Origin of the sequence: Lancefieldella parvula DNF00906 (assembly GCF_000758945.1) — a bacterium.
Classification (GTDB): domain Bacteria; phylum Actinomycetota; class Coriobacteriia; order Coriobacteriales; family Atopobiaceae; genus Lancefieldella; species Lancefieldella parvula_C.
Window position 1 is genome coordinate 56,682 of the sequence record NZ_JRND01000017.1, and the last position, 57,671, is coordinate 114,352.

The 57,671-nt window shown below is 48.7% G+C and carries 49 protein-coding genes, 5 tRNA genes and 1 other annotated feature (1 of these 55 only partly in view); of the genes, 11 read left to right on the top strand and 43 right to left on the bottom strand.

Translation table 11 applies throughout. The features are described 5' to 3' along the window. The 18 genes from rpoB to cysS all read right to left on the bottom strand — a co-directional run. Positions 1-1,589, bottom strand: partial view of a DNA-directed RNA polymerase subunit beta gene (gene rpoB / locus HMPREF1647_RS03410; protein WP_035426970.1) — the beginning only. 1,927 nt of this gene lie to the left of the window's left edge; only the first 1,589 of its 3,516 coding nucleotides appear in the window; its start codon is at positions 1,587-1,589; its stop codon lies off the left edge, out of view. A 188-nt stretch (positions 1,590-1,777) separates the two neighbouring features. Next, positions 1,778-2,002, bottom strand: a complete 225-nt coding sequence (locus tag HMPREF1647_RS07050; protein WP_187468911.1) for a hypothetical protein — start codon at positions 2,000-2,002, stop codon at positions 1,778-1,780. A 458-nt stretch (positions 2,003-2,460) separates the two neighbouring features. Continuing rightward, complete coding sequence (gene rplL / locus HMPREF1647_RS03420) at positions 2,461-2,841, bottom strand: 50S ribosomal protein L7/L12 (RefSeq protein WP_035426972.1); 381 nt, start codon at positions 2,839-2,841, stop codon at positions 2,461-2,463. 132 nt (positions 2,842-2,973) lie between these two features. Continuing rightward, positions 2,974-3,495 carry a 50S ribosomal protein L10 gene (gene rplJ, locus HMPREF1647_RS03425; protein ID WP_035426975.1) on the bottom strand — a complete coding sequence of 174 codons (522 nt, stop codon included), beginning with the start codon at positions 3,493-3,495 and terminating at the stop codon, positions 2,974-2,976. A 51-nt stretch (positions 3,496-3,546) separates the two neighbouring features. Beyond that, positions 3,547-3,686: a sequence feature (ribosomal protein L10 leader region), on the bottom strand. Positions 3,687-3,906: 220 nt separating this feature from the next. Next, on the bottom strand, positions 3,907-4,614 hold the full coding sequence (gene rplA, locus HMPREF1647_RS03430; protein WP_035432065.1) for a 50S ribosomal protein L1: 708 nt from the start codon (positions 4,612-4,614) through the stop codon (positions 3,907-3,909). 157 nt (positions 4,615-4,771) lie between these two features. Beyond that, complete coding sequence (gene rplK, locus HMPREF1647_RS03435) at positions 4,772-5,200, bottom strand: 50S ribosomal protein L11 (protein ID WP_012809258.1); 429 nt, start codon at positions 5,198-5,200, stop codon at positions 4,772-4,774. Between the two features lie 96 nt (positions 5,201-5,296). Then, a complete protein-coding gene (nusG, locus tag HMPREF1647_RS03440; protein WP_035432067.1) occupies positions 5,297-5,842 on the bottom strand; it encodes a transcription termination/antitermination protein NusG in 546 nt (181 codons plus the stop codon). A 3-nt stretch (positions 5,843-5,845) separates the two neighbouring features. Beyond that, positions 5,846-6,208: a preprotein translocase subunit SecE gene (secE, locus tag HMPREF1647_RS03445; RefSeq protein WP_035432069.1), complete on the bottom strand. Its 363-nt coding sequence runs from the start codon at positions 6,206-6,208 to the stop codon at positions 5,846-5,848. A gap of 71 nt (positions 6,209-6,279) precedes the next feature. Further along, a tRNA-Trp gene (locus tag HMPREF1647_RS03450) sits at positions 6,280-6,355 on the bottom strand. Between the two features lie 18 nt (positions 6,356-6,373). Beyond that, the gene (gene rpmG, locus HMPREF1647_RS03455; protein ID WP_012809261.1) at positions 6,374-6,523 is read right to left on the bottom strand and encodes a 50S ribosomal protein L33; all 150 of its coding nucleotides are present in this window, start codon (positions 6,521-6,523) and stop codon (positions 6,374-6,376) included. Between the two features lie 185 nt (positions 6,524-6,708). Further along, positions 6,709-7,914: an elongation factor Tu gene (tuf, locus tag HMPREF1647_RS03460; protein WP_035426981.1), complete on the bottom strand. Its 1,206-nt coding sequence runs from the start codon at positions 7,912-7,914 to the stop codon at positions 6,709-6,711. A gap of 106 nt (positions 7,915-8,020) precedes the next feature. Beyond that, a tRNA-Met gene (locus tag HMPREF1647_RS03465) sits at positions 8,021-8,097 on the bottom strand. A gap of 19 nt (positions 8,098-8,116) precedes the next feature. Further along, positions 8,117-8,192, bottom strand: a tRNA-Thr gene (locus tag HMPREF1647_RS03470). A 1-nt stretch (position 8,193) separates the two neighbouring features. Next, positions 8,194-8,277, bottom strand: a tRNA-Tyr gene (locus HMPREF1647_RS03475). Positions 8,278-8,634: 357 nt separating this feature from the next. Next, positions 8,635-8,710 (bottom strand) — tRNA-Thr (locus HMPREF1647_RS03480). A gap of 539 nt (positions 8,711-9,249) precedes the next feature. Further along, complete coding sequence (locus HMPREF1647_RS03485) at positions 9,250-9,828, bottom strand: NYN domain-containing protein (protein WP_035432071.1); 579 nt, start codon at positions 9,826-9,828, stop codon at positions 9,250-9,252. A 63-nt stretch (positions 9,829-9,891) separates the two neighbouring features. Next, a complete protein-coding gene (rlmB, locus tag HMPREF1647_RS03490; RefSeq protein ID WP_035432074.1) occupies positions 9,892-10,929 on the bottom strand; it encodes a 23S rRNA (guanosine(2251)-2'-O)-methyltransferase RlmB in 1,038 nt (345 codons plus the stop codon). A 2-nt stretch (positions 10,930-10,931) separates the two neighbouring features. Beyond that, positions 10,932-12,413, bottom strand: a complete 1,482-nt coding sequence (cysS, locus tag HMPREF1647_RS03495) for a cysteine--tRNA ligase (protein ID WP_035432076.1) — start codon at positions 12,411-12,413, stop codon at positions 10,932-10,934. Positions 12,414-12,654: 241 nt separating this feature from the next. Between cysS and HMPREF1647_RS03500 the strand changes: the two genes are divergently transcribed. Then, positions 12,655-14,295, top strand: coding sequence for an ATP-binding cassette domain-containing protein (locus tag HMPREF1647_RS03500; protein ID WP_035432078.1), 1,641 nt, complete (start codon positions 12,655-12,657; stop codon positions 14,293-14,295). Between the two features lies 1 nt (position 14,296). Here HMPREF1647_RS03500 and ispF read toward each other — a convergent pair whose 3' ends face one another. The 7 genes from ispF to tatA form a co-directional block, all read right to left on the bottom strand. Continuing rightward, positions 14,297-14,785 carry a 2-C-methyl-D-erythritol 2,4-cyclodiphosphate synthase gene (ispF, locus tag HMPREF1647_RS03505; protein ID WP_035432080.1) on the bottom strand — a complete coding sequence of 163 codons (489 nt, stop codon included), beginning with the start codon at positions 14,783-14,785 and terminating at the stop codon, positions 14,297-14,299. A 2-nt stretch (positions 14,786-14,787) separates the two neighbouring features. Continuing rightward, on the bottom strand, positions 14,788-15,561 hold the full coding sequence (ispD, locus tag HMPREF1647_RS03510) for a 2-C-methyl-D-erythritol 4-phosphate cytidylyltransferase (protein ID WP_052039120.1): 774 nt from the start codon (positions 15,559-15,561) through the stop codon (positions 14,788-14,790). Positions 15,562-15,590: 29 nt separating this feature from the next. Further along, on the bottom strand, positions 15,591-16,670 hold the full coding sequence (disA, locus tag HMPREF1647_RS03515) for a DNA integrity scanning diadenylate cyclase DisA (RefSeq protein WP_035432082.1): 1,080 nt from the start codon (positions 16,668-16,670) through the stop codon (positions 15,591-15,593). A 244-nt stretch (positions 16,671-16,914) separates the two neighbouring features. Next, positions 16,915-19,545, bottom strand: coding sequence for an ATP-dependent Clp protease ATP-binding subunit (locus HMPREF1647_RS03520; protein WP_035432084.1), 2,631 nt, complete (start codon positions 19,543-19,545; stop codon positions 16,915-16,917). A 220-nt stretch (positions 19,546-19,765) separates the two neighbouring features. Then, a complete protein-coding gene (lysS, locus tag HMPREF1647_RS03525) occupies positions 19,766-21,346 on the bottom strand; it encodes a lysine--tRNA ligase (RefSeq protein ID WP_187468912.1) in 1,581 nt (526 codons plus the stop codon). 66 nt (positions 21,347-21,412) lie between these two features. Next, positions 21,413-21,892 (bottom strand): transcription elongation factor GreA, encoded by a 480-nt coding sequence (greA, locus tag HMPREF1647_RS03530; RefSeq protein WP_035426995.1) that lies wholly within the window; start codon positions 21,890-21,892, stop codon positions 21,413-21,415. A gap of 50 nt (positions 21,893-21,942) precedes the next feature. Further along, the gene (gene tatA / locus HMPREF1647_RS03535; RefSeq protein WP_035426996.1) at positions 21,943-22,152 is read right to left on the bottom strand and encodes a twin-arginine translocase TatA/TatE family subunit; all 210 of its coding nucleotides are present in this window, start codon (positions 22,150-22,152) and stop codon (positions 21,943-21,945) included. Positions 22,153-22,248: 96 nt separating this feature from the next. Between tatA and HMPREF1647_RS03540 the strand changes: the two genes are divergently transcribed. The 3 genes from HMPREF1647_RS03540 (at position 22,249) to HMPREF1647_RS03550 (ending at position 26,326) form a co-directional block, all read left to right on the top strand. After that, positions 22,249-23,079, top strand: a complete 831-nt coding sequence (locus HMPREF1647_RS03540; RefSeq protein ID WP_035432086.1) for a spermidine synthase — start codon at positions 22,249-22,251, stop codon at positions 23,077-23,079. A gap of 630 nt (positions 23,080-23,709) precedes the next feature. Then, positions 23,710-25,350 carry a malolactic enzyme gene (locus HMPREF1647_RS03545; RefSeq protein WP_035432088.1) on the top strand — a complete coding sequence of 547 codons (1,641 nt, stop codon included), beginning with the start codon at positions 23,710-23,712 and terminating at the stop codon, positions 25,348-25,350. A 1-nt stretch (position 25,351) separates the two neighbouring features. After that, complete coding sequence (locus tag HMPREF1647_RS03550) at positions 25,352-26,326, top strand: AEC family transporter (protein ID WP_035432090.1); 975 nt, start codon at positions 25,352-25,354, stop codon at positions 26,324-26,326. A 129-nt stretch (positions 26,327-26,455) separates the two neighbouring features. Here HMPREF1647_RS03550 and rihC read toward each other — a convergent pair whose 3' ends face one another. Continuing rightward, the gene (rihC, locus tag HMPREF1647_RS03555) at positions 26,456-27,442 is read right to left on the bottom strand and encodes a ribonucleoside hydrolase RihC (RefSeq protein ID WP_035432093.1); all 987 of its coding nucleotides are present in this window, start codon (positions 27,440-27,442) and stop codon (positions 26,456-26,458) included. 134 nt (positions 27,443-27,576) lie between these two features. Further along, a complete protein-coding gene (locus HMPREF1647_RS03560) occupies positions 27,577-28,497 on the bottom strand; it encodes a ribokinase (RefSeq protein ID WP_035432095.1) in 921 nt (306 codons plus the stop codon). A gap of 589 nt (positions 28,498-29,086) precedes the next feature. Here HMPREF1647_RS03560 and mgtA point away from each other — a divergent pair. From mgtA to HMPREF1647_RS03575, 3 genes are all read left to right on the top strand, one after another. Next, a complete protein-coding gene (mgtA, locus tag HMPREF1647_RS03565) occupies positions 29,087-32,008 on the top strand; it encodes a magnesium-translocating P-type ATPase (protein ID WP_035432097.1) in 2,922 nt (973 codons plus the stop codon). A gap of 22 nt (positions 32,009-32,030) precedes the next feature. Continuing rightward, entirely contained in the window at positions 32,031-32,801 is a 771-nt protein-coding gene (locus tag HMPREF1647_RS03570; RefSeq protein WP_035432099.1) for a nitroreductase family protein, read from the top strand. 131 nt (positions 32,802-32,932) lie between these two features. Next, positions 32,933-33,640, top strand: a complete 708-nt coding sequence (locus HMPREF1647_RS03575; RefSeq protein ID WP_035432101.1) for an NAD(P)H-dependent oxidoreductase — start codon at positions 32,933-32,935, stop codon at positions 33,638-33,640. Between the two features lie 632 nt (positions 33,641-34,272). On the opposite strand, the gene HMPREF1647_RS03580 is transcribed toward HMPREF1647_RS03575, so the two are convergent. The 4 genes from HMPREF1647_RS03580 to HMPREF1647_RS03595 form a co-directional block, all read right to left on the bottom strand. Beyond that, positions 34,273-35,328 carry a MupG family TIM beta-alpha barrel fold protein gene (locus HMPREF1647_RS03580; RefSeq protein ID WP_035432103.1) on the bottom strand — a complete coding sequence of 352 codons (1,056 nt, stop codon included), beginning with the start codon at positions 35,326-35,328 and terminating at the stop codon, positions 34,273-34,275. Positions 35,329-35,530: 202 nt separating this feature from the next. After that, positions 35,531-37,018 carry a PTS transporter subunit EIIC gene (locus HMPREF1647_RS03585; protein WP_035432106.1) on the bottom strand — a complete coding sequence of 496 codons (1,488 nt, stop codon included), beginning with the start codon at positions 37,016-37,018 and terminating at the stop codon, positions 35,531-35,533. Positions 37,019-37,274: 256 nt separating this feature from the next. Next, the gene (gene murQ / locus HMPREF1647_RS03590; RefSeq protein WP_035432109.1) at positions 37,275-38,165 is read right to left on the bottom strand and encodes an N-acetylmuramic acid 6-phosphate etherase; all 891 of its coding nucleotides are present in this window, start codon (positions 38,163-38,165) and stop codon (positions 37,275-37,277) included. A gap of 35 nt (positions 38,166-38,200) precedes the next feature. Next, the gene (locus HMPREF1647_RS03595) at positions 38,201-39,115 is read right to left on the bottom strand and encodes a MurR/RpiR family transcriptional regulator (protein ID WP_035427014.1); all 915 of its coding nucleotides are present in this window, start codon (positions 39,113-39,115) and stop codon (positions 38,201-38,203) included. A gap of 488 nt (positions 39,116-39,603) precedes the next feature. On the opposite strand from HMPREF1647_RS03595, the gene pbp4b reads away from it, so the two are divergent. After that, complete coding sequence (gene pbp4b / locus HMPREF1647_RS03600) at positions 39,604-41,601, top strand: penicillin binding protein PBP4B (protein ID WP_052039117.1); 1,998 nt, start codon at positions 39,604-39,606, stop codon at positions 41,599-41,601. A 384-nt stretch (positions 41,602-41,985) separates the two neighbouring features. Here pbp4b and HMPREF1647_RS03605 read toward each other — a convergent pair whose 3' ends face one another. The 4 genes from HMPREF1647_RS03605 to pepF form a co-directional block, all read right to left on the bottom strand. Further along, entirely contained in the window at positions 41,986-42,534 is a 549-nt protein-coding gene (locus HMPREF1647_RS03605; protein WP_035432111.1) for an NADPH-dependent FMN reductase, read from the bottom strand. Positions 42,535-42,634: 100 nt separating this feature from the next. Beyond that, complete coding sequence (locus HMPREF1647_RS03610) at positions 42,635-43,018, bottom strand: GAF domain-containing protein (protein WP_316244791.1); 384 nt, start codon at positions 43,016-43,018, stop codon at positions 42,635-42,637. Between the two features lie 188 nt (positions 43,019-43,206). Next, a complete protein-coding gene (locus HMPREF1647_RS03615) occupies positions 43,207-43,575 on the bottom strand; it encodes a VOC family protein (RefSeq protein WP_035427021.1) in 369 nt (122 codons plus the stop codon). 147 nt (positions 43,576-43,722) lie between these two features. Continuing rightward, positions 43,723-45,516 (bottom strand): oligoendopeptidase F, encoded by a 1,794-nt coding sequence (gene pepF, locus HMPREF1647_RS03620; RefSeq protein WP_035432113.1) that lies wholly within the window; start codon positions 45,514-45,516, stop codon positions 43,723-43,725. Between the two features lie 373 nt (positions 45,517-45,889). On the opposite strand from pepF, the gene HMPREF1647_RS03625 reads away from it, so the two are divergent. Both HMPREF1647_RS03625 and HMPREF1647_RS03630 read left to right on the top strand, forming a co-directional pair. Further along, positions 45,890-47,320, top strand: coding sequence for a hypothetical protein (locus HMPREF1647_RS03625; RefSeq protein ID WP_035432114.1), 1,431 nt, complete (start codon positions 45,890-45,892; stop codon positions 47,318-47,320). Between the two features lie 139 nt (positions 47,321-47,459). Then, the gene (locus HMPREF1647_RS03630; RefSeq protein WP_035432115.1) at positions 47,460-48,227 is read left to right on the top strand and encodes an alpha/beta fold hydrolase; all 768 of its coding nucleotides are present in this window, start codon (positions 47,460-47,462) and stop codon (positions 48,225-48,227) included. 135 nt (positions 48,228-48,362) lie between these two features. Here HMPREF1647_RS03630 and HMPREF1647_RS03635 read toward each other — a convergent pair whose 3' ends face one another. Together HMPREF1647_RS03635 and HMPREF1647_RS06920 are read right to left on the bottom strand one after the other, a co-directional pair. Then, a complete protein-coding gene (locus HMPREF1647_RS03635) occupies positions 48,363-48,731 on the bottom strand; it encodes a hypothetical protein (protein WP_187468913.1) in 369 nt (122 codons plus the stop codon). A gap of 8 nt (positions 48,732-48,739) precedes the next feature. Further along, entirely contained in the window at positions 48,740-51,571 is a 2,832-nt protein-coding gene (locus HMPREF1647_RS06920) for a TIGR02452 family protein (RefSeq protein ID WP_081933311.1), read from the bottom strand. Between the two features lie 357 nt (positions 51,572-51,928). Here HMPREF1647_RS06920 and HMPREF1647_RS03645 point away from each other — a divergent pair, with 357 nt between their 5' ends. Beyond that, positions 51,929-52,243 carry a DUF3784 domain-containing protein gene (locus tag HMPREF1647_RS03645; protein WP_035432117.1) on the top strand — a complete coding sequence of 105 codons (315 nt, stop codon included), beginning with the start codon at positions 51,929-51,931 and terminating at the stop codon, positions 52,241-52,243. Positions 52,244-52,351: 108 nt separating this feature from the next. On the opposite strand, the gene HMPREF1647_RS03650 is transcribed toward HMPREF1647_RS03645, so the two are convergent. From HMPREF1647_RS03650 to HMPREF1647_RS03675, 6 genes are all read right to left on the bottom strand, one after another. Beyond that, positions 52,352-53,275, bottom strand: coding sequence for a TDT family transporter (locus HMPREF1647_RS03650; protein ID WP_035432118.1), 924 nt, complete (start codon positions 53,273-53,275; stop codon positions 52,352-52,354). A 59-nt stretch (positions 53,276-53,334) separates the two neighbouring features. Beyond that, positions 53,335-54,093: a hypothetical protein gene (locus HMPREF1647_RS03655; RefSeq protein ID WP_035432119.1), complete on the bottom strand. Its 759-nt coding sequence runs from the start codon at positions 54,091-54,093 to the stop codon at positions 53,335-53,337. Positions 54,094-54,707: 614 nt separating this feature from the next. Then, on the bottom strand, positions 54,708-56,447 hold the full coding sequence (locus tag HMPREF1647_RS03660) for a DUF2326 domain-containing protein (RefSeq protein WP_262363801.1): 1,740 nt from the start codon (positions 56,445-56,447) through the stop codon (positions 54,708-54,710). After that, entirely contained in the window at positions 56,437-56,673 is a 237-nt protein-coding gene (locus HMPREF1647_RS03665) for an ABC-three component system middle component 6 (protein ID WP_035432121.1), read from the bottom strand. The genes HMPREF1647_RS03660 and HMPREF1647_RS03665 overlap by 11 nt, the downstream gene beginning before the upstream one ends. Before the next feature lies 1 nt (position 56,674). Next, entirely contained in the window at positions 56,675-57,223 is a 549-nt protein-coding gene (locus HMPREF1647_RS03670; RefSeq protein ID WP_262363802.1) for a hypothetical protein, read from the bottom strand. Beyond that, positions 57,213-57,407: a hypothetical protein gene (locus tag HMPREF1647_RS03675; RefSeq protein WP_035432124.1), complete on the bottom strand. Its 195-nt coding sequence runs from the start codon at positions 57,405-57,407 to the stop codon at positions 57,213-57,215. The genes HMPREF1647_RS03670 and HMPREF1647_RS03675 overlap by 11 nt, the downstream gene beginning before the upstream one ends. Between the last annotated feature and the right edge of the window lie 264 nt (positions 57,408-57,671).

Genomic DNA, 57,671 nt, shown 5'->3' on the forward strand with positions numbered 1-57,671 from the left:
ATAACGCGGTCTGCATCAACAATCTTGCCGTCTGCGTCAACCTCAACAAACTTCTTAGACTTAGGGTCAATTGGGGTGTTAGCAGGAGCAATAATGTGATTCTCCTCCTCGTCTGCAGTCATCCAGACAATGTCGTCAGAAACAACACCGCCTGTGACCTTACGATAAGGAGCCTCGATAAAGCCGTACTCATTTACGTGAGCGTACAGTGCCAAGGAGCCGATAAGACCAATGTTTGGTCCCTCAGGAGTCTCGATTGGGCACATACGGGAGTAGTGCGAGTTGTGAACGTCGCGGACTGCGGTAGGAACGTTGGTACGACGGCTGGAGCCGGACTTGTGTCCTGCAAGACCGCCAGGTCCCAGAGCAGAAAGACGACGCTTGTGGGTCAAACCAGCAAGTGGGTTTGCCTGGTCCATGAACTGCGAAAGCTGAGAAGAACCGAAGAACTCCTTGATTGCAGCAACAATTGGACGGATGTTGATCAAAGACTGTGGAGTGATGTCGTCTGCGTCCTGAGATGCCATGCGCTCACGAACAACGCGCTCCATGCGGCTCATACCAATGCGGAACTGGTTCTGGACCAGCTCACCAACGGTACGAACGCGGCGGTTGCCAAAGTGGTCAATGTCATCCAGGTGCTTAGACTCATCACCTGCATGCACTGCAAGAAGGTACTGAAGAGCTGCGACAATGTCCTCTTTGGTAAGGACACGAACGTCTGCAGGAATCTCTTCCTCAAGCTTCTTGTTGATCTTGTAACGACCAACGCGAGCAAGGTCATAGCGCTGCTCGTTGAAGAAGAGGCCGTCAAGCAGAGAACGGGCGGAGTCAACAGTTGGTGGCTCGCCTGGACGTTGACGACGATAAATCTCGATAAGAGCATCCTCACGTGTGGTTGCAACGTCACGCTCAAGTGTGTTGCGAACAACATCGGAATCACCAAGGAGCGAGAGAATCTCGTCATCGGTAACAGCAATGCCAAGTGCACGGAGGAAGACGGTAGCGCTCTGGCGACGCTTGCGGTCAATGGAGACGACCAGGTGGCCGCGCTTATCAACCTCAAACTCAAGCCATGCACCACGTGCAGGAATGAACTGAGACTTGTGGACCAGAACACCGTTGTCCATCTCTGACGAGAAATACACGCCAGGTGAACGAACGAGCTGTGAAACCACAACGCGCTCAGAACCGTTGATGATGAAGGTACCGCGCTCAGTCATCAGTGGGAAATCACCCATGAAGACAAGCTGCTCCTTCATCTCACCAGTCTCTTTGTTGACAAAACGGACGTCAACAAAAAGAGGTGCTTGATATGAAATGTCTTTTGCACGACACTCAGCCATTGAATTGGCAGGGTCGCCGAACTGATGGTCACCAAAGGTGACCTGCATGGTTCCAGCGCTGTTCTCAATTGGCGAGAACTCAGCGAAGGACTCTGCAAGGCCCTCTCCCATAAAGCGCTCAAATGATTCCTTCTGTACAGAAATCAGATTTGGCAGCTCCATAGCTGCGGGAATCTTACTGAACGTCCTGCGTCCAGTATGCGCCTGAGGCGTGGTGAGGGAAGTCTTTTTAGCGGTAGACACCAGGTTGTCCTCCTTCAAAAGGGTGGAAGGTGGCAATTGTCGCAACCTAGTAATTTAGTCAAGATTTTAATGCGCGTCAACAGAAAAACACTTGATTTTTTAAGACGTTTTGACTATATTATCGCGTTTATGTTTTTCAACTGCACAAACGTTATGTTGCAGGTAAATCCTTGACTAACTCGTCTTTTCTAGTTGTGAAGATTTTGTGGAGAAGGTCCATGGAGACAAAAATAGCTTTCGGTGAGCGGCGCTCCCCCGCCGCGTCGCTTCGCATGGCGCTCCACGAGCCCCGAGCGCGCTCCGAGCGCACGGGTTTCTCGCTGCACGCGCCGACCTTTTGCTGCACGCGCCTGAAAAGTGCAAAGAATCTGTATTTGCGCCACCGATTCTTTTGCAAAATCAGGCAAATCCACAGATTCTTTTGCATTTTTAGGCAAAAGTTACAGATTCTTTGCAGAAATCAGGCGCGAGGAAGCTGGGTTAAGTCACGCAGTAAGCTAGAGCAATCACGCAGGATTTATGAGCCTGAAATGCACACCAAGTCTGAGCAAAAGTACTCAGATAAGGCGAGAAAAACAGGCAAATCGCTCAGACATGGCGAGAAAATCCGGCAAATCACTCAGACTTGATGCACTTTTCAGGCTGCAGCTAAAGCGCCCCAGCTTGATGCACTTTTCAGGCTGCAGCGAACGCAGCTCAGACTTGATGCACTTTTCAGGCTGCTGCAAAAGCACCCCAGCTTGATGCGCTTTTCCGGCTGCTGCAGAAGCACCTCAGCTTCATGCGCTGCAAGCGCATGGGTTTCTCGCCAGGCAAACAAAAAGAGGCCAGACCGAAGTCTGACCTCTCCAGTAAGCAATGTAGGATGGACTTACTTAAGGGTGACGGTAGCGCCAGCCTCCTCGAGCTGAGCCTTAGCAGCCTCAGCGTCCTCCTTCTTAGCGCCCTCGAGGACTGCCTTAGGAGCACCCTCGACGACCTCCTTTGCCTCCTTGAGGCCAAGGTTGGTAAGAGCGCGGACAACCTTGATGACGCCGATCTTGTTGTCGCCGAAGCCCTCGAGGACAACGTCAAAGTTGGTCTTCTCCTCTGCCTCCTCAGCAGCGCCGCCAGCTGCAGGAGCAGCAGCGACAGCTACAGGAGCAGCAGCGGAAACGCCGAAGACGTCCTCAAGCTCGTGAACGAGCTCAGAAAGCTCGAGTGCTGGCATCTCTTTAAGGGCCTCAATAATCTCATCTTTAGTGACAGCCATGTCAATTCTCCTTTTTAAACGATGCAGCCTTTGTACTGCATCTGGGCAAAAGCCCGGCTTGTATGTGTGCGTTTAAGTGCGTCTACACTCTCACGCGGTTTGCGCCAATGCGCGGGTACAACAAAACGTTGCTTATGCAGCGTTCTTCTGATCTGCGACTGCAGAAAGAGCGGTTGCGAGTCCACGAGCTGGACCAGCGCAAACCTGTGCAATACCGGTAAGTGGGCTTGCAACAACGAAGACAAGCTTTGCAATGAGCTCCTCGCGAGAAGGAAGATCTGCGTAAGCCTTTGCCTCGTCAGCAGTAAGTGCCTGACCATCAGCGATACCACCAATGAACTCAACTTTCTTGAGCTTCTTGGCCTGATCCTTGATGACCTTAGCGGCCTCGACAGGATCATTCTCATAGAAAACGTATGCGCAGGTACCGGCGAGCATCTCGTCAATCTCTGGCATACCAGCGTTCTTAAGAGCAATCTTGACGATGTTGTTCTTATAGACCTTCATGTGAGCGCCCGCTGCGGTAAGTGCGCGACGAAGCTCCTGAGTCTCCTTTACGGAGAGACCACGATAGTCGATAACGAACAGGCCCTTGGAGTTGTCGAGAGAAGCGGAAACCTTCTCGAGCAAATCAAGTTTAGACTGAGCTGGCATGTAGTACACCTCCTTTATCATGTCTCGGGCACGAGCGCCAACAGGTGCGGCCCTCACATGAAAAGACCCCACTTTGGCAACCAAAGCGGGGTCTGGATGTACTAATCTCAAGACCACCTCGGCAGGCGGGAATTCCCATTAAGCCTTGGATTCAAGGCGCCGGCTGTCTTTGGCAGCGAACGTGCAACTACAAGACGTCTGTCTTGCGTTGGATATTGTGCAGCAAAAATCAACGCGAGTCAAGGTTGAGCGCACAATTTCTTTCTCTTCACAAAAATTTGACGAGAAGGGCGGCTAAGCAGCTACGCACAACTCAGCCACACACATCAGCCGCGTGCACGCTTCAAGAAAAATCCGGTACCTGCAAGCAGATACCGGATTAAACGTGCTAGGTACTTCTAAGCGATTAGCTTAGTCCTCCATGAGGTTACGAACCTTGGTTGGATCAACCTTGATGCCAGGGCCCATAGTAGAGGAAACAGCAACGGTCTTGACGTACTTACCCTTAGCGCTGGATGGCTTGACGCGGATGATCTCGGAGATCAGTGCGCCATAGTTCTCAACAAGCTGCTGGACCTCAAAAGAAGCCTTGCCGATTGCAACGTGGCAGATACCAAAACGGTCTGCACGATACTCAACACGACCAGCCTTGAGCTCGTTAACCATCTTTGCAACATCCATGGTAACGGTGCCAAGCTTAGGGTTAGGCATAAGGCCACGAGGACCAAGAACACGACCAAGACGACCAACCTTACCCATCATCTGAGGGGTTGCGATTGCTGCGTCAAAGTCAAGCATGCCCTTCTCGACCTCTGCGATGAGCTCGTCGCCACCGACGATGTCAGCGCCAGCTGCCTCAGCCTCGCGGGCCTTCTCGCCCTCTGCGAAGACTGCAACGCGAACGGACTTACCAGTGCCGTGAGGCAAAGAGATGGAACCGCGAACGTTCTGGTCAGCCTTACGAGTATCGACACCAAGGCGAATTGCTACCTCAATGGTCTCGTCAAACTTAGCAGTTGCAAGCTCCTTAGACAGGGTTACTGCCTCTTTTGGGCTGTAGAGGTTTGCACCGTCTACCTTGGCAACTGCATTCTTGTAGTTCTTTCCGTGCTTAGGCATTATGTACCTCCTGTGGTTAGCGGGCGTCTGCCCTCCCACTCCTGCATCTTCCGTCCATAGTTACGCCCTCTTGGCGAGAAACCCAACTATGTGCACTAACGTCGGATGCTCTGACAAAACAACCGTCAGCCACACAAATGGCTGACGGGAGTAAACACTACTCGGCGATGGTTACACCCATGGAACGAGCGGTACCAGCGACGATCTTCTTTGCAGCCTCAATGTCGTTTGCGTTGAGGTCAGGCATCTTGATCTCAGCAATCTTGGTGAGCTGCTCCTGGGAGAGCTGGCCAACCTTATCGCGCTGAGGAACACCGGAACCACCCTTGAGGTGAAGCTCCTTCTTGATGAGCTGAGCTGCTGGAGGAGTCTTGGTTACGAAGTCAAAGGAACGATCCTCGTAAACAGAAATCTCGACTGGGATGATGTCGCCAGCCTTGTCCTGAGTTGCAGCGTTGAATGCCTGGCAGAACTGCATAATGTTGACCTGTGCAGCACCCAGAGCTGGTCCTACTGGAGGAGCTGGGTTTGCCTGGCCTGCAGGAATCTGCAGCTTGATAAAGTTAACAACCTTCTTTGCGGGCATGTTAAGCCTCCTGTTTGAATACGTTTGAGTCTATTCTCGCGCACTCCCGAGAAGCAATCCACAAGGGACGAGAAGTGCGGGATAAGCCGTTAGTTACTAGTCTATCAGGGAAATCTGATCCATGGTGAGCTCAACTGGAGTCTCGCGACCAAAGATGGTGAGCATTACCTTGATCTTGCCGGACTCTGCGTTGACCTCAGAAACAGTTCCGTCGAAATCAGCGAGAGGACCAGAAAGAACGTGAATTGCCTGACCGACCTCAATATTGGTTGCTGTACGTTTAGGTACAGGGCTACCCGTCTTCATGCCGCCACGACGCATAATCTTATCGAACTCATCGCGACGCAGAGGAACTGGCTTGCCGTCAATACCAACAAAACCAGTTACGCCTGGAGTGTTACGAACAACAGCCCAGGTATTGTCATCCAGCTCCATGCGAACAAGAACATAACCTGGGAAAACCTTAGACTCTTTGGTCTCGCGCTTACCGCCGTCCTTGACCTCAGTAACTTCCTCAGTAGGAATCTGAATATCAATAACAGCACGCTCAAGGCCATAGGTCTCGATACGGTGCTCAAGGTCTGTCTTTACCTTGTTCTCATAACCTGAATAGGTGTGAACTACATACCAGCGCTTAGCCATTGATTATCCCCTCAGTCCAGTAAAGGCGACGAGACCAGCAACAATGCCAGTATCAACCAGCCAAGTTACCAAGCCAAAGAAAATGATTGTTGCAATTACGGCTACAGAGAAACCAGCAAGCTCAGAGCTTGAAGGCCACACAACGCGGTGCATTTCTGTACGAACGCCTGCAAAATAAGCACCCAGGCGGCCAAAGAAGCCAGGGTTGGCGTTACGCTGAATGGACTTCTCCTGCTTCTTTGCCTCAGCCTTAGTGGCCTTAGCAGAAGCTTCAGGAGTAGCTTCAGCCTGAAGGGCCTCACGCTGGGCGCGCTCTTCTGCGCGAGCCTTACGTGCGCTCCTCTTATTGCGCTCCTTATTTGCCATCCTACGCTCCCTTGGATGTTATACCTACATACAAACCGGCCAACCCTTATGGGAAGGCCGGTGAAGTTATCTGGCAGGCCAGGAAGGACTCGAACCCTCAACAAACGGTTTTGGAGACCGCCGCTCTACCATTGGAGCTACTGGCCTAGAACGAACCCACCTAGCCTAGCGGGTCTCGCGATGTACCGTGTGCTTGTGGCACCATGGGCAGTACTTCTTCAACTCCATACGATCTGGGTTGTTGGACTTGTTCTTGTCCGTAGTGTAATTACGACGCTTGCACTCAGTGCAGGCGAGAGTAACGAGTGTACGCATTGATCCTCCTGAACACGGTCACGAGATGTATTCTCGAAATGTGACGCGGTTGCTTAGGTTAGCACCCACTACCCAGAGATGTCAATACTTTTCTCTAATTACTCTAGGCGTTCACATATTTTTTCTCGACAAAAAACCCGGCGCGCAAAAGAGCACGCCGGGCAAGTTAGCAACTTTTAAAGAAGTTACTCGATGACGGTGGAAACACGGCCATCGCCGACGGTGTGGCCACCCTCGCGGATAGCGAACTTCAGACCCTGCTCAAGAGCGATTGGGTGAATGAGCTCGCAACCAACGGTGATGTGGTCGCCAGGCATAGCCATCTCTACCTTGCCACCGTTTGCATCGGTGAGCTCGTAGATGTCGCCGGTTACGTCAGTTGTACGGAAGTAGAACTGTGGACGGTAACCAGAGAAGAATGGGGTGTGACGGCCGCCCTCTTCCTTAGTAAGAACGTAAACCTCACCGGTGAACTTCTTGTGTGGAGTAACGGTACCAGGCTTGCAGAGAACCTGACCGCGCTCGATGTCCTCGCGCTTAACACCACGAAGAAGAATACCAACGTTGTCGCCAGCCTCGCAGAAGTCCATGGTCTTACGGAACATCTCAATGCCGGTAGCAACAGAGTTCTGAGTTGGCTTAATACCAACGATCTCGACTGGATCGTTGAGCTTGAGCTCACCACGCTCAACACGGCCGGTAGCAACGGTACCACGACCAGAAATGGTCATGACGTCCTCGATTGCCATCAGGAATGGCTTCTCGTTGTCACGAGCTGGTGTTGGGATGTAGGAGTCAACGGTGTGCATGAGCTCACGGATGGACTCAACCCACTTCTCCTCGCCGTTAAGAGCGCCGAGAGCGGAACCACGGATGATTGGAAGATCATCGCCTGGGAAGTCGTACTCGGAGAGAAGGTCACGGGTCTCCATCTCGACGAGGTCGATGAGCTCGTCATCGTCGACCATGTCGCACTTGTTCAGGAAGACGACGATGTAAGGAACGCCGACCTGACGTGCGAGAAGGATGTGCTCACGAGTCTGAGCCATAGGACCGTCGGTTGCAGCAATAACGAGGATTGCGCCGTCCATCTGAGCTGCACCAGAAATCATGTTCTTGATGTAGTCTGCGTGGCCAGGGCAGTCGACGTGAGCATAATGGCGCTCCCAAGTCTCGTACTCAACGTGAGCAACGGAAATGGTAATACCACGCTGACGCTCCTCTGGAGCCTTATCGATGTTCTCGAAGGCGGTATAGTCTGCCTTGCAGCCCTCGGTCTCAGAGAGAACCTTGGTGATTGCTGCGGTAAGGGTAGTCTTACCGTGGTCGACGTGACCAATGGTACCGATGTTTACGTGTGGCTTTGTGCGGTCAAACTTTTCCTTGGCCATTGCCAATCCTCCTTCTGGAACTAACCCTCGGGCTAGACCGTGGTGAAAAAACGTCTGTTTATACTCAACGGCGCAAATGTCTAGGACATGTACGCCGTAAAGAGTCTGGTACCGGCGACTGGATTCGAACCAGTGACGTCACGGGTATGAGCCGTGTGCTCTAACCAGCTGAGCTACGCCGGCATAAATGCCGCTTGAAACATGGAGCCCGCGACCGGATTTGAACCGGTGACCTCTTCGTTACCAACGAAGTGCTCTACCTACTGAGCTACACGGGCGTGGTGGGGATACTTGGACTCGAACCAAGGAACTCAGAGAGAGCGGATTTACAGTCCGCCGCAGTTGCCGCTGTGCCATATCCCCAAATGCCGTTTTCAAGCACTCTTGAAGTAATTAATACGCTGTACCTTGTAGTTTAACGTACGCAGAAAGTCTTGTTGAACTTCTGTATTACCTCGTAAGCGGGAAAATATTACGATTGAATAAAAATCTTGTCAACGTAATCCACCCAACCGGGCGTATCTTATCAAATTTTTTCCACAATTCCAAGCGATTTTCTCGACACGATTTCATGCGGTTTTCTGGCCACAACTTCAAGCGGGTTTCTGGCCAGACGCATACGGGCTTTTACGGTTGTCTATAAAAGCCATACGCGATACGTCGCGAATGCCCTAAAATTCGCACGAAAAAAGCCAGGCAATGCCTGGCTGAAAATTCAAGTGGTGCCGCCACCAGGCTTCGAACCCGGGACCTACTGATTACAAGTCAGTTGCTCTACCAGCTGAGCTATAGCGGCATCAAGTGCAGAGGATATTCTATAGACTTTTCTGGCTTTGGTCTAGTCTCAATTTTTGAGAAATTTTTCTCCACAAACTGGTCAATACGGCATGTAGGAGCGCTTCCCTTCTGTAGGAGTTAGCTTGGTACAAATGCGCTGTCCATCAAGTTTGGCCAGCCTGAAAACCGCATCATGTCTGTGTAAAACAGCTCAGACTTGGCGAGAAAAACCGGCAAATCGCTCAGATATGACGTGCTTTTCCGGCAGATCACTCAGATATGGCGAGAAAATCAGGCTCCATGAAAGCGTCCATGACACCACACCCAGATCTAAAGCTACGTCACGAAAGACCCGCCTGAAAAGTGCAAAGAATCTGTATTTGGAACACCGATTCTTTAACAAAATCAGGCAAATCCACAGATTCTTTGCTGTTATCAGGCAAATTTTACAGATTCTTTGCAGAAATCAGGCGCGCTGATTGCGCCCAGGCGCGCTGGACGTATTGGTGCGGTCGAGCACGTTGGCACATCGCGTACGTGAGACGCTGACCTGGGCACCTATCTGCCTAGCAGCTTCCAGAGTTTCTCGCGCTGTTCTGGAGAAATACGGTCTTCAAGCGTCATGCGCGTACTGACCTGATCGCGACGCATCTCTTCGACAACGTTATCTGCTTGGGAAATCTCGTGAACCAGCGCTGCGCTTGCAATGCGCGTGACCTCGCCGGGGCCAAAGCCGGCTGTGGCACGAATGTCCCTGTCCGACGTGACCAGAAATACCTTGCGACCAGCCTCTCGAGCGTCCGTGACCAGGCGCTCGATGACACTATCTGCGGACTCCCCAGTCTCGGAAAAAACCAACTGCACGCCAGCGTGGGTGCGCTCCGGGCGCTCGTCGTTTACATTTCCCTTGCCGTCAAACACAATAACGGCCTCGTAGGTACCCTGCGCAAACGTGGCAACGTCAGAAATGAGCGCCAAACGGGCGCGATAAAACGGATCGGTGTTGAGGTGATAGGCTCTCTCAGCAGCGGTTTCTTGTGCAGAAGAGCCACGCTCATCCAGCAACGCCTCATAGCGAGGAGTTGCCAACATGACGTTATAGCCATCGACTACAAGCAGCGATTTTTTCTGAGCCATACCTTACGCTTCCTGGGCTTCCTGGGCTTCCTGGGCTTCCTGGGCTTCCTGGGCTTCCTGAGCTTACGCTTCCTGGGTCCTACGGAGCCACTCGTAGCACATGACCGTTGTTGCCTGAGCAACGTTCAGGGACTCTACCTGGCCAAACTGAGGAAGTTTGCACGTAAAATCGCACTTCTCGAGCATAAGGCGAGAAATTCCTGAACCTTCAGAGCCCATAACAAGTGCAAGGCGACCTCCCATAGGAGCCTCCCACACGGACTGAGTGGCGTGCTCGGTAGAGCCACATGTCCAAAAACCTGCGGCTTTGAGCTCTTCAAGAGCGCGCGGCAGATTAGAAACCTGTGCGATTGGCAGGTGAAGCACGGCTCCAGCGGAAGTCTTGTATGCTCCAACGCCAACTCGGGCGGCGCGAGCGTTTGCAATAACAACGCCGGCTGCGCCAACTACCTCGGCACTTCTTACAATTGCACCAAAGTTTCCCTCGTCAGTGACGTGATCCAAGACCACAACCAGAGCGTTTTCGGAACCAGCGCGCTGGATGATTTCAGAGAGGTCAGCGTAAGCAAAAGGCTGCGTACGGACAATAACGCCCTGGTGAGCGCCGTGGCTTGAAAGCGAGTCAAGTACGGGCTTTGCAACACGCTCGACAGGAATACCCTCCTGCTCAAGCTGACGTGCAAGTGCCTCAATCTCCTGGTCCTTCTGCCCGCTTGCGGCTTGTACCAGCGCATTCTTCAAAGGAATACCAACGGTCAGTGCCTCTGCTACTGCGCGACGACCCTCGATAAGATCAGTTGCAAGCTTCTTGTTGCTGGGACGTCCAGCGCTAGCACCTCGCTGTCCACCAGCGCCTTTCTGTCCGCGAGTGCCCTGAGCTGCGCGTGCGCCTTGTGCGGAGCGACCACCTTTTGAGCCCTGGCCATTCTTGGCGCCGAAATAACCGCCCCAGTCGGCAGCCTTCTTGGAGCCGCGACCTGCGCCACTGCGACCTGCAGCTCCCCCGCGACCTGCAGCCCCACCGCGACCAGTGGAGCCACCGCGTCCGGCAGCGCCCTCGGAACGAGTGTTTTTAGAGGTAGAACGCTGATTTCTTGCCATAGTTAGTCTGCCTTACGCTTTAGTCGAGCGCCAGCGGCGGTATCTTCAATCAAAAGTCCAAGCTCAGCAATACCGTCTCTAATTTGATCAGCAACTGCCCAGTTCTTCTGGGAGCGAGCCTCCTGACGAGCAGCAAGCAAAGACTCTGCAGCCTCGTCGGCTGACGCGCCCTCATAGCCTGCTACCTGGGATGCAAGCGCCACAAGCTCTTCTGGTAAATCAGAGGTAGACGCCGCCTGAGTCAAATCGATTCCCAAAGCTCCTGTGAGCTCGCACAACATATCTGATGCACGGAGAACAGGACTTGCGCCAACGTTCTGGCCAACCTCTGCAAGATAGGTATTTGCAGCAGTTACCAGAGCAAAGATAGCAGCGAGTGCTCCTGCGGTGTTGAAATCATCATCCATCTGAGCGTCAAACTCGCTCTGAGCTGTATTGATTGCCTCAGCAAGCGTGCTATCAGCGTCGGAAAGTTCGTGCTGAGCAGAAGACTGCTTGAAAGCCCAGCGGAGATTTGCAACGCAGGTCTTCATGCGCTCAAGCGTACCAACGGTGCCCTCAAGGCGCTCAAACGAGAAATCAAGTGGTGCACGATAGTGCGTCTGAAGCATCAAAAGTCTTACTGCATCTGCAGGATACTTATCCAAAACTTCCTTGAGTGTGTAGAAGTTGCCCAAAGACTTGGACATCTTCTCGCCATCAACGCGAAGCATTCCGGTGTGCATCCAATAATTGGCGAGAGGAGCGTGCCAGGCGCAAGATGCCTGCGCGGTCTCGTTCTCATGATGAGGGAATACCAGGTCAGAGCCACCGCCGTGAATGTCAATTGGAGTGCCCAGGTAGCGATGAATCATGGCGCAGCACTCACTGTGCCAACCTGGACGACCTTCTCCCCAAGGGCTTGGCCAGCTAGGCTCACCAGGCTTTGCAGCCTTCCAGAGCGCAAAGTCAAATGGATCGCGTTTCTCGTCATTAACCTCAACGCGCTCACCTGCGCGAAGCTGATCAAGATCGCGACCAGAAAGAACGCCATAACCATGGTCAGAACGAACCGAGAAGTACACGTCGCCCGAAGGCACCGCGTATGCGTGACCCTGTTCAATCAAAGATTGAATCATCTGAAGCATGGCTTCAATCTCGTGCGTTGCGCGAGGACGAATATCCGGATCCAGAATATTAAAGCGATGCATCTGCTCGATAAACGCCTGAGAAAACTCTTCAGAAACCTCTTGAGCAGTCCTTCCCTGCTCAATGGCGCGCTGAATAATCTTGTCGTCAACATCGGTCAGATTCTGAGCAAAGGTGACCTCATAACCCTTGTGCATCAGATAGCGGCGAATAACGTCAAACGAGAGGAAGGTACGGGCGTTTCCGATGTGAATCTGATCGTAAACCGTAGGACCGCACACGTACATGCGGATTTTGCCCTCGTCGATTGGCTTGAACTCTTCTTTTTTATGCGTCTGAGTGTTATAGACAAGCATGCATACTCCTCGCAACCATTGTGTATTGGTGTAAGTATAAACGGTTTGCGGAAAACCTTTAAGTTCCATACCGTACTAATCAAGATTCAATTTTGTTACCATTTACGGATTAGTACTGGATTGTTTTTTTGTTTTACTAAACTTGACGAATAAAAATTTTAAGAATTTATATTTGAATCAAAACTGCAAAGAACTAGAAGACAAGAAATCTTACTCTTAACAACTTCAGAAGGTGATTCGAATGAGTAAGTTTTTTAACATTATCCGCTACTGTATATCTACCATTCTGGATAAAGGCAGTCTTGCGATTTTTCTCTTTTTGTCATTCTTTGTCACAGCGCTTATGGTGATCCAACCTCTTCTTGTTGGATTTGTAATTAATCTTTTTATTTCAGGAACAACTTGGAATGAAATACTTTTCTATTGCGCCGTGGTTGCTGCACTAGGAATCCTTATTGCCGGCTGTTCCTATCTTGCCAAAACACGCTATTGTCAATTGCAGATCGACTCCGCGTTTACCATTGAGCGACAGCTGATTGACAAGATTCAACACGCCGATTCATCGTTTTTCTCGTCCTATGATTCTGGACATTATCGCCAGACAGTAAATAACGACGCTAATGACGTTTCAATGTTTATACTTACGCAATGTGTGAGCTTTGCAACGACTTTGGTCTCCGTCATAGGAACGCTTGCGATTATTTTATATTTGAACCCATTAACCGCTCTTGTAACAGCTGTTTTGCTGTTAGTGAGTTTTATTATCTATAAGCAAATCCAAGCTTCGGCCTATAAAAGATACAAAGAATCTAAAGAGCTGCGGTCCCAGTATGGATCGATTGAACTTTCGCAGTTCACTGATGTAGATTTCATTAGGCGTCATTCCCTCTTTGAGCGTTTCTTTAATCAGCACTATGCCATCAATCAAAAGCTTCGTAGTGCCATTCATGAGCAGTACAAGCTTGAGTTTGGCGTACAAGAATTAAACAATGCTGTGATTGCTGTATTCCAAGCCATTGTCTTTATTACCTGTGCATATCAAATTTTCCTTGGAGCGCTGCAGCCTGGCTATATTGCAACTATTTCAAGCTATTTTGTATCGCTCTTAGGTTCTATTACGCTTCTCATGGAATTTGGTATGGCTTATCAGAGCATTACGGTAAGCCTCAATCGAATTGAGCAGATTCTTGATGTACCTCAAGAGTCCGTTGGTAATATCATTCCATCAGAGAACGTCAATCAAATTACCTGCACAAATGTGTCTTTCTCTTATCCACATACCAATAAAGTACTGATGAACAACTTGTCTTGTAGTTTTGCAAAAGGAAATATATATGCCATTACCGGTGGAAACGGTACAGGCAAATCTACATTTCTAAAGCTCATTAACGGAGAGTGGTCATCTCATCTATCAGGCACTATTGCTATAAATGAGGACTTGCTAGCTCAAATTAATCAGTATGAACTCAGAAAAAATACGCTTGGATTTACCGAGCAAGAACCAAGCATTGTTGACGATACAGTAAGAAACAATCTGACACTGCTGTGCAAAAACCAACCAACAGATGAAGAGATAATCAGCTATATCAAGCTATTCAATTTGGAAAAATTGCTGCTTGGTGATGATCAAAATCTTGACGTTCGCCTGGGTGAAAGAAGCTCTGCTATCTCTGGTGGAGAAAAACAAAAGATTGCAATTATCCGCATGATGCTTATGAATCCAAGTGTTATGTTGCTTGACGAGCCAACTTCTGCATTAGATCAGAACAGTGTTGATGTCCTTCTTAATCTTCTCAAGAAGGTCAAGCAGGACCACATAATACTGCTCATATCTCATGACCCTAAAGTGGTGGAGGCAGCCGACCATATCGTAGAGCTGTAATTTATTGCGCGCTACGTCCCAGCAGTACAACTGCCCAGGCAGCAATGCCTTCTTGAGTGCCCACAAAGCCAAGGCCTTCGGTAGTGGTTGCTTTAACGCCAACTTTATCTGGCGAAACACCCATAACCTCTGCCATGCGGTTCCTCATAGCATCACGATGAGGAAGTAACTTAGGCGCCTGAGCTGCAACGGTGCAATCACAATCCAGAAGCTCAAAGCCCTGATTACGAACAAGCTGCATAACATGGGACAGAAGCACCATAGAATCAGCGCCCTCATAAGCAAGGTCTGTATCAGGGAAAAGCTGGCCAATGTCGCCGGCGCGCATAGCTCCTAGCAGGGCATCCATAAGCGCATGAGTCAAAACATCGGCATCGGAGTGACCGAGAAGACCTTTGGAGTGCTCAATTTTGATGCCACCTAAGATAAGATCTCTACCCTCTACCAGGCGATGAACATCGTATCCGTGGCCAATTTTAAGCTCTGGCATGCTCACTCTACAGCCCCACTTCCGGTTGCGCCTTCTACCAGGCGACGGCTGAGCGTAGCCTCAACAATTGCAAGGTCAGACGGGTACGTGACCTTCACGTTTTCTCGTTGTGACTCAACGCACAGCACCGTAAGACCTAGTCGCTCAACTAACGACGAGTCATCGGTTCCCTGGTAGCCTTCCTGGCGAGCTACTTCGTGGGCTTCAAGAAGTGTGCGTGTCTTGAACACCTGAGGGGTCTGAGCAGCCCAGAACGTTGAGCGGTCAGGCGTATCTACAATGGTTGCACCATCTACGCGCTTCAGCGTATCAGTTGCGCGGTGAGCCAAAATTGCTCCCGCAATCTTAGGCGACTTGCGAACTGTACCAATGACCTGCTCAATGGTCTCTACCTCAATGAGCGGACGAACCGCGTCATGAACAGAAACAAAATCATATCCAGCAGGCACTACCTGGAGCGCGTTGTAAACCGATTCCTGTCTGGTAGCACCAGACGTTGCAAAGTGAACAGGCTTATGGAGTACAAGCTTGCCCACAACACCCTCTTGAACTGCAGCGCGTTTCTCGTCAGAGCAAGCAATCACAATGTGAGCCACACTTGGCGCGTGATCAAACGCAAGGATTGACCAGCTCATCAGCGGAAGACCGCAGACAGAAATAAACTGCTTGCCGTCAGGATATCCAAAGCGCTCGCCAATACCGCCGGCCACAATGACGGCAACGGTATCGGCTTTTGCTCCATGTGTTGTGAGGCGAGAAGGACGTGGCTTTGACACGACCTTTGCACAGGTGCTGCTCGCAGCCATTATTCCGACTTACCCCACATTCTGCGGAGACTGTTAGCAAGTGCACCGGGGTTCTCGACACCCAGAGATTTGAGGCTTGATGTATCGTTTTCTGCAACGTGAAGTAGCTGCTGCAGGTTGTCGTAGGCGTCAACAATTCTGGCCGCAATCTCATCGTTGACCACGTGAACGCGTGAAAGCGTGCGCAGGCCCAGAGGCTCCATGGACGCATCTTCTCCGCGGCCATCGGAGTAACCAAGAATCTGGCCAACACTTTCTGCGGAGCGTAGCTCGGTATTGGCTGTCTCGTGGAAGCGGCGGCGAATGGCGCGCGCCTCTTCAGCGGAAGAATCTACGGCGTAGTCGCGAATCATCAGGTTATAGGCCTCGTCGATGCCGCCCAAATATTCCTCGCGCTGCATAGCGGTAGTTTTTCCCTCGCTACCTAGCTCCAAAAGACAAGAATCAAGCTGGTCAGCGGCACTCAAAAGAACCTCAAACAGGTAGAAAATACCTGCTACATCGCCCAGGGTAACGTAATTATCAAGCTCTAGAGCGGTCAAGCGCAGAAGCGCGCGATCAAGTTGCTGGCGCGTATTTTGCATAGCAACCGAGAGCTGATTGACGGTAGACATAATGGCTGGTACTGACTTCAGCGGAATAACGTGACCATCAACGTAAACGGTAATCAACGAACGGCGAGAAGACACTGCAATCACAATAGACTTGGTGAGCAAGCTCATGCGAGCGGCAGTACGGTGACGAGTACCTGTTTCTGCAGTTGGAAGCGTTGCATCAGGATTGAGGTGGAAGTTGGCGCGCAGAATTCTGGTGAGGTCTTTGTCCACCACTACAGCGCCGTCCATCTTGCAAAGCTCAAACAGTCGGTTTGCCGTGAAGGAAACATCAAGTTTGAAACCATCTCCGCCCGCAGCAAGGACGTTTTCTGTATCTCCCACGCAAATGAGGGCGCCCAGACGGCCAGCGATAATCATATCCAGTGCAACGCGGAGCGCTGTGCCAGGGGCAGTCATCTTCAGAGCGGTGGCAATACGGTCCTCGTTTTCTGTTGCGCTTGGATCAAGTTGCGTTGGCTCCATGGCTCTCCCTCAATTACTTGCAGCCTACAGGCTGCGTTTTGCGATCTGGTACGTTTACGGCTTCAATTTGTTTCAACATTTCAAGTATACGGTTTTGTTGCCGGCGCGTGTAGTGACGGTTTGGAGAAGACGGGTTTCTCGCCGGGCGACTAGGTGGGCTGCTCGACGGGTTTCTCGACAAGAGAACTGTACGTTTTAGCTGCGATACAAAAAGACCCGAGGCAGAACCTCGGGTCGGAGTGTCTTACTCGGCGGAGGACATCAGGTCGGACGAACCGCCTGCACTACCCTGTGGCAGCGAGGATGGTCCCATGCTGACGTCCATCTGGTCAAGCTGCGCCATTGTCTCTTTCTTGCGAGGCTCAGGGATGACGCCCGTGGTCTTGGTGAACACAAGCTTCTTACCCTCAGTGTCAACATCAACAGCAACAATGTCGCCTGCGTTCCACTGGCCAGAGAGAAGCTCCTCAGACAGTGGATCTTCAATCATCGACTGAATGGTGCGGCGCAGCGGACGAGCACCGTAGACAGGGTCGGTTCCGTCTTTGGCAATCAGGTCCTTTGCGGCCTCGGTGAGCTCAATGGACATACCATTGGCAATCAGGCGATCGCGCAGCTCAAGAACCATGAGGTCAACAATGCCACGAAGCTGCTCGGTAGAGAGCGACTTGAAGACAACAATCTCGTCCACACGGTTCAAGAACTCTGGGCGGAATCCGCGCTTGAGCTCGGACATAACACGGCTGGTAATCTCTTTATCGGAAAGACCCTTAGAACCTTCTGACGAGAAGCCCATGGTATTGGTACGGGCAATCTCGCGAGCACCAATGTTGGATGTCATGATGACAACCGTATTGGAGAAGTCCACGTGACGACCTTGACCGTCAGTCAAGCGGCCCTCGTCCAGAATCTGCAACAAGATGTTGAAGACGTCTGGATGTGCCTTCTCAATCTCGTCGAAGAGCAGGACAGAGTATGGACGCCTGCGGACAGCCTTGGTGAGCTCTCCACCCTCATCGTAGCCCACGTATCCTGGAGGTGCACCAACCAGCTTAGCTACAGTGTGGCGCTCCATGTACTCGGACATGTCGTATGAAAGCAGGGCGTCTTCAGAGCCAAACAGGAACTCTGCCAGGGCTTTTGCAAGCTCAGTCTTACCTACACCGGAAGGGCCTAGGAAGATGAAGGAGCCGCCAGGGCGCTTAGGGTCTTTGAGAGGACTACGGCTTCTGCGGATTGCCTTTGCAACCTTAACAACAGCCTCGTCCTGACCAACAACGCGCTGGTGAAGGATGTCTTCTGTACGAAGCAGCCTTGAAGCCTCAGTCTCGGTTAGGTTAGAGACTGGAACGCCGGTGATGCCAGAGACAACCTTTGCAATATCGTCCTCGTCAACGGTAACAATGTTCTTGTCCAGCTGCTCACGCCACTCAGTCTCCAGGCGATCCCTCTCTGCTACCAAGGATTTCTCCTGGTCACGCAGACGAGCTGCCTGCTCAAACTCCTGAGCGCTTGCTGCCTCAGACTTCTGGGTACGAACGCGGAGAAGATCTGCGTCTACCTGGGCAATCTCTGGTGGAAGGCTCATCTTGTGGATGCGTGCGCGGGCTCCAGCCTCATCGAGGACGTCAATTGCCTTGTCTGGCAGGAAGCGATCCTGGATATAGCGGCTAGAAAGCACAACGGCAGCCTTGATAGCAGCCTCGGTGTAGTGGACGTGGTGGTGCTTCTCGTAGCGATCCTGAAGACCGTGGATGATAGAAATGGTGTCATCATTGTTTGGCTCGCCGATGTTGACAGGCTGGAAACGCCTCTCAAATGCAGCGTCCTTCTCGACATGTTTACGGTACTCTTCTGCCGTAGTTGCACCGATGACCTGGATTTCTCCACGAGACAGCGGCGGCTTAAGGATAGACGCGGCGTCGATGGAGCCCTCTGCGGAGCCGGCGCCAATGACGGTGTGAATCTCGTCAATGAAGAGGATGTCATTCTTGGATTTCTCCAGCTCAGCAACAACCTTCTTCATGCGGTCCTCAAACTCACCGCGATACTTGGATCCTGCTACCAGACTTGCCAGGTCAAGCGTCCAGACCTGCTTTCCGCGCAGGATGTCAGGAACGTTGCCGGATGCAATGAGCTGAGCCAAGCCCTCAACAATGGCGGTCTTACCAACGCCGGGATCGCCCAGGATAAGTGGGTTGTTCTTCTGGCGGCGGGCAAGAACCTGCATGACACGCTCAATCTCGCGGTCACGGCCAATGACCGGATCAAGCTTTTTATCTGCGGCAAGCTTGGTAAGGTTGCGGCCAAACTGCTCCAACATGGAAGCGTCGTCATTTGCGTTAGGACGCATCTGACCAGCGCCAACAGGCATGCCAAAGATGCCACCCTCAATACGAGGCTCTGCCATACGAGGACCAGCAGGTGCATCTTCTGGAGTCTGGGCAACCAGCTCATCAACGGCATTTCTTACGGCGTCGCCCGAGACACCCATGGTACGCAGGGCATCCATAGCACGACCGTTACCCTCGGATACAATGCCCAAAAGCAGGTGCTCAGTTGCAATATAACTCTGACCGTGGGTCATGGTTTCTCTGTACGCGTCCTCAAGCACGCGTTTTGCGCGAGGAGTAAACGGAATGTGGCCGCCAGGAATAGGGTCTCCTGCGCCCGTGGTGAGCTCTTTTACGGTTGCCAGGGCCTCGTCGTACGAGACCTCCAGCTTTGCCAGAGCTTGAGCAGCAATACCCTCCCCCTCTTTGATGAGAGCAAGTAGCAGGTGCTCGGTACCAACATACATCTGGCCAAGACCGCGAGCCTCGTCCTGAGCCAGGCTCATGACTTTACGCGCTCTGTCAGTGAATTTATCAAACATGTGCTGAAACCTCTCAAAACTATCTTGATTTGGATAGGTATGTACCCAAAAGGTTAAACCCACAATCACAAGAAACCGGTACCCGTAAAAGTGCAGGTACCGGTTTTAATTGATGTGACTATCGTGTGAACACGAAGGATTTTAAGACAGGCGTGTCACAAACTTTCAAGTCTCATTGTGGGTATGTCGCGAGTGCTGAATTCGCAGTGCGCTCAAACTCTTAGCGCTTCTCGGGCTTGAGCTGTGGGAAGAGAAGGACGTCGCGGATTGAAGGCTGATCGCAGAAAAGCATAATCATGCGGTCGATGCCATAGCCGATGCCACCCGCTGGTGGCATGCCGTACTCAAGTGCGCGGATGAAGTCGTAATCGTACTCCATAGCCTCCTCGTCACCCTGACGCTTAGCCTCCATCTGGGCAGCAAAGCGCTCCTCCTGGTCAACGGGGTCGTTAAGCTCGGAGTATGCGTTTGCGTACTCTGCACCGCAGATAATGAGCTCAAAGCGGTCGGTCAGGCGAGGATCGTCTGCTTTACGCTTGGTAAGCGGAGAAACCTCTGCAGGATAATCGCAGACAAAGGTTGGGTTTACGATGCTCTTCTCGCCAAGCTCATCGTAGATCTCAAACAACAGCTTGCCGGCCTGCCACTCTGGGTCCCACTCAATCTCATAGCGGTCCAGGACTGCACGGAGTTTCTCGACAGGGGTGTCAATGGAGAGCTCCTCGCCGGTGACCTCGGACGCAATCTCTGCCAGCGACGCAACGCGCCAGTTGCCGGAGAGGTCAACCTCGGTGCCCTGATAAGTGATGACCTCGTGGCCCTCCTCGCAGCCGCAAGCCTTGCGGGCAATCTCCTGGAAGAGGTTCTGGGAAAGCTCGCGCATGCCGGCCAGGTCAGAGTAGGCGGCGTATGCCTCCATAGAGGTGAACTCTGGGTTGTGCGTGAGGTCGGTGCCCTCATTTCTGAACTGACGACCAAGCTCGTAAACGCGCTCAAGACCGCCAACAAGCAGGCGCTTCAGCGGAAGCTCGGTTGCAATACGCAGGTAGTTCTCGGTGTTCAGAGCGTTGTAGTGCGTGATGAACGGCTTTGCGTTTGCGCCGCCAAGAATCTCCTGAAGAACAGGGGTCTCAACCTCCATGTAACCGTCTGCCTCCATGAACTGGCGGATAATGGAGATGATCTGGGAACGCTTGCGGAATACATCGCGGACCTCAGGGTTCATGATGAGGTCAACGTAGCGCTGGCGATAACGAACCTCGCGGTCGGTGAGGCCGTGGAACTTTTCAGGCAGAGGACGCAGCGACTTGGAGAGAACCTCCAGCGAGGTGACTGCCAGGGAAAGCTGGCCGCGGCGAGTGCGCATGATAGCGCCGGTTGCGCCAATGATGTCGCCAAGGTCGAGAAGACCCAGGAGCTCCCAGTTCTTCTCGTCAAGGTTGTTGATGCGGCAGAAAAGCTGAATCTGACCGGTGTAGTCCTCTACCACGACAAACGCAATCTTGCCCTGGTTGCGGATGGCGCGGACGCGGCCAGCCACGGAATAGACTTCCTCGCCAGTCTGGCCGTCCTCGAGGTCAGCATAACGCTCCTCCAGCTCAGCGACGTGAGCGGTGACGGTGGACTTGATTGGGTATGGATCAACGCCGGCATCAAGCAGTGCCTGGCGACGGACGCGGCGCTGGGCGCGCTCGTCGTTGATGGAAGCCTCTGAGGTGGCCTCGATTACGTCGACGTTCTCAGCGGCGGTTGCGTCAGCGGCGGCCGAGCTACCAGCGATGTTGTTCTCTACTTCGGACATGTATCCTCCACGTAAAAACGCCCCGCGCCAGACGGACACGGGGCGACCAAAATCTTTTGTGCCAGTCTAGCGAGTAATAGAGGTAATGGTGTACTTCTTCACCTTGCCGTTTGGCGTGGTGAACTCAACCTCGTCACCCTTCTTATGACCAATAAGAGCCTCGCCAGCTGGGGACTCGTTAGAGATCTTGTGCTCAAGGGAGTTAGTCTCAGTAGTACCAACAATTACATATTTAGTTGTCTTGCCTTTTGCATCAGCAAGCTCGACGGTTGTGCCGATTGCAACGGTGACGTTGCGCTTGCTGCCGCCCTCGACAACCTTTGCGACAGAGAGAATCTGGCGAATCTCGTTGATGCGGGACTCGTTGTGAGACTGCTCTTCTTTTGCAGCGTCATACTCGGAGTTCTCAGAAAGGTCACCAAAACCACGAGCCTCTTTGATGCGCTCAACAATCTCGTCGTGTTTCTCGCCCTCACGATAAGCCAGCTCATCGACAAGCTTCTGACGGCCTTCTGGGGTAAGTACAATCTCTTTAGTAGTGTCCATCGTGTTCTTTCTGTTGATGGGTCAAGTAGGTCTATACGTGTGAGATGGGGTTACTCAGCCTTTTTGGACTCTTCGTCCTCAACGAGCTCAGCCTCTGGCTCCTTGGCTTCTTCCTTGGTCTCAGACTCCATGCCCTCACGAACGCTCTTGACGGTCTCGCCGACAGCCTTGCCGAGCTTTGGAAGGTTCTTAGGTCCAAAGAGAACCATGACGATAACAACAATAATCAGAAGCTCAGGAATACCAAGTCCTAAAATCATATAAACCCCCAGAAAATCTTTTCCTGTAAAAGCGTTCAGAAAAAACGCCGTATCGGCTAGTATAACCGAGGGAAACCTTACTAACAAGGAATTAACATGGTCTTACATGATTTTTGGACATTTTTTATCTGGTCGACCGTAGCGGGTCTTGCCGTTATTGGCATTTACCAGCTATTTCTGTTAATTCTGCGTGCTCGAGGCGTTTTTGTGACGCGTACCAAATTTGGCCTCACGATGATCTTTGACTCCGAGGACGCCGACGGTACGCCCATTAGGCTGCTCAACGTTAATGGCACCTTCCAGTCTGTGAGCTACATTGCACCTGAGCTGCGCTTTGAGCTCTGTGTTCACTATCACCGCATGATGGCGAAGGTCATCCAGCAGGTGGCCCCGCAGGGTCGCGTTGTGATTCTGGGCGGAGGAGGTTTCTCGCTGCCAAAGTACCTGGCTACACACATGAGCGGCAGCGTTATTGACGCGATTGAGATTGATCCGAAGATTGTCTCGCTTGCGCGCGAACATTTCTTTTTAGACGAGGCTCTAGCTGCGGCTTCAAGTGAGCTACGTATTGTCGAGGACGACGCCTGGAAGGTTCTGCAGGATGCAGATGCTAGCAGCATTGACGTGCTGGTAAACGAAGTGTTTGCTGGTCGGAAGTCGCTTGGACCCCTGGGAACTCCAGCCGGCGCACAAGTGGTTAAAGAAAAACTTGCAGATGGCGGTGTATATCTGGCTGATGTTCGCTGTCCGCTCGAAGGCCACGGGTCTACGCTACTTCCCCAGGTGGCAAACGTCTTTGCGCAGGAGTTTGCGCATATCGCTTACGTGCCCGAGTGGCCTGATACTCCTAAAACACCAGGTAACAACCTCTTAATTGCAACCGACGCGGATATTGCGCTTCCTGAAGGTGCTGTTGTAATGAAATAATGTCGACTGAGGGCCGACCACTATCCAATTGACCGAGCAACATCCAATCACCCAAGAAAATTGCATATTCCATCTTGTTTATGCGGATTTTTGTATCAATAATTTGACTCACCAAAATTCGACCCCTCTTTTGGGTAAAAAATCCGTTTAGTTGGAGGTCAAATCGCAATCACGAAAATTCCTAACTTACGTTTGCGCAGGTGGCAAAAAGTGTCCAGATTTTGCTATTTTTATCCGTAACAAAACCGCAGGTAAATGGCTTGCATAAAAACCAGTCGCTACTGCATATTCCAACTAAACGCATTTTTTACCACTTGCATGACAAGCGCTCAGCAAAACCGCAGTTGGTATTAATTCTGTCTTACATTTCTCCGTTAAAACGATTCTTTCAAAAGAATTTGAAAACACGACCTTGGGATTTGAAAACATCACCTTGTCAGTTTAACCAAATTTATATATGCACTGGTGAACATATATGTTTAGCAAGAAAATTTTTCCAAAAAAGAAGGAGATTTCTTCTAATTCTCGTAAATACGTAACAGAATATGGGTATTGTTATCGCAGATAGAAAACATATTCTATCTGTGCCAAGTACGGCGACTATTAAAGCTGATGCACTAAGGAGGCATCATGAAGACGGGTTTTGAACTACTGAATGATCCATTTTTGAACAAGGGAACCGCTTTTACGCAGGAGGAGCGTCAGAAGTATGACTTAGTAGGACTTCTACCTCCAAATATCCAGACCATCGAGGAGCAAGCTGAACAGGCATACGTGCTTTTCCAGCAGTATCCTGACCTCGAGACAAAGCGTCACTATCTCATGAGGCTTTTCTCCGAGAACCGCACGCTGTTCTACAACCTGTTCTCCAAGCATGTTGAAGAGTTCATGCCTATCGTCTACGACCCAACTATTGCTCCAGATATTGAGCAGTACTCCCAGCGCTATGTCGATCCGCAGTATGCATGCTTCCTGTCAGTCGATCGTCCTGAAGACCTTGAAACCTCGCTGAAGAACGCAGCCGCAGGTAGAGACATCGACCTGATTGTCGTCACCGACGCAGAAGCAATCTTGGGTATTGGCGACTGGGGAACCAACGGCGTCGAAATTTCCGTTGGTAAACTTATGGTTTACACCGCCGCAGCTGGTGTTGACCCTAATCGCATTATGCCTGTTGTTATTGATGCTGGCACCAACCGCCAGGAACTCCTTGATGACCCACTGTACCTGGGCGAGCGCCACAAGCGCGTTGACGAGGACCGCTACAACGCCTACATCGACAACTTTGTCACTACCGTTGAGAATCTCTTCCCTAATCTCTATCTGCACTTCGAGGACTTCGGCCGCGAGCACGCTGCAGCAATCCTGGACCGCTACAAGAACACCTACCCTGTCTTCAACGACGACGTCGAGGGCACTGGTATTGTTACCCTTGCAGGCATCCTCGGTGGCCTCAACATTTCTGGCGAGAAACTCGTCGACCAGGTATATCTCTGCTTTGGTGCAGGAACTGCTGGTTGCGGCATCGCTGATCGTGTGCTGCAGGAATTTGTGGACCAGGGAATGGACCGTGAAGAGGCTCGAAAGCGCTTCTACCTGGTAGATCGTCAGGGCTTGCTCTTCGACGATATGGACAACCTCACTCCACAGCAGAAGCCATTTGCTCGCAAGCGTTCTGAGTTCGCAAACGCTGATGAACTCACCACCCTCGCAGCCGTTGTAAAGACGGTCCACCCAACAATCATGGTTGGCACCTCTACCGTTCACGGCGCCTTCACCGAGGAGATCATTCGCGAGATGGCAGCTCATTGCGAGCGCCCCATGGTCTTCCCTCTATCCAACCCAACTAAGCTTGCCGAGGCAACCGCCCAGGACCTGCTGACCTGGACTGATGGCCGTGCACTTGTAGCCTGCGGCGTCCCATCCGATGACGTGGAGCTTGGCGGCGTAACCTACCAGATTGGCCAGGCCAACAACGCTCTGATTTATCCAGGTCTTGGACTGGGAACCCTCGCCGCAAAGGCTCGCCTACTCACAGACCAAATGATTTCACTTGCAGCTCACTCACTTGGTGGAATTGTTGATACCACAAAACCTGGTGCTGCAATTCTTCCTCCAGTCTCAAAGATTACCGAGTTCTCCGAGCGTATTGCCGTCGGCGTTGCAGAAGAAGCAATCAAGCAGGGTCTGAACCGCGAGCCAATTGCCGATGCAAAAGAGGCAGTTGACGCCCTTAAGTGGTTCCCTGTCTACAAAGAGTTAGAGGCATAAAATGTCTGTCTTTTTGACATCGCTACAAAATGTATTGCCCATCATTTTGATTATTGTGCTGGGTTATGTGCTTCGTAAGATTAACTGGCTCAACGAGACATTCGCTGGTCAAGCATCAAAACTCATTATGAACGTAGCACTCCCAGCATCCATTTTTGTAGCAGTTCTTAAGAACTTATCTCTCAATCAGCTGCTCCAGCTTGGTCCCTCGGTGCTTATTGCAGCGATTAGCTTTACTTTGTCATATGCTGCAGGATTTTTGGTTATCAACGTTTTCCGCGTCCAACCAGGTCGCCGAGGCTTGATGCTCAATACCTTTGCAAATGCCAACACTATCTTCATTGGTATGCCGCTTAATCTTGCGCTCTTTGGCGAGCATGCCGTACCGTACTTCTTGGTGTACTACATCATGAACACTATTTCTACCTGGGCAATTGGAATCTTCTTCATTTACGGTGATCCAATGCCAACAGAAAATGATGGCGAGAAAAACAACGCAGCTGAACACAAATTCAATATCAGCAAGTTGTTACCACCACCATTGCTTGGTTTCTTGGTAGCCCTCGTTTTTCTCGTGTTCAACATCCCTGTTCCAGCAGTTGTAAACACTGGTCTTACGTATTTAGGCAACCTAGTAACGCCACTTTCACTGATTTACATTGGCATTATTTTGCAGGAGACGGGACTCTCGAGCATTCGAATTGACCGTGACACGGCAATTGCGCTTATTGGTAAATTTGTTATTGCCCCGCTTGTTATGGTTGGCGTAATCATGGCGTTTACCGGCGTGTTTGGTACACAGAACGTACTTGAAACTAGAACGTTTATCATCCAGGCCGCAGTTCCAGCGCTAACCGTTCTGCCAATTCTGGCAAACGAGGGTAAGGCTGACGTCAAATTTGCAACTAACGTTGTTGCAACTTCAACGGTGCTTTTTGCGATTGTCATCCCGATAGTAATGACTATCATCGGCTAATTTACGTTACCAACCAGCACCCCTACGCACTACAAAGCCTCTTCTCAAAGGCGAGAAGAGGCTTTTTTCTTGTGAGTTTTGCGACAATCATTTTACGGGCCTGCCGAGGTTCCACTGCCCCAGCAGCATCTAGTCCAACAGCACACCTTCGACCGCGGGGGCGGAGCCGTCGAGGACGTTGCACTTTTGGATCTGGTGGACAAACCAAGTGCGGAATGCCTTTTGGTCAACGCCAACGCATACAGTTGCATTGGGTTTCTCGCCAAGGTATCCGGCCAGGTCAACGACGGTGCAGCCAGCGGTTAAGCCTCCAGCGCACTCGACGTCCACAAACACGTCTTTGGTCTCGAACATCTGAGGTGCCAGCAGATAAGCCACGGCCGTTGGGTCGTACATGCTGAAGCCCTCCTCCTGGTAGTGAACGCGGTAGTTGAGCAGCAGCTTGACCAGCATGTCGCCGCTCTTGCCGGAGTTCTGGATGCTCTCGATGTCCTCGGGCATGACGCGAGCAGCGTCGCCCACCTCAAGGCCAACCATGGCCACGTGAACGCCGGATGCGAAGACAATTTTTGCTGCCTCGGGGTCAACGCCCACGTTAAACTCGGACATGACGCCAAGGTTTCCACGGGTCAGAGCGCCGCCCATCATAACAATGCGCTCGATATGCTCTTTGACCTGTGGATAAGCTTTCAGCAGCAGTGCGATGTTTGTCAGAGGACCAAGCGTCACCAGCGTGGTTTTCTCGCCAGCCGAAGCACCTTCCATAATGACGCGACGCTGTGCTTCAAGTGCAGTTTCTTCGAGCAGACAGTCCGGTTGAATGCCGTCAAATTCGTAGCCCCTCATGCCCGAAGCGCCGTGGACGTCGCTTGCGTCCATCGGTTTTCTGAGCAGTGGCTCGGCAGCACCACGCGCAACAGGCACGTGCTGATTCCAGAATTTGAGCAGTTTAAGAGCGTTATTGGTGACGTTATCGATGCCAACATTTCCGCTGACGGTAGTAATAAGCTTGATATCCAGCGCCTTTGCGGCCAGGGCAAAACCCAGCGCAATGGCGTCGTCAATGCCGGGATCTGTGTCAATGATGACGCGCGTCTTAGTTGAAAGCATTGTCATGAGTCTCCTTTGTGCGTTTGAGCTGCGTGTACGTTACGTTTGAACTGCGTGTAGACTGCGTTTGAACTTGGTTGGAGCCATTTAAACTGCGTGTAAACTGCGAATTATGACGCAACAATCACTGCAATTCTACCCTAAAACTCAACTACCTGCTGATACGTTGGAATTGACTGCTGAGCACCAACCTTGGTAGTGGCGAGCGCCGCAGCCTTTGCAGCCACATCAAGCGTCTGCTTGATATCGTACCCCTCTAGCTGCCCCGATGCCTGGAATGCAGCAAGCGTACCCATAAACGTGTCGCCCGCACAGGTAGTGTCCACGGTGTCCACGCGGTAGCATTCCTGCTGGTAGACGCCGTGTGCGTCAGCAGCAATCGAGCCCTTGGACCCCAGCGTCAACACCGCAGTTGCCACGCCACTTGCAAGCACCTTCTGCACCGCAGCCTCGGGATCTGCCAGCGGGCTGATCTTGCCCTCGCCAAACAAGTCTGCAAACTCAATCTCGTTCAGGCAAAGCACGTCCACGCTGGCGAGAAGACCGGTGGTCATGGTAGCCGATGGCGATGGGTTCACCATCGTATAGAGTCCCAGCTCATGTGCGTATCTGATAAGCTCAAACGTGGTCGACAACTCGCACTCGAACTGCGTCAAAAACACATCACCTGGCTTCGCAATGCCATCAAGCACTGCTTTTACGTCATCTACTGTGCGTGCGTGATTAGCTCCGTGGTCCAAAATGATGCGGTTATCGCCGCCAACGCGCACGATCACAGCAACACCAGTGGAGACTCCAGACAGCTCATCTACCTGCTCTGCATTGACTCCGTAGCCAATAAGCGACTGCTTGAGATCTTGTCCGAACGAGTCAGCGCCAACCGCGCCAATCATGTGAACATCCGCACCCATTTGAGCTGCAGCAACAGCCTGATTAGCGCCCTTTCCACCTGGGCTGGTAACAAGGTTTTTGCCACCAATAGTCTCGCCTTGCTGAGGCATCTTATCCGCCTCGATGGATATATCCATGTTCAGGCTTCCAAATACAATCACTTTGCCCATGTGAGGTCCCTTCCTTGCAAGAGTGCAGCGCTCGACGTTGCCAGTCAACAGTTCGGTTCGGCACTCACCGCGATGTAAAACGCACTTCTCGACGTTGCAGCCCGACGTTCTTCTCGACAGTATGTATTAAATAAATGTCCTGTTTATAGGGTATATAGTAATTACTTGACCAATCTCGTCAACCCAACTACTCTTAGAGTGCTTGAGGACGGACATTCATTTTTTAAGTGACGTTGCTCTTGCAAAACACCTAATTTTAAGGAGGTGCTTTATATGCCTGGTCGAAGTAGCGGCTTACGTATGACAGCCGACGATGATTCTGTTCATGTGCGTATGGGATATAAAGGAACCTCCCATAAAAAGTTTTAGATTTGATTTCAACTGAATTGAAACTGCAAGAACTCTTATTGGCTTATACATTTACAGATTTACCTGCTCGTTTGTAACTATTTCGATTCTGTAGATATATGAACCTATGCCCCGGTTTCAGACCATTCTGTTTCAAATCTCGCACATAACAGAACGCTTTCAGCTTGTGTCATACACCAACCAGTTAGTCATTCGTTTTCACTAATCATCGGAGGTGCACATGGCAATCATGAAGCGCACAACTCAAACAAAGACAGCCCAAACAAAGACAGCTCAGACCACCTCGGGAGAACTTGGACAGTCCTTGACCTTTGCCGCAACTCATTCGGTAAAGAGCGTCTGTAGAAAGTTCCATACCACCCCGGACGGCCTTGCCATTGACATTGCGCAGGCAAAATACGACCTCGACGGCCCAAACGTTATCACCAGTGCCGCCGAAGAGCCCTTTATCATCCGCCTGCTCAAAAGCTTTGCGAGCCCCTTCACCTTCATTTTGATTGCGCTCGCAGGCATTTCTTACGTCACTAACGTGGCCCTTGCCGCAGATGGCGAGAAGGACCCATCAACCGTCGTCATCATCACCGCAATGGTGCTTATCTCCGGCATTATCGACTTTGTCCAGAGCTCCAAGGGAGCATCGGCAGCGGCCGCGCTCTCCAAAATGGTAACCTCCACCACAAGAGTTATCCGCCGTCCTATCGACTTTGATGACACGTGCACTGAGCAGGGCGTTTGCCAGGGCTCAGATGACGCCGCAAATGCCGCCATGGACTTCGAGGATGAATACGCCGCAGATGAAGCTGCCGACTACGCCGAAGACACCGCCGACGAGACCGAAGCTCCTGAAGAGCCCAAGCTTGCTTCTGCTCTGGGAGAAGAGATCCCCTTTGAACAGGTAGTTGTTGGCGATATCATCCGCCTAGCCTCGGGAGACATGATTCCTGCAGACTGCCGCGTTCTGGACGCCAAGGACCTCTTTGTCAACGAGACCGCGCTCACTGGAGAATCAGAGTCCGTCGAGAAAACTGCTGGTGTCGTGCACGCTCGCCGTCGCGCGGATGGTACACGCTATCCCCTCTCGCTCTCTGAGTGCACAAACCTGCTGTTTGCCGGTACTACCGTTCAGTCGGGAAGTGCCACGGTAGTGGTAATTACAACAGGCAATAAAACCTACGTAGGCACTATGTCCGAGCTGCTTCAGCAGCCTTCTGGCGAGACCAGCTTTGACGAGGGTCTCAAATCCGTCTCTAAAGTACTTGTCTCGTTCATGCTAATCATGTGCCCTATTGTGTTCTTTGCAAACGGTTTCCTTAAGGGTGACTGGTTTGACGCGCTGCTCTTCAGCGTTTCCGTTGCCGTTGGCATTACCCCTCAGATGTTGCCTGTTATTGTAACCACTTGCCTTTCTCGCGGTGGAACACAGATGGCCAAGCAGGACGTTATTGTCAAGAATCCGGCGGCAATCCAGAACCTGGGCGCTATGGACATCCTGTGCACCGACAAGACCGGTACCATCACCGCAGACGAGGTTGTGCTTGAGCGCCACCTCAACATTCTGGGCGAAGAGGATCCTCGCGTGCTCCGCCATGCGTACCTGAACAGCTATTTCCAGACGGGCCTTCGAAACCTCATTGACAAGGCAATTATCAAGACTTCAAACGATGAGCTGCCCACTAACCTGCTGAGCATTGAGTATGAAAAAATCGACGAGGTTCCATTTGACTTTGAGCGTCGCCGCATGAGCGTTGTAGTGAGAAATACAAAAACTAACAAAACGCATATGATCACCAAGGGCGCCGTTGAAGAAGTCCTCAACGCATGCTCCTTTGTTGACCTGGACTCTGAAATCAAACCGCTGACTCCCGCTCAGCGCAAGAACGTTATGGACCGCGTCTACCAGCTCAATCAGGAAGGCATGCGCGTAGTTGGCGTTGCTCAGAAGAGTGACCCTCGTGGCGTCGGCGAGTTTGGTGTAGACGATGAGCGCGACATGGTGCTCATTGGCTACCTGGCCTTTTTGGACCCACCAAAAGAAAGCGCTCGTGAGGCAATTGCCAAGCTCAACCAGAGAGGCGTGCAGGTCAAGGTACTTACCGGCGATAACGAAGGAGTTGCTGCCGCCGTCTGCAAGAAAGTGGGCATCCACGTTGACGAGCTTTTGCTTGGTAGCGACGTAGAAAACCTTAACGATGAGCAGCTCAAAGAGCGTGTCGAGAAGACCCAGCTCTTTGCAAAGCTTTCCCCTATGCAAAAGGCTCGTGTTGTCTCTGCACTCAGGTCCAACAACCACGTGGTCGGCTTCATGGGCGACGGCATCAACGATGCTGCTGCAATGCGCTCCTCCGACGTAGGAATCTCCGTTGACACCGCTGTTGACGTGGCAAAAGAGTCCGCTGACATCATTTTGCTGCAGAAGGATCTGCTGGTACTTGAGCACGGCGTTGAAGAGGGTCGCAGAACCTACGGCAACACCATCAAGTACATCAAGGCAACCGCAAGCTCCAACTTTGGTAACGTGCTATCCGTTTTGGTGGCCAGCTTCTTTCTGCCGTTCTTGCCAATGAGCGCGCTTCAGCTGCTCCTCTTGGGTCTTGCGTACACCGTTACCTGCATCGCGATTCCTTGGGACAACGTTGACGATTCGTTCCTCTCAAGCCCTCGCTCTTGGGATGCACATTCAATTACAAACTTTATGCTTTGGATTGGACCTATCAGTTCAATCTTTGATGTGCTGACCTTTGCCCTCATGTTCTTTGTAGTCTCTCCCGCGCTTGCCGGAGGAACCTGGGCAGAACTTGCTGCAACTGGAAACACCGCTGCTCAAGCACTCTTTATTCTATCTTTCCAAACAGGTTGGTTCATCGAATCCATGTGGACCCAGACCTTTGTTCTCCACGCGCTCAGAACCAATAAGATTCCGTTTATTCAGAGCATGCCATCGGCATCGCTGCTTGCTCTAACCACCGCGGGAATCATTGTGGTCAGTGCTCTTCCGTATCTGTCGGTGTTCGCCCAACCCTTGAGTCTTGTTGCTCTACCTTTATCATTCTTTGGATGGTTAGTGGCGCTTATGAGCGGGTATATGGTTCTTATCACCATAATCAAGAGCCTCTACGTTAAGCGATTTGGCTCGCTGCTTTAACCTTGCTCCAGGAAGGACCACGATGGACGTAAAAGAAGCTATGGACCAGCGCATATCTCTGCGCGCGTACGACCAAAAGCCTATTGAGCAAGAGAAACTTTCTCAGCTCCAGGAAGCCATTGACGTCGCAAATGCCCAGATGGCAGAGGTAGCGCCTGATCACCCCGCAATCCTTACCATCGAGGGCCCTCACCTTGAGGATGGCACTTCCGTTCACATGAAGAACAGGTCTATTGTCGGTCCCATTTACCACTACGTAGCAGGTTATTGTGAAGACGCAATTGCTCGTGAACTCATCGGCTACTATGGCGAGAAGATCGTTCTTCTCGCCACCCAGCTGGGCATTGGTTCATGCTGGATTGCCGAGACCATGGACTGGAAGACCCTGGCTCGCGACGAGTACAACGGCCTTAAGCTGGGCATTATTATTTCTATCGGATACGCTCCGGAGAAGATTCCACTCAAGCAGGAGGGCATTCGTACCGCAATTCGTCTGCGCACCAAAAAGCCTGCGCAGATTATGACGGCAAACGGTACTCCAACTGAGCCGGAGCAGATGCCCGAGTGGTTTAATCGCGGCATTGATGCGGTTTTGGCATGTCCAACCGCCATTAACAAGCTGCCAGTTGTATTTGACCTGACAGATGGCGTGGTAAGCGCGTCTATGCCTAACCAGCGCCACCTCATCCAAGACTATGACCTGGGTATCTCCAAGCTGCACTTTGAGCTTGCTGCCGACCTCAAAGGTACGTGGGAGCTTGGACAGCCTGGTCGCTTTATCGTTTCCGAGTAGCCTTCCGCGCGTAGCATCTCCCAGCAGCGCCCCCAGCTCACAGCCGTCCAACAGCGCTGCTTTGCAGCTCAACACCGTCCAGCAGCTCACCTCCAGCTCATCGACGCACCACCAACAAGAAAGGACCTCACATGGCCTGTTCCGCACAGCACGTTGCAAACAAAGTTCTTTCGTCCTACCAGTGGAGACTTGCAACCAAGAAGTTCGACCCAACCAAAAACGTCTCTGACGAGGACCTTGAGGTGATCCTTGAGGCTGGTCGTCTGGCACCAAGTTCCTACGGTTTGGAGCCTTGGCGCTTCCTGGTTGTTAATCTGCGAGAGGATCAGGCTTCTGAGCAGTCACTTCGCCTTAAAGAGAAACTTTACGAACCATGCTATGGTGCTCGCGCATCCCTTAACGGCGCTCACTACCTGGTTATTCTTCTTGCTCGCAAGAACGTCAATGCAGAGTCTGCTTACGTCAAGCACATGATGCACGACATCAAGCAGCTTCCTGCAGACTTTGAACCAACTTATGCCGCTGCTTTCAAGAACTTCCAGGAGAACATGTTTGACCTGGTAGGTAACGAACGCGCCACCTTTGACTGGGCTTGCAAGCAGACCTACATTGCGCTTTCAAACATGCTTACCATGGCCGCTATGATTGGTGTCGATAGCTGCCCAATCGAGGGCTTTAACCGCGAAGCTGTCGATAAGATCTTGGAAGAAGAGGGTCTTCTTGACGGCGGCCAGTACAACGACTTTGGCGTTTCCTGCATGCTTAGCCTGGGCTATCGTGATATGGATCCTGTCCAGAAGCGTCGCCAGCCAGCCGAGGATGTTATCGTCAAACTGTAAAGCGTTGTTACACTAACTTTTGAGCTGCCTCCTATTTCCCAACACCAAGGAAATAGGAGGCAGTTTGTTTAGCAGGCAATTCTTTGCTGAGAGAGAAAGTCTTTGCTTTGTAAGAGCTTATTGCTCATGCGAAACTCGGTCACACACAGCTTGATCGCACACCATTTTGTCGCCAACTGGTCTTTTGTGGCGCGAAGTAGCTTATTCTGATTCAAAAATAGTTTATTTCGGTGCGAAGTGGTAAAAAATGCGTTTAGTTGGAAAATACAGGATTGGCTAATTTCTATGCAAGCGATTTACCAGCGCTTTTTATTGGACGAATTTTTCGTACACATTCACATTATTTCTGAACTGCTCAAACGCAAATGCCAAAATGACAAAACTAAAAAATTATCCCCAACTAAACGGGTTTTTTACCCAAAACAGCACCCTCTGAATGACATATCAATTTCTTGATTAGTTTTTGTGCATATTAAGCGGTCTTTATGCACGCGAGGTACATTCGTACATTTTGAGCGCCCTGTAAGCCTCGCTCGCTCAGTACGCCTCGCGCGATCCGGCGCACCAAACACGCCGCGTAACTACGACGCGTATGGTGCGCTCGCGTGATCAGCCAGCAAGAAAACCGCTGGCTACCTGCGGATAAACCTAAAGCCACGGCCGGAGTGGATGTACGGCAAGAATGCTCGATCTTCCTCGCAGATGTTTCCTGCGACGTTATCGCGAGCATCAAGCTCCAAAAGGCCTCGAGCAATCGAAAGCTCCCCTTCATAGCGACCATATGCTTTACTGCTCACCAAAATGGTGCCAGTAGCAACAGTTTCCCAGGTAGAAGGCTTCGCGTCATACACTGGAGCGTCTTTCCAGAGTCTGGACTCCTGTGAACGGATAATGTACGAGCTGGAATCAGGTCGATCGGTCTGCAAGCGATCATATAGATACTCAAAATCAGGTTTTAACTCGGCTTTTAACTCGATACAATTCCGCTCAAGCTGACCAATGCGCTTCCACGTAGCCTCGGTAACATCTGGGTCGCCAATAAGGACCACGTCAGAGTCAGCGTCGTAAAGCGAAAGCATTGCCTGAATAAGCGCATCACCAGAAAGCCCACGATGTTCCTCGACAGTTGGCAGTCCCTCGTAGAGAGGGCCGCGGAAAATCTCGCCAGGAACAAACGAGAAAATCTGGAATCCAAGCGCCGAAAGGCGTGCGTTAATCTGTGCGACGCGCTCCAGCGAAAGGCCCGTGTAACTCTTGGGATAGTAATTGTGGCAGGCAGCAAAACGAGTGAAGTCGGCACCAGCCGCTTGCCATGCGGAAATGTCGTCCTTGGTAATGGTCGAAGCGTTAAAGACCACGTGGAACTTGCGAGAGAGCTCTACGGTCTCCGTCGCATCAAACCCAAAGTCAAGACGCACATACGTAATGCCAAGTTCTGCAAGCTCGTCAAACTTTTGAACGCCAAGTTTGGAAAGAGTAGCAGGAGAAACATCGGCAATGAGGTTGATCTCAGCCTTTTTGCACAGCTCTAAAAGTCGGCGAGCCTCAGTGCGATAATCAATCCCCTCTTCCTCGGGAATCTGTAAAGACGTAAAGGCGTAGTGGCATCCGGCTGCCTGTGCTTTTGCCACAAACTCAGCATTAGCCTCATATCCACTGGCAAAATACAGTGAAATTCCGGTGCGCATAAATCCTCCAAGCAATTGCAAAACGCTTTCTAAAAGACGGGTTTTCTCGCCAGTCGGGCGCCGGGCGAGAAGACCAACGGGCAGCCGGTCGGTCAGCCAGTCAGGTGCCAGTCGAGTGCCAGTCGGGTGCCGGGCGAGAAGAAAAATCCCTCTTCCTAGGATACCTAAGAAGAGGGATAAACGTTTCTAAAACGTGCGGTTTTTACTCGCCGAAGACGTCGTTAATACGATCCTCGTCAACGCCGAAGAACCAAGTAAGTGCAAAGCCTGCAGCGTAAGCAAGAAGCATTGCAAGCAGGTAGAAGACCTGGTTACCAGGCTGGACAATCAGCAGACCAAAGAGGCCGGAGACGCCCTGGGAAACGGTACCAAGGTGGAAGAGGTAAGCAACTACGGAGCCAATACCGGAGCCAAGGCATGCGGTGATGAATGGCTTACCAAGAGGCAGAGTAACTGCGTACATAAGAGGCTCGCCAATGCCGAGCATACCAACTGGGATGGACTCGGTCAGGTACTTCTTGACGCGCTTGTTCTTGGTCTTGAAGAGGATTGCAAGACCAGCACCAACCTGGCCGCCGCCTGCCATCATCAGCAGAGGAAGCAGGTAGTTGATGCCCTGAGTTGGGCCCTCTGGGTTGTTAAGCATAACGTGGATTGGGGTAAGTGCCTGGTGAAGACCAACGGAAACCAGTGGCAGGAAGGTAGAACCAAGCAGGTAAGCACCAAAGACGCCAAGCTTGTCATAGAAGAACTGAAGGACAAAGAAGATTGCCTGAGTGAGCCATGCGCCTGCAGGCTGAAGAATCAGGACAGAACCAATGACACCGATGATGACGGTGCAAAGTGGAGTCAGGAAGGTGTCGAGAACGCTTGGCATAACCTTGTGCAGGTTCTTCTCCAGGAATGCGAAGAAAATTGCGCAGATGATTGCACCAATCATGCCGCCTGCTGCTGCGTTGAACAGGTCAGAGGAAGCGACGATAAATGCGCCCTCCTTGAAAGCAACAGTTGGAAGGCTGAATGGAAGGTGAACCAAACGAGTTGCAACGCCGTCAACAGTCTTGGAAGCAAGAAGAGGCATACCAGCGTTAGCAATGGAGAGTGCGCCAGCCATAGCACCAAGAACGCGAGAACCGCCAAACTCCTTGGCAGCGTTCTCGCCAGCAAGAACTGGCAGGTAAGCGAAAAGTGCCCAGCCCATAGTCCAGATAGCTGCGAACCACCACTCGTTAGCAAAAGCCTTACCAGTGGAAAAGTTGATAACGTTGATGATACCGTTGATGAGACCTGCGGAAATGATGCCAGGAAGCAGTGGAACAAAGATGTTAGCAATCTTCTTGAGGAAGCGCTGAACAGGCTTGTTCTCGTACTTAGCCTTCTGAGCTGCCTTGTTGTCCTTAGCTGCGGATACAACGTCGTCCTCAGATGCGTCACCAGCAGCAACGCCGGTAAGCTTGGAGAACTCAACAATAACCTTGTTGACAACGCCAGGACCAAGAACAACCTCAAGGTACTCTGCATCCTCGACCAGACCCATGACACCGTCGATAGCCTTGATGGCCTCGGAGTCAACCTTTGAAGGATCTGCGGTCTTAATGCGGAGCCTGGTCATGCAGACCATGTTGCTCTGAACATTTTCTTTGCCACCGACGGCAGCAAGAATCTGTTCTGAAAGCTTGGTGTAATCCATACTTTCCTTCTTTCTCTCGTTGCGATGTTGCAACAAATACTTATCAAGAATACATAAAAAATGAACTTATCGGTACAAGAATCCATACCTGTGGTTCATTGTTTCATGTTTTGACCTAATTTGAACGCCTCGTTACTGCAGGTAAATTGATCGTTTTTCAAAACTTACCGTACGCTTACGCGTCATGCTGATACCACTGACCGATGCAGTTGAAACAAAATGCTCACGTGTGTGTCATTTGTTACAACTGCGGTTACTACAGTGCACCTCTGACATGACCATGGGCTGCCTCGAGTTTAGCTTTAGCCTCGTCAACAGGCATCTGAGTCAGCAGCATGACAATCGCAAGTTTTGCATTACCGTCAGCCTGCTCAAGAGCCTGAGCTGCCTCTTCGCGAGTGCAACCAGTTGCTGCCATGGTAATGTTCTGCGCGCGAACTACCAGTTTCTTATTGGTCTGCTGCACGTCAACCATAAGATTCTGATATGCCTTACCCACGCCAACCATAGAACCGGTTGAAATCATGTTCAGAATCATCTTCTGAGCAGTACCGGACTTAAGACGTGTAGAGCCTGTGAGCACCTCAGGTCCACAAGAAGGCTCAATGGCAAGCTCTGCCTCTTTACCCACTTCAGAACCCTTATTGCAGGCAATAGCAACAGTCTTGCAGCCCAAAGAACGAGCATAGCGCAGGCCGCCAATAACGTAAGGTGTGCGGCCACTAGCTGCAATTCCAATAGCAATATCGTTCTTGTTCAGACCAATCTTCTTGAACTCTTCTTCGCAAAGCTCAAGAGAATCTTCTGCGCCTTCAACTGCACGTACAAAGGCCTTCTCGCCACCGGCGATAAGACCAACAACCACGTCAGGAGAAACGCCAAAGGTAGGTGGGCACTCAACCGCGTCCAAAACGCCCAGACGGCCTGAGGTTCCAGCGCCAAAGTAGACAATTCTGCCGCCAGCTTCTAGCGAGGAAACTGCCCACTCAACTGCCTGTGCTACCTGCGGAAGAACCTCTTTGACGCCAGCTACCACGTTGAGGTCTTCCTGGTTCATAACGCTGACCAGCTCAAGCGGGGTCATCTGATCCAGGTCCATGGTGTTGGGGTTTCTTGTCTCGGTGACAAGTTTTGTTAAATCAATCACGTTTTCACCTTCTGTGTTGTGATTTTTACGCAATATTACGCAATAACGTCGTTGGCTGTACCAGGCAAATCTTGGTCAGAAGAAAGCGTGTTGACACGTTCAGCTGAATCCAACTTGCCAATATAGTTTGTCGAGAAACGCTTAACGCTCTTCTCGTAATTTCTATTTACATAGGCTGCAAAGAGCGCATCTACAACGTTGAGCTGGGCAATTCTTGAAGACATGGCGCCGCTTCTCATAATGTGCTCAGTCTCTGCAACGCCCAAAACGTAGTCGGAGCGGTGAATGAGCTCTGAATCAATGCCACCGCGGGTAATGGCAACCACCTTGGCGCCGTTTGCCTTTGCAATCCAGGCACACTCAATGGCTTCTCGCGTAAGGCCTGAGTAGCTGACCACAATAGCAAGATCTTCTCGCCCCATGTTTTTGGCGTAGAGCATCTGAGAGTGGTAATCGTCGCTCAAGTTGCAGTTAATGTTGAGGCGCATGAGTTTGAGCTGCAGGTCTCTTGCAACCAGAAGCGAAGCTCCCATGCCAAAGAGGCAGATGGAATGAGCTTGCATCATGAGTGAAACAACTGAGTCAACAACCTGAGCGTCAAGCAATTGCCTGGTAAGCTCCAGCGAAGAAATGTTCTTTGCAGTAACTTTTTCGATGATCACATCAGTGGTGTCACCTGCGATAACGCCGCCGACAGCAATATCGTTGCTTTTGTTACTTACTGCCAGCTCGTAAATAAGCGCCTGCTGGAACTCTTTATAGCCACCGCAGCCAAGCTTCTTGCAAAGCCTGACAACCGTTGATGCAGATGTATACGTTTGAGCTGCTAGTTTATGGATTGATTGACCAACTGCCGCTTCTGGATCCGACAGAATATAGTCGACTATATCGCGTTCAGCTGAACTAGCATTCTTGCGATACTCTTCCAGACGTAGACGAACACCTCTCACGCAATCACCTCCGGCCGTCCAGTTGACTAAAACGTTTGACTATATTGTTTCACGATGCCATAAAAATTTCATCTGTAAAGTAGGCAGTGCCGTAAACGGTAGTATTGCATGCGCAAGTGTAAGCGCGCTCAATGCGCGTTGCATGCGCGACTGCTCATGTTTTCCCAGTATAATGCGGGGACAATTGTCGCAAAAAACTGAGCCTTGATTTGGGTACGTTACTATCACTTCATAAAAACTTTTACTATCGAGTAGACATTTGACCACGTAAAACCTGATTAAAATATTTCATCTTTGCCTAAAAAATTCAAATTTAGATACCATTGACAGCTTTTTTGATACCACTCGCAGTACGTTAACGTACCCATTATTTCATCTTGGACAAACTAGCTGCAATTTTGATGAAACGCACGTCATCATAAGCGCAAATTATCTCAGCCAATTGAGATAGCAGGTGTTTCACCTAAGGCAAAACCGAAGGAGACGATATGCGCACCAACGAAGATTTGCACCAGAATCAAAACGCTCACTCTGAGCACTCATCTAACGCAGGCTCCCCTGCTGGGCAGACCAGAAGGCAATTTCTGAGCAGAAGTGCTCTTGGTCTAGCCGCTCTAGCAGGTCTTGGCCTTACCGCCTGCCAGACAAAGGGTGGCGCAACTGCTGCTAAGGGAACCGCAAAGAAAGTTGACTCCGTAGACGGAACCTTCCAGTACGAGAAGGTCTTCCCTGTTCTAAACGACAACGAGGCATTTGACGACTCTCTTGTTACCAACCAGCTCAACAGCTTTGTTTGCTTTGCTGGTCAGGGCACCGTCTATGTAAAGAGCTCCGAGCCTCAGAGCTTTGCGCTCTTTGTAAACGGTCACCAGGTTCCAACCGACAAGCTTGACGGCTCTTCCTGGAACCAGATTGACATCTCTGACGTAACCGTCAACGGCGATAACCGCCTGCAGGTCAGCACCGTTAAAGAGACTCAGGCAACCTTTGAGGTCAAGATTGGCTACCCAACCCTTATTGACGGCACCAAGGATTACGCTGACAACGACAACTTTAAGCTGATTGACCAGATCATCAACGCAGAGATTGCCAACGGCTTCACCTCTGCTCAGCTGGTTGTTACCAGGTACGGCAAGATTATCAAAAAGACCAACTACGGTAACGTCAATTCTTACAACAAGGACGGCTCTCGCATCAAAGATGGCAAGGCTGTTGACGACAACACCCTCTATGACCTGGCTTCTAACACAAAGATGTATGCCACTAACCTAGCAATTGAGAAACTGGTTACCGACGGTCAGCTGGACGTTTCCAAGAAGGTTCAGGAGTACATTCCAGACTTCAAGGACCAGGAGGGCGATAAGATCCTGGGCAAGAACGAGCTTACCGTTCGTGAGATTCTTGAGCACCAGGCTGGATTCCCACCAGATCCTCAGTACCACAACCGCAACTACAACCCAGAGAAGCCTGACGATCCACAGCCAAACGCAAACCAGAAGCTGTACTCTCAGAATCGCGACGAGATTCTGCAGAAGATTATCGAGACTCCTCTGCAGTACGTCCCAGGTACCAAGACTGCCTATTCCGACGTAGACTACATGCTCCTTGGTTTTATCATTGAGAAGATCACCAATAAGCGCCTTGACCAGTACGTTAAGGAAGCTCTTTATGAGCCACTGGGACTCAAGAACGTCACGTTCAACCCACTGGACAACGGCTTCAAGGCTGACGGAATCGCAGCTACCGAGCTTAACGGCAACACCCGCGACGGTCTCATTACCTTTGACAACATGCGTACCGACACCATTCAGGGTACGGTCCATGACGAGAAGGCCTACTATGCCATGGGTGGTATCTCTGGTCACGCTGGTCTGTTTGCCAACGCTTCCGACCTGGCTGTTCTTGTCCAGACCGTTATGAACCGTGGTGGCTACGGAAACACCATGCTCTTCAGCGAGGACGTTCACGATCAGTTTATCAAGCCAAAGGACACCAGCGTCACCTACGGTTTGGGCTGGAGGCGTAAGGGTCACATTGGCTACCAGTGGGCCTTCTCGCCAATTGCAAACGCTGCAACCGTTGGCCACACCGGCTGGACCGGCACACTTACTGTCATCGACGTCTACAACAACACCAGCTTGGTGCTGCTCACCAATACCAAGAACTCGCCTGTCATTGACAACAAGGTCAATCCTAACGACTTTGTGGGAAACCACTTCCTGACCGGTGGCTACGGAGTTGTTTCTACGCTGGCATTTGATGGCCTCGACGACGCAAACGCCGAGGGCAACAACGCCAAGCTCATGGACATGGTTATTGCCAAGTACAAGCTCATTCAGGCCGAGGCAGATTATCAGACTGACCCCGATAAGGCTTCCCTGAAGGCATTGCTTGAGGTCTGCGACCAGAGGAAAGACTCCAAGGTTATCAAGGACTTCCAGGCAAGCGATCTGTACAAGACCATCTCGGAGTTTGTTGGTAAGTAAAGCTCGTGTAAACAAGCTGCGAAGCGGGAATAAACGCAGTACACGAACAAGGTACGATACACATCTTGTCTAGCAACGGCCCTCTCCTCCGTCTAGACACACCAAAGCCCGGATGCTATTGCGCGGCATCCGGGCTCTTTTTGTGCGCACGTGCGCGCATGCTGGGATTTCGAGTGCGCGGGTTTCTCGCCAGCTACACGGCAGGCGGGCGCGCCGCGAGCCTGAAAAGTGCAAAGAATCTGTATTTGAGCCACCGATTCTTTGTCAAAATCAGGCAAATCCACAGTTTCTTTAACGTTTTCAGGCAGAATTTACAGATTCTTTGCAGAAATCAGGCACGCTTTGCGGTCACGAGCTTGCAGGTGCGTTCGCCGGGCACGCAACTTACAGTGCGGCGAGAAAATCATCTGCTTGCTGGGCAATTGCCTCGTAAACCTCGGGTTCTGGCTCCCAAGTTCCCTCAGTCCAAGCGGTAACAGGAAGCGAGAAGCCATTGAACGGCTCAACTGGCTTAGTGCGCAGGGCCAGGAACTGCTGCTTTACCACGGCGAGCGATCCTGCAGTCTTGTTTCGGCCGCCAACGCCACTTGCAGTGACAACCTTGCCAGCAATGGCGGTCTCGGACTTCTTCTCGTAATCGGAAGTGAGCGGACGGCTCAGCCAGTCCAAGATGTTCTTAACGGTGCCGGGAATGCTGTAGTTGTACTCCGGAGTAAAGAGCCATACGCCATCGGCAGCCATAACCGCGTCCCTGACTTTTTGGACACCTTCAGGAGCTGGGAATTCTTCGTCCTGGTTAAGCAGAGGAACGTTCAGAACGTCAACGACCTCAATCTCCGCCTTGCCTTCGAGTGCCTTTGCTGCAACCTGACTCAGCGTCTTATTGAACGAATTCTTTCGGCCAGAACCGATGATAAATACAATTTTCTTCATAAGCAGACCTCTCCGCGAATGCTGTGTAAATAAAAATCATGCACGAGCAAATCTGCCCGTACATGATTTGTGTACCCAAACGTTAGCTCTGTAGTCGTATTTAACAGAAGTCCGAGAAATTCACACAGCTCTCAAGCGCTTTTACCACCTGCTCAAGACCGGTGAGGTCTTCCTGGGTGAATCGAGCCACGCTCGGACTATCAATGTCCAGCACGCCAACTACCTGGTTATCCTTGACGATAGGAACGACCACCTCAGAGTTTGATGCAGAGTCGCATGCAATATGTCCCGGGAACTGATGCACGTCCTCTACCAGCTGACTTGTCTTTGTTTCCGCAGCCGTACCGCACACTCCCCGACCAAACGGAATGCGCACACAGGCAACTTTGCCCTGAAACGACCCCAAGCGCAGCTCGGGAGTGCGCGGCTCGTGGGCGCTTGGGGCCGCGCCCGGTTCCAAGTCCGAACCCGCGCCCGGTTCCACGCCCGAACCCGCGTCCGGCTCCGCACGCGTCACTGTCACAGAATCTACCAGGTAGAACCCCACCCAGTTGATGTCGTCGAGAGCGTCCCACAGAAGGGCGGCAGCGTTGGACAACACCGGCAGCCAATGAGCATCAACCTCGGCAAGCGAGACAATCTGTTTTGCAAGTAAACCGTAATCAGTCATGTTTACTTCTCTGGCAGAATCTCAATCCAGCATCCATCAGGATCTGCGATGAAGTAGAGACCCATCTTTGGGTTCTCTTTAACAATGCAGCCCATCTCCTCGTGAAGTGCGTGGAACGCATCAAAATCGTCAACGCGGAACGCAATGTGAGTGTCTTTTCCGCCGTTATCGTAAGGGTCTACCCAACCGCGGTTCCACGTGAGCTCCAGCTCAAAAGGAGACCAGTCGTTTACCAAAAACGTGTTGGTCCAAGAACCGTCCTCTGGTCCCTTAACACGGTCAACGCGAAATCCCAAAGCCTTCTTGTAGAACTCGACGGTTTTCTCGTTATCCAAAACATGAGTGCAGCGGTGAACAAAACGTGCCTGCATAAATCCTCCTTTGATATCGAGAAACCCCGCAGCTAGACGGGGTTTCTCGCCATGTGAACTACGTGCTGGTAGATGGACTGCCAGCGGAAATCGCGCTTGGTCCGCGGCCGCCCGGCCGTGCGCCCGACTGCGTGCGCCGACTCCCCGCTAGTTGAGCTCCTGCTCAAGCTGGTCGACAAGCTCGCCAAAGTACTTGAGCGCAGCGTTAACGGGGTCTGGAGTGGCCATATCAACGCCAGCGCCGCGAAGCAGCTCAATTGGGGTCTTGGAGCAGCCGCCGGAGAGGTAGCCAATGTAGTCCTTGACCGCAGGCTCGCCCTCGGAAAGGATGCGCTGGGACAGGGCAATAGCTGCCGAGAAACCAATGCAGTACTGGTAGACATAGAAGTTGTAGTAGAAGTGAGGGATGCGCGACCACTCTAGCTTAATCTCTTCGTCCAGCTCAATGCCAGGTCCAAAGTACTCTGCGCAAAGCTTGCCGTAGCGCTCAGAGAGAACCTCGGCGTTCAGAGCCACACCGTCAGCGTTCATCTGGCTGATATCACGCTCAAACTCGGCAAACATGCACTGGCGATAGATGGTGCCACGGAAGCCCTCGAGGAAGTGGTTGAGGATGTACGCATGACGGGCAGGATTGGTCTCGTGCTCAAGCAGGTAGTGTGAGAGCAGCGCCTCGTTGCAGGTAGATGCAACCTCTGCAACAAAAATGGAGTAGTCAGAGTAGGTAATCTCCTGGTTGTGGGACGAGAAATACGTGTGCAGGGAGTGGCCCATCTCGTGAATAAGGGTGTAGACGTCGTCAAGACCGCCCTGGAAGTTGAGGAGCATAACGGGGTTCATACCCTTACCACCTGCGGAATAAGCACCGGAGCGCTTACCTGGGGTTTCGTACACGTCAACCCAACGGCTCTCCAGGCCCTTTTTGACCAGGCTGACGTACTCCTCGCCCATAGGTGCCAGAGCCTTAATAATAAGGTCGCAAGCCTCCTCGTAGGTAAACTTCATGTCAACATCGTCAACAAGAGGAGTGTAGACGTCCCAGAAGTGCAGCTCATCCAAGCCCATAACGCGCTTGCGCAGGTCAACGTACTTGTAGAACGCTGGGAAGTTCTGGTGAACGGCGTCAATCAGGTTGTTGTAGACCTCAACAGGAATCTCGTTCTCTGCAAGAGCAGCCTCAAGGGAGCTTGCATACTTTCTAGATGACGAGAAGAACTGCAGGTTCTTAACCTGGCTGGTCAGAATTGCAGCGGAAGTGTTGCGGAACTCGCCAAAGCGGCTGTAGAGCTGTTTGAATGCAGACTCGCGCAGGACGCGGTCAGCATCCATCAGCAGAGGAACAAATGAACCGCTGGTTAGCTTATGAGTCTTGCCCTCAGAGTCAACTGCGTCATCGAAGGTAAGGTCCGCGTCATCAAACATAGAGAAGATATTGGTTGGCTGAACAGCAAGCTCTTCAGCACGTGCCAGCAGCGCTTCTTCCTCAGCAGAAAGGGTGTGCTCACGCTGGTTCAAGATCTTGTTGAGCTTACGACGATAAAACTCAAGAGCTGGAACCTCTGCATAGAACTTCTCGACAGATTCTGCTGGAATGGCAAGAAGCTCTGCGGCAAACCAAGAAGTTGCCTCGCCAACCTGCGTATATGCGCTGGTAGCGTTTGCAACGTATGCCTGATACTTGGCCACGCGAGTATCTTCGTCGCTCTTGCGCTCTGCGTAGTTGATAATCTTGTAGAGCAGAAGAGTCATCTGGTCCTCAAGCTGCAGGAACTCCAGAAGAGCCTGAGCGGAGGTAGAGATCTTGCCCTTGAACGCAAGCAGCTTTGGACAGTAAGCCTTAAGCTCCTCGAGTCCAGCCTCAAATGCCTCATCGCTGGGGAACATTGAGGACAGGTCCCACTTATATTTGCTGTCAATTTCTTCGCGAGACTCGTATGCCATGAGCCTTCCTTTCTTGACCGGGTCAGTATGCTGTCCTGTTGTCATCAGTGGAGAAGTTACGTCCACAAAATGTGAGCGTTCAAACTTCACATAATCCTGAGTATACAGCACGACTATTTAACGCTACTTAGTGTCTCATATCAGCAAGATTTTATATAGCGAGGACAGGCTATGTACATCTGTACGTAACTTTGCAGGAGTATGGCACTCATGCGGCAAGTTAAGTGGGTAATACACTGGACAGTTAAAAGTTCGTCTCCTATTAAACTTGCTGAAAGTTGAGTCACAGCTTGGACTTGATATGCGCAGATAGTAAACCGCATTAAGTAATTGTTGTTTTGACTCAAGTGAGTTCACTGTTTGGGAGACGTCTATGTATGTACAGAACTTAACAGATTTAGCTGGCTGGTTCCTTGCAACAACTAATTCCTGGTCTGGGCATTTTGTTGAACTGCACGATTTCTGCGATTACAACGACAACAACGTAAGCTTATTTGATATACCGTTTGACATACCCCATTATCAAATTCCTGGAGTGCTTGAAGAATTTGCGTGTTTATTTAAGTCCGAAATACGCGAACAAGAGAATGCTTATAACTATCAAAAAATTCTTGATAGTTATGGCATAGATATTACAGACAATGCTGAATTACTTTCTAGTATTAACGAGCTTGTTTTAAACAAAGAATGCATCCATGCAATCATCACCAAGTGCGTTACCGAAGATCCTAAAGGAGTTGGACTTCTCTATACTGCAGCGGAAAGTTCACTTCTTGATAGATGTCTATTCAAATTGGATCATATCAAGAAAATGTTCAGACCAGACTATGACTTTGGCCGTAGAAAAAAGAAAACTTCTCCGAGCACAGAAGGAGATTACTGGGATTTTGTAGAAACAAATAAACTCCCAGAATGGATTTGGTGTCTGGTTGGTAACGTAATTGACGAACATCCTTTTGGAGAAGACCATACCGTTGTTCATGGGACGCGACATTTTTCTCCTGGAACAAAGGTTTATTGTCTTCCAGTTCAATGGGGCGATGGATACGAAAAAATCGCTGTACTAGGCAAACATAGAGGTTCACGAGGGCTCATTAGAATTGTAATGAGTAGAGAGTTGATTCATAACTTTAGATGTCAAAAGGTTTTCTCACCATATGTAATTAAGCGCATGTATACACGCAGCAACCATGGCATGAACTTTAAGGGCTGGGGGCAATCTGAAGCAGAGAATGAGACCATCTTGTCACTACTTCCATGGCTTAATACGACTCCTGAAGAAGAAAAACAAAGAACACTGCTACTTAATAGTTCGCAACTGTCATTCTTGATACATGCTGGCGATACACTAAACCAGAAAATTCGTTTGAGAATTGAACGACACAGTCGCAGAGATGATTGTTGTGGTGCAGGATGGTATGGATTCTATAGAATTGGCGAGAAACCAGAACAGTCTATTGGTCTCCTTGATTGGTATGGATATTGGCCAGATGATGTGTCCTACGAAGAATGTAGATCAAACTACAAACCATCATGTGAATTATTAGGTGGATTTTTAGATGCCGGAATTCTTAACTGGGAGAATACCTATGAGTCTATTCCTACTAATGGTAGACCTCCATTTACGTGGGAATTTGAGGCGGTTTTAGAGCATGGCTTTCTATCGAATGCTGGACATAATGCATACCCAGAGAACTTTCCATCAGTTATGAGACTTCTGACAGCATGGGGTTTTCCAAAGATTTGGAATTCAACCAGCAATGCACCTGATGCATTTCTTGATTTGATGCCGGAGCAGAAATAAATCTCAAGCCTCCCTCTCGGTCATCCCTCGCAGCTCCATCTCTACCGTTCGCGGAAAATGTCAGCTTTGGTGAACAAACAGCAAATCCGTGTGCCCAGCAGGGATATAATCGCAGGTGAACAACAGAGGGAGAACTGCCATGAAGATGCACCTCATTGAGCCCAAGACTTGTACTCAAAGCACACCTACCGTGTTGCTAATTCATCCCATGCTCTCGTCTGCAGAGGGAATGAAAACAGTTCTTGTGAATAACATGGGTGATGACCTGCGCTATCTGGTTCCAGATCTTGCTGCCCACGGAGAAGAAGACGCAACGGAATATGTCTCAGCGTCCCAAGAAGCTGCGCAGATTCATGACTGGATGCTGAAGCACGACATAACCCATCTCTCCCTGGGTTTTGGTGCCTCTCTAGGCGGCGTTGTTCTGTCTGAGCTCCTCAAGTTCCCCGATTTAGTCTTTGACCATCTCTTCTTTGAGGGAACAAGTTTCTGGACAGGCGGGCTCCTTGCCTCCACGATGGAGTTTGTGCTTAAGAAAGTATTTCTTACCAAGCACCGCAAAGCCATTGCAGACCCCGAGCTATCCGTACAAAAGATGGAACAACTTTACGGAAAAGTTGCAGCTAAACCTATGTCAGAGCACTTTATTGCAATGAGCGACCAAAGCATCCAGAACATCATTCACGACTGCAGTAACGTTGACCTCCCCGCTCTTAACCCCGACATACAACGCTGTTGCATCTTCACGTATGGCGAGAAGGACTTTGACTTGAAACGCGCAAGGCAGGTTCTGCCTAAGGTTTATCCCGATGCCACGCTTACCATCTGGCAAGGCTATGATCACTGCGAGCGCATGACAAGCAACTCAGCAGCGTATGGTCAGATGCTCAGAGAGCTTGTGGTTTAGAGAGCAAAACTCATAACGGATGCTTCCAATCTGAATGTTCTCTTGAAAACATTAAAATTATCAATATTGTTTCTGTATAAAAGTACTTATAAACAGCTGTGCTAATTCAATATTGCACAACTTACATCAGACATCCTAAATCTCTAGATTTGTATATCTACAAGAGGCCTTTTTGATTTTTTCAATTGCTCTTTTTGATGTTGACTGTTTTATTAAACCTTCTTTTGCATACGCTGCTATCGAACACTTATGCTGATCTATAAGTGCAATAACTATTGCTTCATTTGCATCAAATATACCTGCTTTGATTGCAGCTATATAAATACTCTTGTCCAAATCTTCTTTTAAAATAATTCCAGTCTCACTAAATACATCCCTAATTGCATTCAACGCATTAATATTCTTTGGAAACACAATTTCAGCGGCAGCTTTACTATCCATGTCGTCAATTTTTATTCCAAGCGGTACGCTATATTCTTCAATGACAAGATTTAGCTTATCCACATCGCTTTTCATTCTTGCCCTTCTTTCTCGTTTTCCATGACTTCCGTGAGTATTAATTCTGTTTCAGTAATTATGTCACCAGCTTCAGGTAAAGCTATCTTTTCTCTATTGGATTCAATTTTTATAACAGTTGGTGCAATAAACTCATCGGCAAATCTCTCACGATCTTCTTTAGAAAACATTTCTTTAAGTGTGTTCCCGTCAAGTCTTACTGAAATGTCATCTAAAAGTTTCTCAGTTTCATCCTTATTAAGTAAATGCTCTATAACTAATTTATTAAATTGTTTCTCCAATATTGCGGTCATTTGAATAGCATCATCTTCAACAAAATGATTTGCTACAGCAATTGCCGCTTGCTCAACAGCACATGAAGCTGCTACAGCCCCAATAAATGAACCTACTGTGGTACCAATTCCCGGAACAATCATAGTACCAGCAGTCGCACCAGCCACCATCCCGCCAAATCCACCAGCCAGACCTGCACCAGTAGATATTAAATTTTTAAAAAGCTGCTGAGCTGAAATACGTCTCCTAAACATATCTACTGCATTAAATGTAAAAATTGCTGTAAAAGTTAAAGTGGAGGTAATAGCATTTCCTCTAAGAATTTTTGCAGCACTTTTTTGGGCCGCTGCTCCAGCTATTTGCCTTCCAGGCCTACATGCATTCGCAATTATTGCAGAGACCTTAGATCCCAATTTCCTTGCAATAGCTTCAGTACTACCAACCATAAGTGAATTCAAGCCAGCCTTCGATAGTTGGCTCGCAGCAACAGATACGATAAATGTCATTCCGCCTAATTTTAGCCCATCTATCGTTGCACGCTTTAAAGCCATAGACAAACTTTCTCCTGACCAAAGCGATAATGCAAAAGTAATTATCGCAGTTACTCCGAAGGTAGTTTGTGCAACAACTACTCCATTTTTTGCATCATATTTGAGCGATTCTATGTTTCCAGCTTTTGCAATGTTTACAGCCTGTTTATACGTATAATTTCCGGCTTTTACAATCTCTGTTGCAGAATCAGGATCTTTCACACCTGGAACTTCATTCTTAAGAATCTTTTTGCGCATTGCGATAATCGCTTCTTCATACTTATCAGAAGGAACTTCAATGACCATAGGGTTGCCCTGTGCATCAAAATACCTAAATTTATTATTTTCAAAACATGCGCTAATACATTCGCTTCCAGTCTTGTAATACTTACTTTGAATATATACCTGGGTTCCATCTTTTTCATAGACAAGCCTGTCTGCTCCATTTTTTGCGTTGTCACCTCCAATAACTTTTCCTTTTTTGCCGTGCCAGTTGTCATATTGATTATTTGCTTGTTCAGCTGCAAAACCATGTCCCCGAGCTGCGTGGAAAACTTCTTCATCCGCAACTCTATTGACAGTTTTCCTGTTTCCCCAAACAATACCTGAATAAATGACGTCATTACTCTTTTGTTTTAAATTTGGAATTTTCGCATCAAATGCAACATAAGCATTTCGAAGACAGATCATCTCGTTAAGAAGTTCTGCTAAACCAACTTCGTTGAACCCAATGCTTGAAAAAGTAATCCTTGTTTCATCTTTCATTGTCAACGAAAGCTTCGTATTGTCACTTGAATCAATAGAGGACACTTCGTCGTACCAGATTTTTTTGGGAGGACGAGGAAAGTCAGACAAATACATTTTTGAGCGAGTAAATAAAGCACCAGAAGATCCATCACTTAAAATGGAGTCGTCAATAAGTCCTACAAATCCATCCTGGTCATATCCAATCGCATACAATGAAATTGCTTTCCTGAGTAAGTGCTCTGGAACAGTTCGAGCGGAATAATACTCAACGTGTTTGCCTGATACAACTGGAGCAAATTTCTCAAAGCATTTAATTCGCATTCTGTGAAGTGAATCTATGGCTTCTTCCTCATTGGCTCTAGAGATAACATCCTCATTATCTTCTAATGATTTATCGCTATTTTGATTTGTATTAAACGGTTCAAATCTATCCTTAAAAGAAAAATAATTGAACTGATCATATGATTTATCTAAAACAGCAAAACAAACATATCTAAAGAGAGAATCGCATTCTAGGTCCTTAAATAATCCATCGGCTGATGGTACTCGAATCTCTTTAAAAACTTCAAAAAATGCTCTGGAAACTAACTGAGCATCATTTCCAAATGCTCCGCATCCCCATGCACCAAGAACTAGATTTTCATACCCCTCATTAATAGCAATATCAAGCATGCCCATGATTCTGGTTTTGAATACATCATATATTTCTTCTTTTTTTACTCCCGCTAGTCCAGGGGCATAAGGAGCAGCCATAGTTAAAACCGCTACTTCTAGTGGCTTATCCAAATAACTTCCATTAGGATTTCTAAATACTTCAACATGTGGGCTAAGAATAGCTGCATCAGTAAAAATATTTTCTTTACCCTTTTTATTCTCTTCATAAAACTTAGACGCTTCTTCAGATGTTAACGATTTATAAAGAGTGGATCTTCTGCATAGGTCTTCTTCTTGAGCATTAGCGCCATTTAATACACCACCACCTGGGGTGTATGGATTTGCAAAATTAAGTACCAAGATATTTTTAAGAACAGATGTATTCTTTGATTGCTTTTCACTTAATAATTTTGCAGCATCAAAAGAGTCGGTATTACTTACAGTAAAAACAGTTCGTTTTCCCAAAGAAATAGGTACTTTTTTATTAGATTTGGAGCGAAGTTTTCTTACATTTTTCTCAGAATAATAAACGGCAGTATTCTGATCTTCAGGTTTATAGAGAAATGGATATTCTCTTTTCTCTACAGTCTCGATAGTTTGCTCGAAGAATTCTATGTTATCCATCAAATTACCCTTCAATTCTTTAAAGAGCGTAAACTTTAATTTAATATTATCTACTGTTGAGTTTTAATGATAAATAGTTAGTTCGACTTTTATATCATTGGTAGCATATTCGATAAGTATTAACTTTCTTCAGAATCTCCTTTTTTCTCAAATACCATCCAAAATTTAAAACTTGTATACAAAAGGAAGAGTAAGTCTTAAATATAATTCAAGTGGGTGCTGCAATGGACAGTAAAAGTCTTTATCACTGCTGGCAAAAGCAGCGCACATGAATAATCTGGCATTATTCAATTACCCAATTAAATTCGAAGTCGTATAATTCAATTAACAAGCAGTTCGTTCCTGATTGGAGTGAATATGATGTTATATTCAGTTATATCGTGGTCTTTAACCGCAATTCTTGGCATTTGGTCTATTGTACTTCTATCTGGTCATGGTGCTATTTCAATTGCTGGATTTAACACAATGACTGAAGATGAAAAGAAAGCAATAGACGAGAAAAAGCTCTGTTTTGTAGTGGGTATTGGCACGCTTATAAGTGCGTTAGTACTCTTTTTCATGGCACTACTTGGTCCAAATATACCAAACACAACAGCAATCATTGCGGGCAGTATTATTGCGATTGATGCGGTAGTAATGGTTTATATTGCAAACACAAAATGCGAAAAATAATAAAAATCTGACGATAAAGTACTTGAAATTCTTATCACCTTTAGGCAATGACTCTCGTCAAAACAAATACAAAACATCACCTCAAACTACTCGTCTCTTTCGTCTCTCTCAAGGCAAAGTCTGATCACGCACGTACGCAAGTAATCGTACAAGCACAACAATACAAAGCCCTGCTGCAAGCACTGTTTCAACAGTAGCTATTCCATCGAGCCATTGAAGAGGTTGGCCGAGTTCGGCCAGGTATGCCGACGTCTGCGTGCGCGCAACGACACAAATTACAAAAGGAAAAGTAAACGCGGCATGGCTGGGAAAGAACGGTTTAGTAAGACACCTGATGCACCACGCAAAAGAAACCACATAAATAAGTGAAGCGATTGCTAGCATAACCAAAAGAAACGGTACAGACTTTGACGAAATAGATTGAATATATCCCGCAATACAAAGACTTGTTGGAGCTGCATAAATACAGGCGAGCGACTCAGCAGAATCAGGCACAGGCCCATATTTAACGTACCGAATGCTTACTACTATAAAAAGCACCACAAAGCAGATAAATCCAAACCAAAATGCAACCGTACCAACACTTGTCTCAAAGGTAAACGCCGGCGCTGTAACACTAGCAACAACAATGCCTACATACACAATGAACCAGCTAGCGTGCACATTCTCCCAATCAAATTTTGCAATATAGCGAGAAGTAAAGAGAGCTATGCACAGTATGTGCAACGCAATTCCTGTAAACCAAAATAACTGTGCTGCGTCACCAATATCGGCCTTCAAATACACCGAAATCAGCATAACTGCCATAGGATATGTTGCGGCAACTGAAAGCCCAATTGGATCCGAGAGCTCTCGTAATACAGCTTTTGTCGACACCATAAATTTGAGGGTGTAGAGAGCTAAAAGAGCAATAGAGAGTATGCCACAGGCAAGATAAAGACCCTCGAAAGAAGTCTTAAAAAGATTTCCAAGTGCCGCAAAACCTAATGCAACACCACAAATAGCAACAGGAACTTTTTGGACATAGTTCATAAGGACTCTTCTATCTGTTTAGGAATCTCTTTCCTAACTTGAATATCTTAATGAACCTACTAATAACCTATAACTACGTGATCAACCTCATTAATTATTTCTTCTGGTATTTTATCAACTTCAATACGATAAACCTTATTTAACCTCGGATTATAAAATCCCAGGTACTTAAGATCATTAAATTCTAGATGTATTGAATTTAAACCCATTCTCCAATACATAAGCAGTTGAAGTGTATGCTTTGACTTTATTTTGCCCTTCAGTACCTTAAAATCCCAAATAGTATCTTTCGTTGTAAAATCACCGTCACCTGAATTAACAGTTTCGGTATAGCCACCCCTAAATGTAAATCCATCCAAAACCTTTGGCCCATAAACATCAAAAAAATGAAGAGATCTATTTACCATTGTTCTTACATTTTCAATTGTGGCGTTGTCAGGTTCTATTTGCTCTATAGGCTTATAAGTAGAGAATCCTCCTCTAAAACAAGAATCAAATCCTGTTAATTTCAATGCACTAACAATGGAATTATCATCTAATCCTTTAACTTTTTTAAGAAGTGCCTCTGCTTCTGTTTCTTTACCAATTAGACGAGCACCTATTATCGAAATATAAAAAGCATTGTCAGGAGAAGCTCCTGTCATGAAATGCGTAAGATATTCCACAGCAGTACCCACAAGATTGGGTTCAATATTTTCTTCTTTATTCAACTCTTCAATGCCAGGTCCAAGAATTATTTCATCAAAATCTTTAGACTTGAGATATCCTCCTCTGGGCTGTTTTATTTGATCAACACGTTGTGTTACAGAACATCCCATAAAGACCCTCCTAGACCTGAATTTTAATAATGCTCCACAATCTTACTGCGCCTTTACCAACAGTTACTAATTTTTATATATTTTTAGGTAAACGATTTATAATCAGCTCTCAAAGAGTGTTTATCCAAACGGAAAACAAAAACTCGCAGATAGTAGTTTTGAAATTCTTCTAGTAGCGGAGGCAACAAACGAGGATAAACAATCATAAGAGAGAATTTCAGAGGATACAAAAGTCAATCTCCTCATTCATAAAGCAGAAGAACGTCGAGGTCCTAAAGGGGGCTAAACATATAATTTGAGCAGTATTAATTTCATCGCCATGAGTAGAGGAAGATTGTATTCTTAGATATCTCCCCCGGATGAAAAGTACACGTCATAACCCAGAATAATGTGACCAGAAACGCTTCGAGCACATTCCGTTAGCTTCTGCTTCGTCGAGGTCAACATTATTCGCTACGGCATTATGAGCTTCTGATGATATGCTCCAAAAAAAACCCTTTTATTAACGCTACAGTAACTGTATCAACAAAAAGAGGTAGGTTTTAAAGAAAGCTCCCCGAGCTTCTAAGCCTGAGAAAAATGCTGTGGCCAAGATACTGAAACTCAGAAATAGCTTACTTCTCCGCTGCTTCAACCGATTTACCTTCGAACAGCCTGTCATTGTCGGCAAGCTGCAGAATTTGCAACTCATGTTGTATGTCGTCCGATATCTCAGAAGAATCAAGTTTTTCTTTTAGTGTTGCAACTATGTATTGCGCGTCAATACTGTTTGCAGCTTTCACGATAGCGCTAAGATTTTCCCCTTCGACAGTTTCAACTACGTCGTGCACAATAAATCGAGGAGTATGAAGATTATTAGCAATTACGAACTGTTGATAGGCAAGATCAAAAGCCGCAATTAGAGATTTTCTAGTACCTGTGCTCGATCCTGATATCTCAGCAATCGACACAGGGAACTTCTTTGTGTCAGGTGAATATACCAAGATTGGATTCTCACCATTAATCTTTTGAGCGAGAGGAGTAAAGAAACTGTTAAAGGAGTTCATCATCGATTGATAATCTTCGCTCTCTCCCTTACGCGCTAATCCTCCTGTAGAATAATTGTCTATATCCTTTTGAATATCCTGGAGCCTTTTTTCAAAGCGTTCCAGCGTATCAATGATTTCCTCATGCCTTCCTATCTCTTGCCCCTGCTGCATCAATGTGCTTGAAAGCTGTTCATATTCCCCAATCCTGTCTTTTGTCACTAAAGATAGATATTGACTGTTCTCATTGAGAAGCTTTTCACGCTTTTGAATAAGCTCCTCTTTCTTATGTCGCAGCCTTTCATCATTCTCTGCAAAATATAAAATTTTGTTGTCACATAACTTATTATTGAATTTAACCATTTCCTCAAACGTTTTATTGATTTCGGGAAGCATGGAACATACCTCCTCAAAAAATCTCTGAGATAACTCAAGATTGACTGTTCTCTCCTTCTCGGATCGCGCTGATTTTAAAGCTTCGTCATTTCGCTCAATCTGGTAATCAAGCTCGTTAAGCTCATCAGTAAGTTTCGTATATTTTGTACGAGCAGCCATAATGATGTCTCGATTATTTTTATAATCATCGACATTTAAAATGTCGTCTATCTTTGATTTTGTCTTACAGTAATTAGTTTCCAATGCGAGCAACACTTGACGTTGCTGATCAAGATCATTTGCTCGATTCACCTGCTTATAGCGTCGTATAGCCTCCTGTATCCGATTAAGCTCACTATTAAGTTTGCTTAGCTCATTATCTAGCGCTGGATCAGAAATATTGAACAGGAAGTTATATACACTTCGATACGTCGCATTACTAGTAGTACGAATCAAATTATGCAAGAAAACATTACTATCTCCTGCTACTGAAACTCTTACAAATGAGTGAATTAATTGTCTAAACGTGGGGATGTTGTTTTTAATTCCGAATAGAAGCTCATTCAAACGTTGGCGATATTTGTCTGGAGAGACTTGTTCGTCATCGATGAAGTAATGGCCTCTCGGGAAAAGCTCTACTTTAAGGTCGACGCTCCTACCCTGTGGCTCATTTAGATTCCAAACAAGCGTCATTTCAACTGCAATCCGCTTCTCAACAATGATGTCACGAAGCTCACTGACCTCATTATTGGTCTCCTGATCCACATAGACATATTTTTTTTCGCTAGCTCCCATTAAAACATCGATGAGTTTAAGAAAAGTTGTTTTTCCTACCTTATTGTGTTTTTCTGATCCTTCTGTATCTACAACGAAATTAGCTCCTCGATGAAAGAAAACCTCACGCATAATCACACCAGTTGCGGTATTGCAAATACGTAAAGACTTAATAAACATGCAAGCCTCCTTTCTCATCAACCTTAATGCGTCCCATCAGAAATAAGAAATCGAGAGACATCAAAAAGAAATCATAATTGACTTTCCTGCCGATAATTTCAGAACAGATGCTTTGATATAAACTCGAAGCATCTGTTCCTTCATGCTTTTCGACATAACTAAAAACCAAGGCTGCTAAATAATAAACCGTGTTTGCCGGTTCATTGTTTCGATCAAGTAATAACATATCAAGCTGGCTTTTCTAGAATTTTACACTTAGATATACCACATGCAATAAGGGCAATACAGAACTGCTCTATCTGCTCATCTGTGTATTTTTCATTATCGAAATGAGAATCAAAAACAATTGTCTCTTTCAAATTTTCTTTAATACTGTCCAGTTGATTATCCCCATTACTTACACATGGATAACCATCTTTATCAAACTCAGCGACGTCTAAAAACATGTCTCTGAGGTGCTTAATAATATTCTCGCTATCTGGATAATCTTTCATCACAAAATCGACCTGAGCATAATCATTCGAGTGATTATCAATGATATAGATGTATTTCATAGCATTGTTAAAACGCAGTTTATCCTTCATTGGGACAGGATCCTGCAGAGAATAGTTAGTACTTTTTGAATTAGGATATACGATACCAAGCAAATCGTATATCAGACTATGCGTCAAAGGACGTTGTCCCGACACAATCAAACTGTCAACAATAATATTATTATTGTTGCCGTCAGCTTGGATATTATGACTTCCTACGGCAGTTTGCTTATCATTCGCCATGGTCGACCACCCGATTATCCGAGCCTATTATTTGGTTATTGCCATTACCATATGCTTTTTGAGTGTTGCCTTCGTAGAGATTGTATAAGCGCTTAATTTCTTTTTTGTTTTTATATGATTGAATGGTTGCAAATATTGATAGTAAAGAGACCACAATACCTAACAGAGTATTCACTGTCTCCATGTGTCCTCCTTAAAATAACGGTTTATAATTATTCGTCTGTCAACTAATTCATTATAACGACAGCAGACATTTTAATAGATTGGAAGTCTACGTTAAACTCAATAAAATTCATTTCATCGCGGTTATTAATAATCCACTTACTAGCAACATAAATTAAAAAGTAAGGACAAAGGTATCTTTTGATATCTTGACGTCACTCTGTTTTATAAGCTATTCAACAAAATCTTCCTTGTATCTTTCTATTTTAATCCACTACGCTTTTAA

Excerpts from the sequence above, each read along its gene's own strand:
- HMPREF1647_RS03645 (WP_035432117.1), top strand. The coding sequence starts at position 51,929 with ATGATGTTATATTCAGTTATATCGTGGTCTTTAACCGCAATTCTTGGC.
- HMPREF1647_RS03545 (WP_035432088.1), top strand. The coding sequence starts at position 23,710 with ATGAAGACGGGTTTTGAACTACTGAATGATCCATTTTTGAACAAGGGA.
- rpmG (WP_012809261.1), bottom strand. The coding sequence starts at position 6,523 with ATGCGTACACTCGTTACTCTCGCCTGCACTGAGTGCAAGCGTCGTAAT.
- HMPREF1647_RS03570 (WP_035432099.1), top strand. The coding sequence starts at position 32,031 with ATGGACGTAAAAGAAGCTATGGACCAGCGCATATCTCTGCGCGCGTAC.
- HMPREF1647_RS03675 (WP_035432124.1), bottom strand. The coding sequence starts at position 57,407 with ATGGAGACAGTGAATACTCTGTTAGGTATTGTGGTCTCTTTACTATCA.
- HMPREF1647_RS03665 (WP_035432121.1), bottom strand. The coding sequence starts at position 56,673 with ATGTTATTACTTGATCGAAACAATGAACCGGCAAACACGGTTTATTAT.
- HMPREF1647_RS03670 (WP_262363802.1), bottom strand. The coding sequence starts at position 57,223 with ATGGCGAATGATAAGCAAACTGCCGTAGGAAGTCATAATATCCAAGCT.
- nusG (WP_035432067.1), bottom strand. The coding sequence starts at position 5,842 with ATGGCTAAGCGCTGGTATGTAGTTCACACCTATTCAGGTTATGAGAAC.
- HMPREF1647_RS03630 (WP_035432115.1), top strand. The coding sequence starts at position 47,460 with ATGAAGATGCACCTCATTGAGCCCAAGACTTGTACTCAAAGCACACCT.
- HMPREF1647_RS03660 (WP_262363801.1), bottom strand. The coding sequence starts at position 56,447 with ATGTTTATTAAGTCTTTACGTATTTGCAATACCGCAACTGGTGTGATT.
- HMPREF1647_RS03575 (WP_035432101.1), top strand. The coding sequence starts at position 32,933 with ATGGCCTGTTCCGCACAGCACGTTGCAAACAAAGTTCTTTCGTCCTAC.
- secE (WP_035432069.1), bottom strand. The coding sequence starts at position 6,208 with ATGGCAAATAAGGAGCGCAATAAGAGGAGCGCACGTAAGGCTCGCGCA.
- mgtA (WP_035432097.1), top strand. The coding sequence starts at position 29,087 with ATGGCAATCATGAAGCGCACAACTCAAACAAAGACAGCCCAAACAAAG.
- rihC (WP_035432093.1), bottom strand. The coding sequence starts at position 27,442 with ATGACAATGCTTTCAACTAAGACGCGCGTCATCATTGACACAGATCCC.
- HMPREF1647_RS03615 (WP_035427021.1), bottom strand. The coding sequence starts at position 43,575 with ATGCAGGCACGTTTTGTTCACCGCTGCACTCATGTTTTGGATAACGAG.
- HMPREF1647_RS03605 (WP_035432111.1), bottom strand. The coding sequence starts at position 42,534 with ATGAAGAAAATTGTATTTATCATCGGTTCTGGCCGAAAGAATTCGTTC.
- HMPREF1647_RS03655 (WP_035432119.1), bottom strand. The coding sequence starts at position 54,093 with ATGGGATGTTCTGTAACACAACGTGTTGATCAAATAAAACAGCCCAGA.
- rplL (WP_035426972.1), bottom strand. The coding sequence starts at position 2,841 with ATGGCTGTCACTAAAGATGAGATTATTGAGGCCCTTAAAGAGATGCCA.
- rplA (WP_035432065.1), bottom strand. The coding sequence starts at position 4,614 with ATGCCTAAGCACGGAAAGAACTACAAGAATGCAGTTGCCAAGGTAGAC.
- ispF (WP_035432080.1), bottom strand. The coding sequence starts at position 14,785 with ATGCCAGAGCTTAAAATTGGCCACGGATACGATGTTCATCGCCTGGTA.
- HMPREF1647_RS03650 (WP_035432118.1), bottom strand. The coding sequence starts at position 53,275 with ATGAACTATGTCCAAAAAGTTCCTGTTGCTATTTGTGGTGTTGCATTA.
- HMPREF1647_RS03585 (WP_035432106.1), bottom strand. The coding sequence starts at position 37,018 with ATGGATTACACCAAGCTTTCAGAACAGATTCTTGCTGCCGTCGGTGGC.
- HMPREF1647_RS03500 (WP_035432078.1), top strand. The coding sequence starts at position 12,655 with ATGAGTAAGTTTTTTAACATTATCCGCTACTGTATATCTACCATTCTG.
- pepF (WP_035432113.1), bottom strand. The coding sequence starts at position 45,516 with ATGGCATACGAGTCTCGCGAAGAAATTGACAGCAAATATAAGTGGGAC.
- HMPREF1647_RS03540 (WP_035432086.1), top strand. The coding sequence starts at position 22,249 with ATGGTCTTACATGATTTTTGGACATTTTTTATCTGGTCGACCGTAGCG.
- pbp4b (WP_052039117.1), top strand. The coding sequence starts at position 39,604 with ATGCGCACCAACGAAGATTTGCACCAGAATCAAAACGCTCACTCTGAG.
- HMPREF1647_RS03560 (WP_035432095.1), bottom strand. The coding sequence starts at position 28,497 with ATGGGCAAAGTGATTGTATTTGGAAGCCTGAACATGGATATATCCATC.
- HMPREF1647_RS03485 (WP_035432071.1), bottom strand. The coding sequence starts at position 9,828 with ATGGCTCAGAAAAAATCGCTGCTTGTAGTCGATGGCTATAACGTCATG.
- HMPREF1647_RS03625 (WP_035432114.1), top strand. The coding sequence starts at position 45,890 with ATGTATGTACAGAACTTAACAGATTTAGCTGGCTGGTTCCTTGCAACA.
- HMPREF1647_RS03520 (WP_035432084.1), bottom strand. The coding sequence starts at position 19,545 with ATGTTTGATAAATTCACTGACAGAGCGCGTAAAGTCATGAGCCTGGCT.
- HMPREF1647_RS06920 (WP_081933311.1), bottom strand. The coding sequence starts at position 51,571 with ATGGATAACATAGAATTCTTCGAGCAAACTATCGAGACTGTAGAGAAA.
- HMPREF1647_RS03580 (WP_035432103.1), bottom strand. The coding sequence starts at position 35,328 with ATGCGCACCGGAATTTCACTGTATTTTGCCAGTGGATATGAGGCTAAT.
- greA (WP_035426995.1), bottom strand. The coding sequence starts at position 21,892 with ATGGACACTACTAAAGAGATTGTACTTACCCCAGAAGGCCGTCAGAAG.
- rplJ (WP_035426975.1), bottom strand. The coding sequence starts at position 3,495 with ATGCCAGCTCAGTCTAAACTTGATTTGCTCGAGAAGGTTTCCGCTTCT.
- tatA (WP_035426996.1), bottom strand. The coding sequence starts at position 22,152 with ATGATTTTAGGACTTGGTATTCCTGAGCTTCTGATTATTGTTGTTATC.
- disA (WP_035432082.1), bottom strand. The coding sequence starts at position 16,670 with ATGGAGCCAACGCAACTTGATCCAAGCGCAACAGAAAACGAGGACCGT.
- rlmB (WP_035432074.1), bottom strand. The coding sequence starts at position 10,929 with ATGGCAAGAAATCAGCGTTCTACCTCTAAAAACACTCGTTCCGAGGGC.
- cysS (WP_035432076.1), bottom strand. The coding sequence starts at position 12,413 with ATGCTTGTCTATAACACTCAGACGCATAAAAAAGAAGAGTTCAAGCCA.
- rplK (WP_012809258.1), bottom strand. The coding sequence starts at position 5,200 with ATGCCCGCAAAGAAGGTTGTTAACTTTATCAAGCTGCAGATTCCTGCA.
- tuf (WP_035426981.1), bottom strand. The coding sequence starts at position 7,914 with ATGGCCAAGGAAAAGTTTGACCGCACAAAGCCACACGTAAACATCGGT.
- lysS (WP_187468912.1), bottom strand. The coding sequence starts at position 21,346 with ATGTCCGAAGTAGAGAACAACATCGCTGGTAGCTCGGCCGCCGCTGAC.
- HMPREF1647_RS03550 (WP_035432090.1), top strand. The coding sequence starts at position 25,352 with ATGTCTGTCTTTTTGACATCGCTACAAAATGTATTGCCCATCATTTTG.